Origin of the sequence: Cellulosimicrobium sp. NPDC057127 (assembly GCF_042670945.1) — a bacterium.
GTDB lineage: Bacteria > Actinomycetota > Actinomycetes > Actinomycetales > Cellulomonadaceae > Cellulosimicrobium.
On the sequence record NZ_JBHUUP010000004.1, the window covers coordinates 167,318 to 224,988 of the forward strand.

The 57,671-nt window shown below is 74.0% G+C and carries 46 protein-coding genes (1 of these 46 cut by a window edge); 22 read left to right on the forward strand and 24 right to left on the reverse strand.

The genetic code is table 11. The annotated features are described in order from the left end of the window. Window positions 1–40: 40 nt before the first annotated feature. On the reverse strand, window positions 41–832 hold the full coding sequence (locus tag ACFTZA_RS05770) for a tetratricopeptide repeat protein (RefSeq protein WP_378191737.1): 792 nt from the start codon (window positions 830–832) through the stop codon (window positions 41–43). A 160-nt stretch (window positions 833–992) separates the two neighbouring features. Here ACFTZA_RS05770 and ACFTZA_RS05775 point away from each other — a divergent pair, with 160 nt between their 5' ends. Next, window positions 993–2,156, forward strand: coding sequence for a GAF domain-containing sensor histidine kinase (locus ACFTZA_RS05775; protein ID WP_378191739.1), 1,164 nt, complete (start codon window positions 993–995; stop codon window positions 2,154–2,156). Between the two features lie 33 nt (window positions 2,157–2,189). Here the strand turns inward: ACFTZA_RS05775 and ACFTZA_RS05780 are convergent, their stop codons facing one another. The 3 genes from ACFTZA_RS05780 to ACFTZA_RS05790 all read right to left on the reverse strand — a co-directional run bounded on the left by ACFTZA_RS05780 (window position 2,190) and on the right by ACFTZA_RS05790 (window position 3,997). Then, on the reverse strand, window positions 2,190–2,690 hold the full coding sequence (locus ACFTZA_RS05780; protein WP_378191741.1) for a GNAT family N-acetyltransferase: 501 nt from the start codon (window positions 2,688–2,690) through the stop codon (window positions 2,190–2,192). Between the two features lie 31 nt (window positions 2,691–2,721). Next, window positions 2,722–3,138, reverse strand: coding sequence for a pyridoxamine 5'-phosphate oxidase family protein (locus ACFTZA_RS05785; protein ID WP_378191743.1), 417 nt, complete (start codon window positions 3,136–3,138; stop codon window positions 2,722–2,724). Window positions 3,139–3,274: 136 nt separating this feature from the next. Next, entirely contained in the window at window positions 3,275–3,997 is a 723-nt protein-coding gene (locus ACFTZA_RS05790) for a response regulator (protein WP_378191745.1), read from the reverse strand. A gap of 212 nt (window positions 3,998–4,209) precedes the next feature. On the opposite strand from ACFTZA_RS05790, the gene ACFTZA_RS05795 reads away from it, so the two are divergent. After that, window positions 4,210–5,073, forward strand: a complete 864-nt coding sequence (locus ACFTZA_RS05795) for a universal stress protein (protein ID WP_378191747.1) — start codon at window positions 4,210–4,212, stop codon at window positions 5,071–5,073. A 76-nt stretch (window positions 5,074–5,149) separates the two neighbouring features. Here ACFTZA_RS05795 and yidD read toward each other — a convergent pair whose 3' ends face one another. After that, window positions 5,150–5,440: a membrane protein insertion efficiency factor YidD gene (gene yidD / locus ACFTZA_RS05800; protein ID WP_378191749.1), complete on the reverse strand. Its 291-nt coding sequence runs from the start codon at window positions 5,438–5,440 to the stop codon at window positions 5,150–5,152. 107 nt (window positions 5,441–5,547) lie between these two features. On the opposite strand from yidD, the gene ACFTZA_RS05805 reads away from it, so the two are divergent. The 6 genes from ACFTZA_RS05805 to ACFTZA_RS05830 all read left to right on the forward strand — a co-directional run bounded on the left by ACFTZA_RS05805 (window position 5,548) and on the right by ACFTZA_RS05830 (window position 10,471). Continuing rightward, window positions 5,548–6,504: a metal ABC transporter substrate-binding protein gene (locus tag ACFTZA_RS05805; protein WP_378191751.1), complete on the forward strand. Its 957-nt coding sequence runs from the start codon at window positions 5,548–5,550 to the stop codon at window positions 6,502–6,504. Beyond that, on the forward strand, window positions 6,504–7,268 hold the full coding sequence (locus ACFTZA_RS05810; protein WP_378191753.1) for a metal ABC transporter ATP-binding protein: 765 nt from the start codon (window positions 6,504–6,506) through the stop codon (window positions 7,266–7,268). Before ACFTZA_RS05805 ends, ACFTZA_RS05810 begins: the two co-directional genes overlap by 1 nt. Beyond that, window positions 7,265–8,134 carry a metal ABC transporter permease gene (locus ACFTZA_RS05815; protein ID WP_378191755.1) on the forward strand — a complete coding sequence of 290 codons (870 nt, stop codon included), beginning with the start codon at window positions 7,265–7,267 and terminating at the stop codon, window positions 8,132–8,134. Before ACFTZA_RS05810 ends, ACFTZA_RS05815 begins: the two co-directional genes overlap by 4 nt. Before the next feature lie 124 nt (window positions 8,135–8,258). Beyond that, window positions 8,259–8,759, forward strand: a complete 501-nt coding sequence (locus tag ACFTZA_RS05820) for a hypothetical protein (RefSeq protein WP_378191757.1) — start codon at window positions 8,259–8,261, stop codon at window positions 8,757–8,759. 161 nt (window positions 8,760–8,920) lie between these two features. Beyond that, window positions 8,921–9,226, forward strand: coding sequence for a hypothetical protein (locus ACFTZA_RS05825; RefSeq protein ID WP_378191759.1), 306 nt, complete (start codon window positions 8,921–8,923; stop codon window positions 9,224–9,226). A 159-nt stretch (window positions 9,227–9,385) separates the two neighbouring features. Beyond that, on the forward strand, window positions 9,386–10,471 hold the full coding sequence (locus ACFTZA_RS05830) for an LLM class flavin-dependent oxidoreductase (protein WP_378191761.1): 1,086 nt from the start codon (window positions 9,386–9,388) through the stop codon (window positions 10,469–10,471). Between the two features lie 118 nt (window positions 10,472–10,589). Here ACFTZA_RS05830 and ACFTZA_RS05835 read toward each other — a convergent pair whose 3' ends face one another. The 3 genes from ACFTZA_RS05835 to manD are packed head-to-tail and all read right to left on the reverse strand — an operon-like array spanning window position 10,590 to window position 14,280. After that, window positions 10,590–11,627, reverse strand: coding sequence for an L-idonate 5-dehydrogenase (locus tag ACFTZA_RS05835; protein WP_378191762.1), 1,038 nt, complete (start codon window positions 11,625–11,627; stop codon window positions 10,590–10,592). Then, the gene (locus tag ACFTZA_RS05840) at window positions 11,624–13,018 is read right to left on the reverse strand and encodes an MFS transporter (RefSeq protein WP_378191763.1); all 1,395 of its coding nucleotides are present in this window, start codon (window positions 13,016–13,018) and stop codon (window positions 11,624–11,626) included. Before ACFTZA_RS05840 ends, ACFTZA_RS05835 begins: the two co-directional genes overlap by 4 nt. A 50-nt stretch (window positions 13,019–13,068) precedes the next feature. Continuing rightward, complete coding sequence (gene manD / locus ACFTZA_RS05845) at window positions 13,069–14,280, reverse strand: D-mannonate dehydratase ManD (RefSeq protein ID WP_378191765.1); 1,212 nt, start codon at window positions 14,278–14,280, stop codon at window positions 13,069–13,071. A gap of 186 nt (window positions 14,281–14,466) precedes the next feature. On the opposite strand from manD, the gene ACFTZA_RS05850 reads away from it, so the two are divergent. Next, window positions 14,467–15,177, forward strand: coding sequence for a GntR family transcriptional regulator (locus ACFTZA_RS05850; protein WP_378191767.1), 711 nt, complete (start codon window positions 14,467–14,469; stop codon window positions 15,175–15,177). Window positions 15,178–15,207: 30 nt separating this feature from the next. Here ACFTZA_RS05850 and ACFTZA_RS05855 read toward each other — a convergent pair whose 3' ends face one another. Next, window positions 15,208–16,314, reverse strand: coding sequence for an NAD-dependent epimerase/dehydratase family protein (locus tag ACFTZA_RS05855; RefSeq protein WP_378191769.1), 1,107 nt, complete (start codon window positions 16,312–16,314; stop codon window positions 15,208–15,210). Window positions 16,315–16,451: 137 nt separating this feature from the next. Next, a complete protein-coding gene (locus tag ACFTZA_RS05860) occupies window positions 16,452–17,300 on the reverse strand; it encodes a siderophore-interacting protein (protein WP_378191771.1) in 849 nt (282 codons plus the stop codon). 244 nt (window positions 17,301–17,544) lie between these two features. On the opposite strand from ACFTZA_RS05860, the gene ACFTZA_RS05865 reads away from it, so the two are divergent. Continuing rightward, entirely contained in the window at window positions 17,545–18,132 is a 588-nt protein-coding gene (locus ACFTZA_RS05865; protein WP_378191773.1) for a GNAT family N-acetyltransferase, read from the forward strand. Window positions 18,133–18,295: 163 nt separating this feature from the next. Further along, window positions 18,296–22,888, forward strand: a complete 4,593-nt coding sequence (locus tag ACFTZA_RS05870; RefSeq protein WP_378191775.1) for a metallophosphoesterase — start codon at window positions 18,296–18,298, stop codon at window positions 22,886–22,888. A 76-nt stretch (window positions 22,889–22,964) separates the two neighbouring features. Here the strand turns inward: ACFTZA_RS05870 and ACFTZA_RS05875 are convergent, their stop codons facing one another. Together ACFTZA_RS05875 and ACFTZA_RS05880 are read right to left on the reverse strand one after the other, a co-directional pair. Then, window positions 22,965–23,390: a hypothetical protein gene (locus ACFTZA_RS05875; protein WP_378191777.1), complete on the reverse strand. Its 426-nt coding sequence runs from the start codon at window positions 23,388–23,390 to the stop codon at window positions 22,965–22,967. Window positions 23,391–23,584: 194 nt separating this feature from the next. Then, on the reverse strand, window positions 23,585–24,520 hold the full coding sequence (locus tag ACFTZA_RS05880) for an ion channel (protein WP_378191779.1): 936 nt from the start codon (window positions 24,518–24,520) through the stop codon (window positions 23,585–23,587). A gap of 104 nt (window positions 24,521–24,624) precedes the next feature. Between ACFTZA_RS05880 and ACFTZA_RS05885 the strand changes: the two genes are divergently transcribed. From ACFTZA_RS05885 to hrpA, 3 genes are all read left to right on the forward strand, one after another. Further along, on the forward strand, window positions 24,625–25,275 hold the full coding sequence (locus ACFTZA_RS05885) for a hypothetical protein (protein ID WP_378191781.1): 651 nt from the start codon (window positions 24,625–24,627) through the stop codon (window positions 25,273–25,275). 61 nt (window positions 25,276–25,336) lie between these two features. Next, window positions 25,337–26,080, forward strand: coding sequence for a MerR family transcriptional regulator (locus ACFTZA_RS05890; RefSeq protein ID WP_378191783.1), 744 nt, complete (start codon window positions 25,337–25,339; stop codon window positions 26,078–26,080). A gap of 185 nt (window positions 26,081–26,265) precedes the next feature. Continuing rightward, on the forward strand, window positions 26,266–31,017 hold the full coding sequence (gene hrpA, locus ACFTZA_RS05895; protein ID WP_378191785.1) for an ATP-dependent RNA helicase HrpA: 4,752 nt from the start codon (window positions 26,266–26,268) through the stop codon (window positions 31,015–31,017). Window positions 31,018–31,035: 18 nt separating this feature from the next. Here hrpA and ACFTZA_RS05900 read toward each other — a convergent pair whose 3' ends face one another. Beyond that, window positions 31,036–31,563: a 2'-5' RNA ligase family protein gene (locus tag ACFTZA_RS05900; RefSeq protein ID WP_378191787.1), complete on the reverse strand. Its 528-nt coding sequence runs from the start codon at window positions 31,561–31,563 to the stop codon at window positions 31,036–31,038. A 138-nt stretch (window positions 31,564–31,701) separates the two neighbouring features. Between ACFTZA_RS05900 and ACFTZA_RS05905 the strand changes: the two genes are divergently transcribed. Beyond that, window positions 31,702–32,910: a beta-ketoacyl-[acyl-carrier-protein] synthase family protein gene (locus tag ACFTZA_RS05905; RefSeq protein ID WP_378191789.1), complete on the forward strand. Its 1,209-nt coding sequence runs from the start codon at window positions 31,702–31,704 to the stop codon at window positions 32,908–32,910. A 35-nt stretch (window positions 32,911–32,945) separates the two neighbouring features. Here ACFTZA_RS05905 and ACFTZA_RS05910 read toward each other — a convergent pair whose 3' ends face one another. Further along, window positions 32,946–34,316: an APC family permease gene (locus ACFTZA_RS05910; protein WP_378191791.1), complete on the reverse strand. Its 1,371-nt coding sequence runs from the start codon at window positions 34,314–34,316 to the stop codon at window positions 32,946–32,948. A 128-nt stretch (window positions 34,317–34,444) separates the two neighbouring features. On the opposite strand from ACFTZA_RS05910, the gene ACFTZA_RS05915 reads away from it, so the two are divergent. Further along, window positions 34,445–34,654, forward strand: a complete 210-nt coding sequence (locus ACFTZA_RS05915) for a PspC domain-containing protein (protein WP_378191793.1) — start codon at window positions 34,445–34,447, stop codon at window positions 34,652–34,654. A 57-nt stretch (window positions 34,655–34,711) separates the two neighbouring features. On the opposite strand, the gene ACFTZA_RS05920 is transcribed toward ACFTZA_RS05915, so the two are convergent. After that, the gene (locus tag ACFTZA_RS05920) at window positions 34,712–37,681 is read right to left on the reverse strand and encodes an esterase-like activity of phytase family protein (RefSeq protein WP_378191795.1); all 2,970 of its coding nucleotides are present in this window, start codon (window positions 37,679–37,681) and stop codon (window positions 34,712–34,714) included. Window positions 37,682–37,981: 300 nt separating this feature from the next. After that, window positions 37,982–38,674, reverse strand: a complete 693-nt coding sequence (locus ACFTZA_RS05925; RefSeq protein ID WP_378191797.1) for a hypothetical protein — start codon at window positions 38,672–38,674, stop codon at window positions 37,982–37,984. Window positions 38,675–38,726: 52 nt separating this feature from the next. Here ACFTZA_RS05925 and ACFTZA_RS05930 point away from each other — a divergent pair, with 52 nt between their 5' ends. Next, window positions 38,727–39,362: a maleylpyruvate isomerase N-terminal domain-containing protein gene (locus tag ACFTZA_RS05930; RefSeq protein WP_378191799.1), complete on the forward strand. Its 636-nt coding sequence runs from the start codon at window positions 38,727–38,729 to the stop codon at window positions 39,360–39,362. A gap of 9 nt (window positions 39,363–39,371) precedes the next feature. Here ACFTZA_RS05930 and ACFTZA_RS05935 read toward each other — a convergent pair whose 3' ends face one another. Together ACFTZA_RS05935 and ACFTZA_RS05940 are read right to left on the reverse strand one after the other, a co-directional pair. Then, a complete protein-coding gene (locus ACFTZA_RS05935; RefSeq protein WP_378191801.1) occupies window positions 39,372–40,223 on the reverse strand; it encodes an ABC transporter permease in 852 nt (283 codons plus the stop codon). Next, window positions 40,220–41,173: an ATP-binding cassette domain-containing protein gene (locus ACFTZA_RS05940; protein ID WP_378191803.1), complete on the reverse strand. Its 954-nt coding sequence runs from the start codon at window positions 41,171–41,173 to the stop codon at window positions 40,220–40,222. Before ACFTZA_RS05940 ends, ACFTZA_RS05935 begins: the two co-directional genes overlap by 4 nt. A gap of 107 nt (window positions 41,174–41,280) precedes the next feature. On the opposite strand from ACFTZA_RS05940, the gene ACFTZA_RS05945 reads away from it, so the two are divergent. The 5 genes from ACFTZA_RS05945 (at window position 41,281) to ACFTZA_RS05965 (ending at window position 45,194) form a co-directional block, all read left to right on the forward strand. After that, window positions 41,281–42,153, forward strand: coding sequence for a TetR/AcrR family transcriptional regulator (locus tag ACFTZA_RS05945; protein WP_378191805.1), 873 nt, complete (start codon window positions 41,281–41,283; stop codon window positions 42,151–42,153). 76 nt (window positions 42,154–42,229) lie between these two features. Then, on the forward strand, window positions 42,230–42,697 hold the full coding sequence (locus ACFTZA_RS05950) for a hypothetical protein (RefSeq protein ID WP_378191807.1): 468 nt from the start codon (window positions 42,230–42,232) through the stop codon (window positions 42,695–42,697). Continuing rightward, window positions 42,694–43,026 (forward strand): winged helix-turn-helix domain-containing protein, encoded by a 333-nt coding sequence (locus tag ACFTZA_RS05955; RefSeq protein ID WP_378191809.1) that lies wholly within the window; start codon window positions 42,694–42,696, stop codon window positions 43,024–43,026. The genes ACFTZA_RS05950 and ACFTZA_RS05955 overlap by 4 nt, the downstream gene beginning before the upstream one ends. A gap of 88 nt (window positions 43,027–43,114) precedes the next feature. Further along, window positions 43,115–43,762, forward strand: coding sequence for a DNA-3-methyladenine glycosylase I (locus tag ACFTZA_RS05960; protein ID WP_378191811.1), 648 nt, complete (start codon window positions 43,115–43,117; stop codon window positions 43,760–43,762). Between the two features lie 22 nt (window positions 43,763–43,784). After that, window positions 43,785–45,194, forward strand: a complete 1,410-nt coding sequence (locus tag ACFTZA_RS05965; RefSeq protein ID WP_378191813.1) for an L-serine ammonia-lyase — start codon at window positions 43,785–43,787, stop codon at window positions 45,192–45,194. Between the two features lie 243 nt (window positions 45,195–45,437). Here ACFTZA_RS05965 and ACFTZA_RS05970 read toward each other — a convergent pair whose 3' ends face one another. The 6 genes from ACFTZA_RS05970 to ACFTZA_RS05995 form a co-directional block, all read right to left on the reverse strand. After that, the gene (locus ACFTZA_RS05970; RefSeq protein WP_378191815.1) at window positions 45,438–49,349 is read right to left on the reverse strand and encodes a LamG-like jellyroll fold domain-containing protein; all 3,912 of its coding nucleotides are present in this window, start codon (window positions 49,347–49,349) and stop codon (window positions 45,438–45,440) included. 131 nt (window positions 49,350–49,480) lie between these two features. Further along, complete coding sequence (locus tag ACFTZA_RS05975; protein WP_378191817.1) at window positions 49,481–52,267, reverse strand: LamG-like jellyroll fold domain-containing protein; 2,787 nt, start codon at window positions 52,265–52,267, stop codon at window positions 49,481–49,483. A gap of 257 nt (window positions 52,268–52,524) precedes the next feature. Next, window positions 52,525–54,645: a TIM-barrel domain-containing protein gene (locus ACFTZA_RS05980; RefSeq protein ID WP_378191819.1), complete on the reverse strand. Its 2,121-nt coding sequence runs from the start codon at window positions 54,643–54,645 to the stop codon at window positions 52,525–52,527. 54 nt (window positions 54,646–54,699) lie between these two features. After that, window positions 54,700–56,664 (reverse strand): glycoside hydrolase family 127 protein, encoded by a 1,965-nt coding sequence (locus ACFTZA_RS05985; RefSeq protein ID WP_378191821.1) that lies wholly within the window; start codon window positions 56,662–56,664, stop codon window positions 54,700–54,702. A gap of 68 nt (window positions 56,665–56,732) precedes the next feature. Then, window positions 56,733–57,551 carry a carbohydrate ABC transporter permease gene (locus tag ACFTZA_RS05990; RefSeq protein ID WP_378191823.1) on the reverse strand — a complete coding sequence of 273 codons (819 nt, stop codon included), beginning with the start codon at window positions 57,549–57,551 and terminating at the stop codon, window positions 56,733–56,735. Continuing rightward, window positions 57,548–57,671 carry the 3' portion of a carbohydrate ABC transporter permease gene (locus tag ACFTZA_RS05995; protein ID WP_378191825.1) on the reverse strand. It continues 857 nt past the right edge of the window, so 124 of the gene's 981 nt are visible here — the last part of the coding sequence; the start codon falls outside the window, past its right edge; it ends in the stop codon at window positions 57,548–57,550. The genes ACFTZA_RS05990 and ACFTZA_RS05995 overlap by 4 nt, the downstream gene beginning before the upstream one ends.

Consider the following 57,671-nt stretch of genomic DNA (forward strand, 5'->3'; position numbering starts at 1 on the left):
GTCGTGCGTGCCGGGCCCGACCGGCCCCGGCACGCGCATGTCACCCGAAGCGCGAGAGCAGCTCCGCCGCGTAGGCGTCGCCCTGCGCGGCCGCGTCGCGCCACAGCGCCATCGCGTCCGCGACGCGACCCGCGCGCAGCCGCAGCACGCCGAGGCTCGTGCGCGACGCCGCGTCGTCCGCGAGCACCGCCTGCTCCAGCAGGTCCTCCGCGTCGAGCGGGCGACCGGCCCGCACGTAGAGGTCCGCGAGCGCCGACGCGACGCGCACCTCCCCGGCCTCCGCCCAGGACTCGAGGAGCGCGGTCGCGGCCGACGGCACCAGCGCCCCGGACAGCGCGTGGTCGACCGCCGCCTCCCAGCTCTCCCCCGAGACCGCGGCGAGCACGCGGGCCGCCTCGCCGTCGTCGCCGAGCGCGCGCAGCACCCGGGCGAGGCGGACGGGCGCGCCGTCGACGTCCCACGCCTGCTCGAACCAGCGTCGCGCGGCGTGCAGGTCGCCCCGCTCGTGCGCGACGTACCCCGCCATGAACGCCGCGTGCGCGTCGCCGGCCAGCCCCGCGAGCTCGAAGCAGCGGAACGCCTCCGCCGGGTCCCCGGCGTCGTGGTGGGCCAGACCCAGGCGGTACAGCGCTCCAGGGACGTCGTGGGCGAGCGCCGCCTCGTAGAACGGGACCGCGGCGACGGGGCTGCCCAGGGCGCACAGGTCGTCGGCGACCGCGACGAGCGCGAGGGGGTCGTCGGGGTGCAGGTGCGCGACCGCGGCCCGCAGGTCGGCGAGCGCGGCGGCCGGTGCCGCGTCGGAGGCACCGGTGGAGGTCGGGGTGGTCGGCATGGGGCAGCACGTCCTTCCGTCCCCCTGCGTCGACGAGCGAGCCGGGCGTCCTGGACGCCTCCCGGCTGGCCGCAGGCTAGCGCACCGCGGTGTCGCGCAGCTCACACGCCCCGCGCGCCGGCCTGCACCCCTGCGCCGCCCGGTCTGGGAGACTCCTCGCGTGAGCGGAACGACCGACCTGCCGGACGCCGTCGGGCAGCGCGTGCTCGACGCCGTGGTCGCGGTGACGAGCGACCTCGACCTCGACCAGGTGCTGCGCCGGATCGTGCGGGCGGCGATGGACCTCACCGGCGCGCGCTACGGCGCGCTGGGCGTGCTCGACGCCTCGGGCCGCGAGCGCCTCGCGCAGTTCATCCCGCTCGGGCTGTCGGACGACGAGGTCGCCGCCATCGACCACTGGCCGCACGGCGAGGGCCTGCTCGGCGAGCTCATCGACCACCCGGAGCCGATCCGCGTCCACGAGATCGCGGACGACGTGCGCTCGGCCGGGTTCCCCGAGGGCCACCCGCCGATGCACACGTTTCTCGGGGTGCCGGTGCGGGTGCGCGAGACGGTGTTCGGCAACCTCTACCTCACCGACAAGACCGGACGCACCGCGTTCACCGCCCAGGACGAGGCGGCCGTCGTGGCGCTCGCGGCGGCCGCCGGGGTCGCGATCGAGAACGCGCGCCTGTACGGCCGTGCCAAGCAGGTGGGCGTGCTCGAGGACCGGGACCGCATCGCGCGCGACCTGCACGACGTGGTCATCCAGCGACTGTTCGCCTCGGCGATGTCGCTCATGAGCGTGCAGCCGCTCGTCGCGGACCCGGCGGCGCGCTCGCGCATCGAGGAGACGGTGGCGGACCTCGACGAGACGATCCGCCAGATCCGCTCGACGATCTTCGCCCTGCACACCGCGGCGGACCCCGACGCGCCGTCGATCGAGGACCGGCTGCGCGCGCAGGCGGCCGCGGCGACGACGGTCCTGGGGTTCGCGCCCGACGTCGAGGTCGAGGTCGCGAGCGAGGGCACGGGTGCCGGGGTGACGGACGGCGGTCCGCACATGCCGGCGGAGATCGCCGACCAGCTCGTCGTCGTGCTGGGTGAGGCCCTGACCAACGTGGCGCGGCACGCGGGGGCGAGCGCCGTCGCCGTGCACCTGGGCGTGACGGCGCACGAGGCCCGGCTCGCCGTGACGGACGACGGCGTGGGCATCCGGGAGGGCGGGCGCCGCTCCGGGCTGCGCAACATGGGCGCGCGCGCGTCCGCGCTCGGCGGGGGCTGCACGGTCGTCGCGGTACCGGGTGGCGGCACGCGCCTGGAGTGGTGGGCCCCGCTGGGGTAGAGCCCGACCCGCCCGGAGGAGGCGGACGAGTGCTCAGAGCGCGCGGTGCATGACGTGCAGGCCGACGAGCCCGTGCACCGGGTGGTCGAACGCCTCGGGCACGGTCGCGAGCACCGCGAACCCGAGCGACTCCCACAGGGCGACGGCGCGCGTGTTCGTCTCCACCACCGCGTTGAACTGCATCGCACGGTAGCCGTCGGCACGGGCACCGTCGAGGACGGCGCGCGCGAGGGCGCGCCCGACCCCTCGCCCGGCCGCGTCCGGTGCGACGACGAAGCTCGCGTTCGCGACGTGCGCGCCCGCGCCGGGGTGGTTCGGCAGGTACTTCGCGGTGCCGAGCACGGTGCCCGCGTCGTCGACCGCGACGAGGACCCGCACGCCGGGCGATCCGGTCCACGCGGCGCGCGCGTCGTCCTCGGTGATGTCGCGGGGGTAGGCGTACGTCTCCCCGGCGCGCAGCACGGGCTCGAGGACGCGCCACACGCCCGGCCAGTCCGCGGGCGTGGCGTCGCGGAGGTGGACCGGGGCGCTCACGGGCACGAGGCTATCGCCGCGCGGGCGCGTCTCAGCGCGCGATGCGCCGCCCGGTGACGATGCGCGGCACGATCTTCACGACCCGGTCGCGCTCGCCGGGGACGAACGTGTCCAGCGGCAGCGCGAGGAGCCGCGCGCGCTCGTCGGGGTCGGTCACCTCGTAGGTGCGGCCCACGAGGACGACGGACCACCCGCTGCGCGCCTCGGCGTCGAACGAGTCCGCCTCGAACGCGACGACGGCGCGGCTCGCCGCGACCGCGAGCTTGGACCCCTCGGCGGTGCGGAAGACGACGTCGGGGCCGTCGAGGACGAAGTTGATCGGCTGGATGGCGGGCAGCGCGCGGTCGGTGAACACGATGCGCCCGACGGGCACGGTGGCGAGCAGCGCGTAGCTCTCCTCGGGCACGAGCTCCGTGAGCCCTGCCGCCGCGACCCGGGTGGTCTCCATGCCGCCATCGTCGCGCGCCCGCGCCGGGTCGGTCAGTGCCGAAGGTCCCGGGAACGGACTCCCCGTCAGGTCCCCGTCGTCCGGGACATCCGGACCGTGCGGCCGCGCCGGGCCGTGCGCGGCCGCGGCCGAGCCCTCAGGCCCGCCGGGGCTGACCACCCTGGCCCCCGCCCGGTCCCGCCGCGGGGCGGGTGCGCTCGCGCACGGCGTCCTCCTGCCGCAGCTCCGTGGCGAGCACGGCCACCTGGGTGCGCCGCTGCAGCCCCAGCGTCGCGAGGACGTGGGAGACGTAGTTCTTCACCGTCTTCTCCGCGAGGTACAGGCGCTGCCCGATCTCGCGGTTCGTCAGGCCCTCGCCGATGAGGGCGACGATCTGGCGCTCCTGCTGCGACAGGCCCTCGAGCCGGTCGGGCATCTCGTCCGCCGCGTGACGCAGGCGCTCGAGCACGCGTGCCGTGCTCGCCGGGTCGAGCAGCGACCCGCCCCCCGCGACCGTGCGGACGGCGCCGACGAGGTCGGAGCCGTGGATCTGCTTGAGCACGTACCCCGCGGCGCCCGCGAGCACCGCCTGGAACAGCGCCTCGTCGTCCGCGAACGACGTCAGCATGAGGCACCCGACCTCGGGCAGCTCGGAGCGGATCTCGCGGCACACCTCGACGCCGGAGCCGTCGGGCAGGCGCACGTCGAGGACCGCGACGTCGGGGCGCGTCGCACGGATGCGCGCGAGCGCGGAGGCCGCCGTGCCCGCCTCGCCGACGACGGTGATGTCACCGGCGGCCTCGAGCAGGGCGGCGACGCCGCGGCGGACCACCTCGTGGTCGTCGAGCAGGAACACGCGGATCGGGTCGGGAGTGCCCATGGCCTCAACCTAGCCGGTGACGGTCGTCCCGTGCCGACCATCACGTCCGGCTCGCCGCGCTCGGGACCTCGGCCCGGCACCACGGTGACGTCCGGCCTGCCGCCGCGGGACCTCGTGCCCGACGCGCCGTCCGGGCGTGCCGGGCACGCGTTTCCGGGGTAGGCAGGGAACGGACGGCACGCGCGCGCGTCGCGGCCGGTCGAGGTGAGGACATGTTCGGGACGGACGACGACGTCGGTCGAGAGGTGCTGGTCGGCGTGGACGGCAGCACGACGAGCGCCCGGGCGGTCGAGCGCGCGGTGCACGAGGCGGCGGGCCGGGGGGCGTCGCTCCACGTGGTCCACGTGGCACCGGGCCCGGGCGACGGAGAGCACGGGGCCTGCGTCCTCGACTCCGCGGCGGACCGGGCCGCGCGCGTCGACCCGCACGTGCGGGTGCGGACCACGCTCCGGGCCGGGTCGCCGGTCGGGGTGCTGCTCGGCGCGGCGCGTGCGGCGGAGGTGGTCGTGGTCGGCAGCCGCCGCGTCGGGACGGGGGCTGCCGCCACGTGCGGTTCCGTGGCGATGCGCCTCGCGGCGGCGTCGCCGGCCCCCGTGGTCGTCGTCCCGCCCGTCGAGGCACGTCGCCGGACGACCGACGTCGTGGTCGGCGTCGACGGGTCGGCCGACGCCGACGCCGCCCTGCACTTCGCGTTCGAGGAGGCACGGGAGACGGGTGGCCGGGTCGTGGCGGTGTGCGCGTGGCGCCAGACGCCGGACGCCGGACGGGACGACCCCGCGGACCGGCTCGCCGTCGCCGGCAGGGCTCGCGACGACGCCGCGCGCACGGTCCGCGCGGCCGTCGACCGGGTGCGTGCCGTCGTCCACGACGGAGTGGACGTGGCCGCGCTGGTGGTCGGCCGGCGGCCGGAGCAGGTGCTCCGCGACCTGGGGCGTGGCGCGGCGCTCACCGTCGTCGGCGCGCACGGGAGCGCCGACGTGCCGGGGACCCTCCTCGGTCCCGTGGTCCAGGACGTGCTCCGCCGCGCCGCCGGTCCGGTCGCGGTGGTCCGCGCCGCGGCCGCCTCCGCGGCGTGACGCGCGCCGTCCGCTCCGCCGCCGACGCGTGCGACCTCCGCAGTGCTGAGGGGCCGCCGGTCCTGACGACCGGTCGTCAGGAGCGGCTGCCGAACCGGAACGGGATCGGGATGCCTCCGCAGCAGCACACGCCGCTCACGCCCGAGGTCGCGAGGAGCTGCGCGGCCTGGTAGCACGCGAGGAAGCGCAGCACCGTGGGCCGGGCGGCCCGCACGACGCCGCGTCGCGCGACGAGCTCGCGCACGGCGGCCGAGCACGACGCTCCTCCGTGCGCGACCCTGTGCGCGCACCCCCAGCCCTTCCGAGGCGACAGGCGCAGCTGGTACCACCCGATCGCGGTGTCGACCCATCGGCTCACGGCGCTCATCGCGCCACGGTAGGCGGGGCGGTGCGCACTCGCCGCTGCTGGCTCCTGGACCGTGCGCGGTGCCTCCGGGATTGCCGGGCGCCGCCGCCCGCACTAAGTTTTTCGGTATGCCGAACTTTCGCCGACGCGGTCTCGGCGCCCTCGCCGCCCTGGCACTCGTGGCGCCGCTCGCGGCATGCTCGCCGCCGACCGACGCGGCCGCCGGGAGCGACGACCGGCCTGTCGTGCTCACGACCTTCACCGTCCTCGCCGACATGGCGCGCAACGTCGCGGGCGACCACCTCCGCGTCGAGTCGATCACCAAGACCGGTGCGGAGATCCACGGCTACGAGCCGACGCCGGGTGACCTGCGGCGCGCCGCGCAGGCCGATCTGGTGCTCGACAACGGGCTCGGCCTCGAGGCGTGGTTCGAGCGGTTCGTCGACGACCTCGACGTGCCGCACGTCGTCGCCAGCGAGGGCGTCGAGACCATCGCGCTCGGCGACGACACCGCCGCCGAGTACCGCGGCACGACGAACCCGCACGCGTGGATGTCACCGGTCAACGGGCAGCTGTACGCGCAGAACATGGCGGAGGCGTTCGCCGAGCTCGACCCCGAGCACGCCGAGGACTACGCCGCGAACGCCGAGGCGTACTCGGCGGAGCTCGCCGCGCTCCACGACGAGCTCACCGGCTCGCTCGACACCCTGCCCGAGGACCACCGCGCGCTCGTCACGTGCGAGGGCGCGTTCTCCTACCTCGCACGCGACGCCGGTCTCACCGAGCAGTACCTGTGGGCCGTCAACGCCGAGCGGCAGGCCACGCCCCAGCAGGTGGCCGACACCATCGCGTTCGTCGAGGAGGCCGACGTGCCCGCCGTGTTCTGCGAGTCGACCGTCTCCGACGAGGCGATGCAGAAGGTCGTCTCCGCCACGGACGCCACCTACGGCGGCACCCTGTACGTCGACTCCCTGTCCGGCCCCGACGGGCCGGTGCCGACCTACCTCGACCTGCTGCGGCACGACGTCGACACGATCGTCGCGGGGCTCACGAGCACCCGCGACAGCGACGAGGGCGAGGGCTGATGACCGCCGGTCCGGCGACGCCGGGCACGTCGACGACGGCAGCCCCCGCGATCGACGTCCGCGACCTCACCGTCCACTACGGCGACGTGCGCGCGCTCGACGGCGCGACCCTCGCCCTCGCGCACGGCACCGTCTGCGGGCTCGTGGGGATGAACGGCTCCGGCAAGTCGACGCTCTTCAAGGCGGTCATGGGCATGGTGCGCCCGGACCGCGGCACCGTGCTGCTCGACGGCGCCCCGCCGGAGCGCGCCCGCCGCGCGCAAGTCGTGGCGTACGTGCCGCAGAGCGAGGACGTGGACTGGACGTTCCCGCTCGGGGTGCGGGACGTCGTCATGACGGGCCGGTACGGGTTCCAGGGACCGACCAGGCGCCCACGCGCCGCCGACCGCGAGGCCGTGGCGCAGGCCCTCGAGCGGGTGGGGCTCGCCGACCTCGCCGACCGGCAGATCGGCGCGCTGTCCGGCGGGCAGCGCAAGCGCGCGTTCGTCGCGCGCGGCCTCGCGCAGGGCGCGACGACGCTGCTCCTCGACGAGCCGTTCGCCGGCGTCGACAAGCGGTCCGAGGCCACCATCACCGCGGTGCTGCGCGAGCTCGCCGCCGACGGGGCGTGCGTCCTCGTGTCGACGCACGACCTGCACGCCCTGCCCGCCCTCGCGGACGAGGCCGTCCTGTTCCTGCGCCGGGTGCTCCTGCACGCCACGCCCGAGGAGGCGCTGCGCCCGGAGAACCTCGCGCTCGCGTTCGGCCTGGAGGTCACCCCGTGACGGTCCTCGACCTGCTCGTCGAGCCGCTGACGTTCGAGTTCCTGCGCACGGCCCTGGCGGTCACCGTCACCGCGGGGGTCGTGTGCGGGGTGCTCTCCTGCTGGCTCGTGCTCGTCGGCTGGTCGCTCATGGGCGACGCCGTGTCCCACGCGGTGCTGCCGGGCGTCGTGCTGGCGTACGTCGTCGGTGCGCCGTTCGCGCTCGGCGCGCTGCTCTTCGGACTGCTCGCGGTCGCGCTCGTCGGCGCCGTGCGCGACACGAGCCGGGTCAAGGAGGACGCCGCGATCGGCGTCGTGTTCACCACGCTGTTCGCCCTCGGTCTCGTGCTGATCTCCGTCACGCCGAGCCAGACGGACCTCAACCACATCCTGTTCGGCAACCTCCTCGGCGTCTCCCTGGCAGACCTCGTGCAGGTGCTGGTGCTGGGGGCCGTCACGCTCGCCGTCCTCGTGCTCAAGCGGCGCGACCTCACGCTCTACGCGTTCGACCCCGTGCACGCGCACGCGATCGGGCTCTCGCCGCGCCGGCTCGGCGCGCTCCTGCTGGGCCTGCTCGCGCTGACGGTCGTCGTGGCGCTGCAGGCGGTGGGCGTCGTGCTCGTCGTCGCGCTGATCGTCACGCCCGGCGCGACGGCGTACCTGCTCACGGACCGGTTCTCGCGGATGCTGTGGATCGCCCCGGTCGTCGCCGCGTCGAGCGGCGTCGTCGGCATCTACGCGAGCTACTACCTGGACACCGCGTCCGGCGGCACCGTCGTCGTCACGCTGGGTGTCGCGTTCGCGCTCGCGTACCTCCTCAGCCCGCGGCACGGGCTGCTGGCCACGCGGTTCGCACGCTCGCGCCGGCGGCACCTCGCACGGGTCTGAGCCGTTCCGGCCGCCCGGGCCGCCCGGGCCGTCCACGGCGCGGGTCCGGGGTGTGCGCGAGATCTCCACGTATTCACCCGTGGTTGTCGGGTTCTTCCCAGGAACGCCCGCCACACTGGGGGACATGTCAGCGTGGACGTACCAGCAGTCGAACGGACCCCGGACGAGGACGTCCGCACGGGTCGCGGCGGCGAGCCTCCTCGCGCTCGCCATGATGCTCCCGTTCGCCGCCCGGTCCACCGCGGCCGAGGTCGAGCAGCTCATCGCCCAGGCCCAGGTGCAGACCCGCACCATCGACGACGACCTCGAACGCGTCGGCCTGCACGTCGCCGCCCTGCACCCCGCGCTGCGCAGCAGCGTGCTCGACGCCGTGGACTCCGTCGAGGCGGCGACCGCCGAGGCACGGTCCGCTCTCGACCGCGCGGCCGACGCCGACGCGGCGGCCGACGGCACGGCCGCGACCGCGCTCGCCGACGCGCAGGTCGCGCTCGACGCCGCCTCCGCCCAGCTGCGCCACGTGACGGACCTCGCGCACGAGCGCGACGCCGACGTCGCCGGGGCGCTCGAGCGGCTCCAGGCGCACATCGACGAGCTGCGGGGCGAGACGAGCCGCGCGGGCTCCTGACGGCGCACGGTCCGTCCACGCGCGAGATCTCGGGGCGGTGGGGAGTTTTCCCCCTGGTCAGCGACGGGTCGCATACCCCAGAATGAGGGCCGCACTCGCGCGGGACCTCCCGCACCCGTCCGGACTCGACGCACCGTCGGCCCCACAGAAAGCAGAGCACCATGACCCAGCAGTACCCCTCCGCCCCGCAGGCCCCCGCTCCCCAGTACGGCGGCGGCCCGGTCGAGGACCCGGGCAAGACGCTCGGCATCGTCGGCCTCGTCCTCGCGTTCGTCTTCTCGATCGCCGGCATCGTGGTCAGCGCGATCGCCCGCAAGCAGAGCCGCGAGGCGGGCTTCGACAACACGATCGCCAAGTGGGGTCTGATCCTCAGCATCATCTTCACCGTGCTGGGCGTGATCGTCGGCATCCTGTACTTCGTCGTCATCGCCGCTCTCATCGCGAACGGTGACGTCGCGACGTACTGACGCACCGCCGCGCCACGCGCACCGGTCGTACCGAGGCCGCCGCCCCCCCGGGGGCGGCGGCCTCCGTCGTCGCCCGTGGTGGCGGAAGGATCCACCGCCCGGCACGGTTGTGCCGACGCGCACCGGCGTCGGGCCGGCGCGACGACGCGAGGAGAGACGATGAGCCAGCCGACGACGCCCCCGACCCCTGACCCGGCCCACGCACCTGACCCGGACGGTGTGGAGCTCGGTCTCGACACGTTCGGCGACGTCACCGCGGGCCCCGACGGCTCGCCCGTCACCGCAGCGCGGACGATCCGCGACGTCGTCGAGGAGGCCGTGCTCGCCGACCAGACCGGGATCGACTTCTTCGGGGTCGGCGAGCACCACCGCGAGGACTTCGCGATCAGCGCGCCCGAGGTCGTGCTCGCGGGGATCGCGACGCGCACCTCGCGCATCCGCCTGGGATCGGCGGTGACCGTGCTCAGCTCGGACGACCCCGTGCGCGTGTTCGAGCGCTTCTCGACCGTGGACGCGCTGTCCGACGGCCGCGCCGAGGTGATCCTCGGGCGTGGCTCGTTCATCGAGTCGTTCCCGCTGTTCGGCTACGACCTCGCGGACTACGAGGTGCTGTTCGAGGAGAAGCTCGACCTGTTCGTCCGCCTGCTCGAGGAAGGGCCGGTCACGTGGTCGGGCACGACGCGCGCGGGCCTCGCCGACCAGGAGGTGTACCCGAAGACCGAGCGTGGACGGCTGCGCACGTGGGTGGGCGTCGGCGGCTCGCCCGAGTCGGTCGTGCGCACGGCGCGCCACGGACTGGGCCTCATGCTCGCGATCATCGGCGGCGAGCCGGAGCGGTTCCGGCCCTACGTCGACCTGTACCACCGGGCCGTCGCCGAGCTCGGCACCCCGGCGCTCCCCGTCGGCGTCCACTCCCCCGGCAACGTCGCCGAGACCGACGAGCAGGCGCAGGAGGAGGTCTACGAGCACTTCGCGGCGATGAACAACCGCATCGGCCGCGAGCGCGGCTGGCCCGCGTACCACCGGGGCCGGTTCGCCCACGACATCCGGAGCGGGTCGCTCTACGTGGGCTCGCCGGAGACCGTCGCGCAGAAGATCGCGACGACGGTGCGCACGCTCGGCGCCGGCCGGTTCGACCTCAAGTACTCGTCGGGCACCCTGCCCCACGCGACGATGATGCGCAGCATCGAGCTCTACGGCACGCGGGTCGTGCCGCGCGTGCGCGAGCTCCTCGCCGACGGCTGAGCCGGGCGCGCGCCCGCCTGACCACGTGCCGGCCGACCGCCGAGCACGCGGAAGGCCACCGCTCCGGCCGGGGAACGGTGGCCTTCCCCGTGCTCGGCGGTGGTCGTCCGCGTGGTCGTCAGCCGGTCGCGCCGCCGACGCGCAGCAGGACCTTGCTCGACCCGGTCGAGCGGTCGCCGGCGACCTCGAGCGCCTTCTCGGCGTCGTCGAGGTCGAACGTGTGCGTGACGACGGGCGAGACGTCGAGGCCGGCCGCCATGGCCGCCACCGCGTCGGTGATCTCGTCGACGAACCGGTACGAGCCGACCCACGTGATCTCGCGCGTCACGAGGTCGCCGAGCGCGGCCCGGACCTCGGCCCCGGGCAGGTTGCCCACCTGCACGAGCGTCCCGCCGCGCGCGGTGGCGCGCAGGACGCTCCCGAGCGCGCCGGGCGCGCCGGAGGCCTCGAACGCCACCTCGACGTCGGCGGGCAGCGCGTCGCCCTCGGAGAGGACGCGCACGTCGTCGGCGCCCATGCGGCGCGCCACGGCCGTGGACGCGGCCGACAGGTCGGCTGCGACGACGCGCGCGGCGCCGGCGTGCTTCGCCGCGGCGACGACGAGCGAGCCGATGGGACCGCAGCCGTTGACGAGCACCTCCGTGCCGCGCAGGTCGCCGGCCCGGGAGACGGCGTGCATCGCGACCGCGAGCGGCTCGGCGAGCGCGCCGTGCTGGGTGCTCACCGCGTCGGGCAGCGCGCGCAGCTGGTCGGCGCGCACGACGACGAGCTCGGCGAACCCGCCGTCGGTGTGCGGGTCGAGCGCCGCGGAGCCGCGGTAGCGGACCTGCGCGTGCAGGTTGGTCCGGCCCGCGAGCCGCTCCGGAAGCTTCTCGTCCCCGACCGGCGTCGCAGGGTGCACGGTCGCGCGCAGGCCGGGCGCGACGTCGTCGACACCCTCGCCCGTCGCGACGACCCGGCCCGCGAACTCGTGCCCGAGGACGAGCGGGTGGCGCAGCGTGGCTGTCCCGGACGAGCCGTGCCGCCAGTACGCGAGGTCGGAGCCGCAGATGCCGCCCCACTCGACGGCGAGCAGCACCTCGCCCGGGCCGGGGCGCGGGTCGGGACGCTCGTCGACGCGGACGTCTCCCGCGCCGTGGACGACGACGGCCCTCATGCCGCGTCCTCCAGTCGCACGAGGTCACGGCCGCGCACCTCGGGCGCGAGGCGCGCCGAGACGAGCGTGATGGCCGAGTACACGACGAGCATCGCGGCGATGGGCCACCAGCTGCCCGTGAGCGCGGTGAGGCTGGCCGCGACGACCGGGCCGATCGCCGTCGCGAGGATGCCGCCGATCTCCTTGGCGAGCGCGAGCTGCGTGAAGCGCGTGCGGGCGCCGAACAGCTCCGCCATCGTCACGCTCTCGAGCGAGAACAGGCTGAGGACCGCGATGTTGAGCATGAGCGCCATCGCGACCGTCACGAGCACGGCGTTGCCGGTGTTGATGAGCAGCATGCCGGGGACGGCGACGAGCATCGCGAGCACGGTCACGGCCGTGTACACCGGGCGGCGGCCGAACCGGTCGCCGAGCATCCCGACCACCGGGATCGTCGCGAAGCCGAGCAGCGAGCCGATCGCGATCGCGGTCGTGCCGACGGACTCGTCGACGATCATGGCCGTCGCGATGTAGCCGACGAGGAACGTCTGCACGAGGCCGGAGTTGCCCGCCTGGCCGAAGCGCAGGCCGAGCGCGAGGAAGAACGCCTTGCCCTTGCGCTGGTGCAGCGCGGCCTCGAGCGTGCTGCGCTCGCCCTCGGTGGCCTCGGCGACGCGCGCCTCGGAGAGCTCCGCCTTCGAGAGCGCGACGCCGTCGACGACGTCCTCGCGCTGCTCGAACACCGGGCTCTCCTTGAGCTTCCGGCGCAGCCAGACGGCGAAGATCATGAGGCCGAAGCTCAGCAGGAACGGTAGGCGCCAGCCCCAGCTGAGGAGCTGCTCCTCGCTGAGCGTCGCGAGCAGCAGCGCCCAGAGCGCGGACGCTGCGAGCGTGCCGGAGTTCGTGCCGAGGCAGACGAGCGACGCGATGAGCCCGCGGCGGCGCGGCGGCGCGTACTCGGCGAGCATCACGGTGGCGCCCGCGATCTCCGCGCCCGCGCCGAAGCCCTGGATCAGGCGCAGCACGACGAGCAGGACCGGCGCCCAGAGGCCGATGACCGCGTACGTCGGCAGCGCGCCGATGAGCGTCGTCGACACGCCCATGAGCGTGATCGTGATGACGAGCACGCGCTTCGGGCCGATCCGGTCGCCCATGCGGCCGAAGTACACGGCGCCGGCGAGGCGCGCGACGTACCCGACGCCGTACGTGCCCATCGCCGCGATGAGGCCGACGGCCGGGCTCACCTCGGGGAAGAACAGCCGGTTGAAGACGATCGCCGCGGCGAGCGAGTAGAGCTGGAAGTCCATGAACTCCATCGCGGTGCCGAGCCAGCCGGAGACGGCGGCCCGCGTGAGGTCCTTGGTCGTGCGCTGCCCGGCGGGTGCCGCGGCGGCGCTGGTGTCGTGCGTCACGGTCTGCTCCTTCGCTGCTGTGACGGTACTGCGGGAGGACAGGGGGTGGGTCACCAGTCGTGGACCGAGCCGTCGAGGCGGCGCGCGACCGGCAGGTACTTCGGGTCGTAGGGGAAGCGGGCGGCCACCTCGTCGTCGTACTCGACGCCGAGGCCGGGGGCGTCGGAGGGGTGGAGCATGCCGTCGGAGAACGTGACCTCCGAGCGGAAGACGTCGTACGTCTGCCCGGCGTGGCCCATGTGCTCCTGGATGCCGAAGTTCGGGATCGCGAGGTCGACGTGCACCGCGGCCGCCATCGAGACCGGCGAGAGGTCACCGGCGCCGTGGGAGCCGGAGCGCACCTGGTAGAGCGCGGCGAGGTCGAAGATGCGGCGCAGGTGGGTGATGCCGCCCGCGTGCACGACGGTGGTGCGCACGTAGTCGACGAGCCGCTCGGTGATGAGGTGCTGCACGTCCCAGATCGAGGTGAGGTTCTCCCCCACCGCGATCGGGGTGGTGGTGTGCTGGCGGATGAGGCGGAACGCCTCCTGGTCCTCGGCCGGCGTCGGGTCCTCCATCCAGAACAGGCGCAGCGGCTCGAGCTCCTTGCCCAGGCGGGCGGCCTCGATCGGCGTCAGGCGGTGGTGGACGTCGTGCAGCAGGTGCAGGTCAAACCCGAACTTCTCGCGCACCGCGGCCAGGTAGGTCGGGGCGAAGTCGAGGTACTTCTCCGTGGACCACGGCTGCTCGTCGGGCAGGGAGCCCTTCGCGGGCTCGTAGACGCCCGAGCCGGAGTACACGCCGTAGGTCCCGGCGACGCCCGGGACGGCGGTCTGGGCACGGATCGCGTGGTAGCCCTCGTCGCGCAGGCGCGCGACGTCGTCGAGCAGCGCGGGCACGTCCGCGCCGCTGGCGTGCCCGTACACGAGCACGCCCTCGCGCGATCGCCCGCCGAGCAGCTGGTAGACCGGCAGCCCCGCGACCTTGCCCTTGATGTCCCACAGCGCGGTGTCGACGGCGGCGATGGCCGTCATCGTCACCGGGCCCCGGCGCCAGTACGCGCCCCGGTACAGGTACTGCCACGTGTCCTCGATGCGCGCCGGGTCGCGGCCGACCAGCAGCGGCACGAGGTGGTCCTGGAGGTAGCTCGCGACGGCGAGCTCGCGCCCGTTGAGGGTGGCGTCGCCGAGGCCGGTGACGCCGTCGGACGTCGTGATCCGCAGCGTCACGTAGTTGCGTCCGGGCGAGGTCACCAGGACCTCGGCGCGCTCGATCGTGCTCACGGCGGACCACTTCCTCGTGCTGGGGGCTGCAGCGGTCGGCACGGCGCGCGTCGGTTGCGCGCAGCGACGGCGTCCACTGCGGTGGGAGGACTGCCATACAAGCGGTGTATCGCAGGTCTGTCAACCTCTGCGCACCGGGGCGCGAACGCCGGGGCGGTGCCCGGCGTCGCGGCTAGCATGGGCGGCATGAGCTCCCCCGACGGACGGCGCACGACCCGGCGCGCCGTGCACGAGACCCTGCGGCAGAAGGTCGTCGGTCTCGAGCTCGCGCCCGGCTCCGCGCTGTCCGAGAACGAGCTCGCCGCGAGCCTGGGCGTGAGCCGGACGCCCGTGCGCGAGAGCCTCCTGCTGCTGTCCGAGGAGGGGTTCGTCCAGGTCTTCCCGCAGGTCGGGTCATTCGTCTCGCGCGTCGACCCGCAGCGCGTCGCCGACGCGCAGTTCGTCCGCGAGGCCGTCGAGCTCGCGTCGCTCGACGCCGTGCCCGACGAGATCGACGACGCCGCGCTCGCCGACCTGCGCGAGAACCTCGCGCGTCAGCAGGAGCCCGGGATCGACGTCGAGGAGTTCTTCCGCCTCGACGAGGAGTTCCACCGTGGCCTGCTCGGCCTCTCCGGGCACGCGAGCGCGTGGGCGACCGTCGCGTCGGCGAAGGCGCACCTGGACCGCGCGCGCCGCCTCGGGCTCCACCAGACGCCGCCCGACGAGTTCGCCGACCAGCACCGGCGCATCCTCGACGCCCTCGTCGGCGGCGACCGCACGGGCGCGCGCGAGCTCCTGCGCGCCCACCTGCGTGCGGTGTTCGACGACATCGAGCGGGTGCGCGAGCGCTCGCCCGAGCTGTTCGCGTCCGAGTCCGGCTCCGTGCCGGTCCGGCGCAGCATCGCCGTCTGGACCTGAGCCTCGGGCGGTGGACCCCGGACGGTGGGCTCAGGCGGTGAAGCCGACGGGCGAGCCTCCGGCCTCGTCGGCCGACGACCCGGTCCCGGCCGCGGCGCGCAGCGCCTGCTGCTCGAGGTCGGGCGGCAGCCCGACGCCGGGCCGGTCCTCGCGACGCGGCGGCGCCTCTCCCTGCTGGTCGAGCTCGCGCAGCCACGCCCAGGTGTCGTGGACCGTCTCGCGGACGTCGCGCGTGCGCAGCCCGAGGCTGAACGCGCGCGACGTGTCGGACCCGTGCAGGGCGTCGTGCAGCTCTCCCGGCGGGATCCAGACGGGCAGCTGGGTCCACGGCTGGATGCCCGCGTCGAGGACCGTCTCGGGGTCGGCCCACACGAGCTCGGCGGGCTGGTTCCCGGCCGCCGCGGCCTCGTCGGCCGTCACCGCGACGCACGCGGACAGCAGCTCGCGCATCGTCGCGTGGCCGGGTGCGGAGACGACGTCGACAGGGCCGGACGCGCCGGTGATCGCGGCGTCGAGCGCGAACGCGGCGAGGTCGCGCGCGTCGACGAGCTGGAGCGGCAGCTCCGCCGGCCCCGGCGCCAGCACAGGGCCGCCCTGCGCGACGCGCCGCAGCCACCACGGCAGGCGGCCGACGTTCTCCCGCGGGCCGAGGATGAGCCCCGCCCGCAGCAGCAGCGCGCGGTCCCCGAGGGCGTCGACCGCGGCGATCTCCGCGCCGCGCTTCGCCCGGGCGTAGTCGTCGTACGTCTCGTCGTCGAGGTCGCCGTCCACGAGCGGTGCCGACTCGTCGGCCCCGCGCGGCGGCCACGGCCGGTACACCGACCGCGACGACACGTACACGTAGCGGCTGTCCCCGGGCACCCGGCCCGCGAGGAGACGCGCGGCGTCGCGCACGGCCGCGGGCGCCCACGACCACGTGTCGACGACCACGTCCCACTTCTGGGCGACGTCGTCCGAGCGCAGCGCGTCGAGGCCGTCCGCCCGGGTGCGGTCGCCGACGAGGGCGGTCACGCCGTCGGGCACCGGGCGCGTGCCGCGGTTCAGCACCGTGATGTCCCAGCCGCGCGCGTGGGCGTCGTCCACGACTGCCCGCCCGAGGAAGTCGGAGCCGCCGAGCACCAGGAGTCGTGTCGTCATGCCCCTCAGGGTCGCGCGCTCCGGGCTCGCCCGCAGCCCGTTACGCCTCGGGCAGAGCAGATCGGTCGCCGGTCCCGTGGATCCGGCCCGATCGCGACCGCCGTCGGTGCACGGACCCAGGTCGGAGCGGGGTCCGTTCAGTCGGGGTCGGTCGGGTCGAGGGGCAGGTGGTGGTCGAGGTTCACGACGCCGCGACGCCAGTACCCCGAGATCTCGAGCTGGTCGGGCCGCGCGCCCACGAAGTGCCGCAGGTGCCGACGAACCGGGACGAGGTCGCCCGCCTCTCCCGCGGCGACGACGAGCTCGTCCTGCTCCGGCGCGCCGAGGGCCCGGACCGCCTCCTCGAGCTGGCCCGGCCCGTCGGTGCGGTACAAGATCTCGACGCTCGCGCGCCCGAGCTCGTCCTCGACGAACGCCTCGTCGACGTCGTCCCCGATCTCCACGACCGCGGTGACGGGGACGTCCGCGCCGACCGCCTCGACCCAGCGCGCGGCCGCGGGCAGACCCGTCTCGTCGACGGCGAGCGTCAGCCGGCCCACTCCCTCCGGCACGCCGACGCTCCCACGCGGCCCGACGAGCACGAGCTCGTCGCCCTCCTGCGCGCGCGCCGCCCACGCCGACGCCGGGCCCTCGTCACCGTGCAGCACCCAGTCGACGTCGACCTCGGTCACGCCGCCGACGGTGCGCGCGGCCCGGACCGTGTAGTCGCGCGAGATCGAGACGACGCCCGTGGGGCGCTGGAGGCCGCCGTCCGGCGCGATCGTCGGGGCGTGCAGGACGCCGGTCGCCGGGTCGGGGAGGAACACCTTGACGTGGTCCTCGGGGCCCGGGACCCGCAGTGCCGCGAGCGAGGACGCCGCGGACGGGTCCGCGCCCTCGACGTCGCGGAAGGTGATGCGTCGCAGGGAGCCGGAGGTCTCCCGCACGGCATGGACGCGGACGCGGCGGGGCACGAGGTCGAACCGGGTACGGGGTCGCGTGAACACCCTCCGATCCCATCACGACGATCGTCGTGCCGGCAGCGTGCCGTGACGCACTCCCCGTGCGGCGTGCCGAACCCCGGGTCGTGGGCCGGTCGCGCGTGCCGAACCCCGGGTTGTGCGCCGGCCTGGCTGCCGAACCCGGGGTTGTGCGCCGTGCGGGGCCTCGAACGGCGCACGACCCGGGGTTCGGCAGCTCGCGCGAGCGCTCGGATCTCGCGCGTGGGCGTCCGGGTCTACCGTGACGAACGTGGGCACGGACCAGAGTCGCGGACGGACGGTGGAGGTGCGCTCCGCCGTCGGGCGGTTCGCCGACTTCGCGACCGTGGTGGGCCCGAAGAGCCCCGGCGTGCAGGGCTGCTGGTGCATGTCCTACCGGGACAGCCGCGTCGCGAACGACGACCGCCCCGCGTACATGGCCGGCCTGTGCGAGACCGACCCCGGGCCGGGTGTGCTGGCCTACGTCGACGGCGAGGTCGCGGGCTGGTGCTCGGTCGCGCCGCGCAGCACGTACCGACGGCTGATGAACTCACGCACCATCCCGTTCGTCGACGAGCTCGACGCGTGGAGCGCGGTGTGCTTCGTCGTGCGGGCCGGGTACCGCGGCCGCGGTCTCATGCACGACCTGCTCGCGGGCGCCGTCGAGCACGCGGCCGCGCACGGCGCACCGGCGGTCGAGGGCTACCCGGTGGACAGCCGAGGCGAGCGGGTCGACGTCATCTCCGGCTACGTCGGCTCCGTGCCGCTGTTCGAGGAGGCCGGGTTCGTCCGCGCCGCCCCGACGACCGGTGTCAGCGGCGGTGTGCCACGAGTCGTCATGCGCAAGGCCCTGCGCTGAGCCTGCGACGAGCGCCGGGACACCGACGGGAGAGGCGCACCTCCGGCGTCGGCGTCCCGGGCTCGACCGCCGCACGTCGTCGCAGGTTCACCGGCGGGAACGGATCCGTTCACGTCGTTCCGGCACCGTGCGGAGGACGTCCCCAAGGAAGGGTCCTCTTCGCATGCCCCTGTCACGACATGCCTTCATCAGACACATCGCGGGCCTCACCGCAGCCGTCGTCGCCGGCGGATCGGTCGCGGCCGTCCCGGCTGCGGCAGCAGCGGCCACCGACACGGCCCCGAGCTGGCCGCTGGTGGTCACCGAGATCGCTCCCGACAACGACGGGCACGACGACTTCGAGTACTTCGAGGTCACGAACACGACCGACGAGCCCGTCGACGTCGCCGACCACGTCTTCACCTACATCTACACGAACGCCGGGACGTCGAGCAGCGACAAGGTGCTCGCGCTCGCCGAGGAGACGGCGACGATCCCCGCGCACAGCAGCGCGGTGCTCTGGCTGCAGTACACCTCGTCCACCGTCGACAGCTTCGCGCGCTCCGACGACGAGTTCCGGGCCGCCGTCGGCGCCGACCCCGACGTCCTGCTGTTCCACGCGACCGGGCAGCCCGGCATGGCCAACAGTGCGACGCGCGGCATCCGCGTCGACGACCCGGCAGGGCGCACCCTGAGCTGGTCGGTCTACGAGCGCACCGCCACCGCACCGGGCGCCTCGACCCACTTCGCCCTCCCCGGCGACGGGTCGCCGGCCCTGGTGGAGCACTCCACCGGCCCGTACACGCCCGGGTCCGTCGACGCGGCACAGCTCGCGCCGGTCGAGCCGGAGCCCGAGCCGACGCCGGACCCCGAGCCCGAGCCCGAGCCCGAGCCCGAGCCCGAGCCCGAGCCCGAGCCGACCCTCGACGCGCCGGTCCTGCAGGTGACCGAGGTGGCGCCGGACACGGCGAACGTCGGTGGGGCCGACGGATACGAGTTCGTCGAGGTCTACAACGCCTCCGACGCGCCCGTGCCGTTCTCGGAGCACACGGTGAACTACCTCTACCTCGACGCGGACCACAACGTCACCAGCAGCACGCTGTGGCCCGCGACGCCGGCCGACCCGGTGATCCAGCCCGGACGGACGCTGGTGCTGTGGGTCAAGAACGGCGCGAACGACCACCTCGCGGCCGCCGACTTCAACGCCCACTTCGGCAGCAGCCTGACCGCGGGCGTCGACCTCGTCGAGATCTTCTCCGGCGGCATGGCCAACGGCGGTCTGCGTGGCCTGCAGGTCGAGACCAACACCGGGCACGCCGTCTCGCGCGCCGACTACATGAACAACGACCAGACCCTCCCCGACCAGCCGATCCAGTACCGCTGGGACGAGGGCACGAGCCAGACGCTCGTCGGGCCCGGCGCGCCGACGCCCGGCGAGGTCTCGCCCGACCAGGTGCCCGCCGGGCTCGTCGTCACGCCGCAGGACGACGAGGAGCCGGTGGTCACCGACCTCACGGGCAGCGACGACGCCCCGGAGACGGACGGGCTGGCCCTGCTGGTCGAGGCGACGGACGACCGCCTGGTCAGCACCGTCGAGCTCACGCTGACCTCGGACGTCGGCGCGCCGGTCACCCGGCTGCTGCGCGCCGAGGCCGCCGACCGGTACTCCTACGCCGTCCCCGCGGTGGACCTGTACGGCAAGTCCTGGGTCGAGTACACCGTCCGGGCGTCCGACGGGCAGAACACGACCACGCTCGGCCCGGTCCGGCTCGAGCTGGACGACACCGGTGACGCACCGGTGCGGCTCAACGTCGCCGACGGGCAGTACGTCGGTGGTGAGACGCGGGTCGCGGCGACGACCACCGGCGACCCCGCGGACCTCAGCCTGTCGATCGACGGGGCCGAGGTCGGCGACCTCACCCCGGCGCTCGAGGCCCCCGCCCTCTTCGCGTTCGAGGCGACGAGCACGGACGCCTTCTTCCGCAACGGCGTCCGGCTGGGCGACGACGTGCTGACGATCTTCGACGAGGGCTTCTACTCCCGCGTCGAGACGGTCACCAGCGAGGTGCCGGTGGAGCGCGTCGTGGCCGGGGAGAGCCTGACCCTGGGCATCTACGCCGGGACCAAGGCGTGGCCCGAGCCGGACCCGGACGAGAACAACGACGACTTCGCGGCCATGAACCTGCGGCTCGCCCTGCCCGACGGGCGCGTGCTGCGCCCCGAGGTGTGCGCCGGTGCGGGCGAGGGCCAGGAGGAGACGGTCCGGGAGTGCCCGGACCCCACCACGCGGATCGGCTTCAACGACGCGAACCAGGTCTACTTCACCGCGACGTTCACCGTGCCGCAGGACGCCTTCGACTCGCTCGCGCACACGTGGGACACCTCCGCGGTGGACGACGGCGAGCACACCGTGTCCGCGACGAGCGGCGACGGGGCGGGGAGCGGGTCCGTGACGCGCACCGTGGTCGTGGACAACACGGCCCCCGAGCTCACGACGGACCTCGTCGACGGCGAGACGTACCGCGGGACGGTCACGATCGACGCGCAGGCGTCGGACGCGGGGTCCGGCGTCGACACCGTCACGGCGACGCTCGACGGCGAGCCGGTCGAGCTGCCGTACACGACGTCGTCGCTCGAGCTCGCCGCCGGTGAGCACGTCGTCGTCCTCGCGGCGACGGACGACCTGGGCAACGCCGCGGAGCGCACGGTCACGTTCACCACCCCGGACGAGGTCCCCGGCGTCGAGCTCGGCGCGCCGGCCGACGGCGCGTCCGTGGAGGCGGGCGACGTCACGCTGTCCGCGACCCCGGACTCCGCGACGGGTGACGACCTCGACGTGGAGTTCCGCGTCGGGCACTCCTTCGACGCCGCCGACCCGCAGGTCGAGGCGTTCGCGGGCACCACGACGGACGCCGCGTCGACCGCCCGCGACGAGCGCACGGCGCTCAGCGCCGAGGAGGTCGAGCGGATCACCGGCACGGACGGCCTGTCCTCGGAGGTCTCCTCCGACACCGCGCTGCCCTACCAGCTCTTCACGGTGGACGTCCCGGAGGGTGCCGTCGCCGACGGCGAGGCGCGCATCGCCTGGTCGGGCTCCGCGAACACCGACGCCAAGGTGCTGCTGTCCGTGCTCGACGTGGCCGACGGCACGTGGACCGAGGTGGACCGCCACGTCACGACCGACGGCGCGCCGACCGAGTTCGAGCTCGGCGGCACGGTGCCGCTGGACGGGCACGTCCAGGGCGGCGAGGTCACGGTGCTCGTGCAGCACTCCGAGGGCTTCGCCGGGACGCCGCGCTCGGAGCGGGCGGACGTGGCGACGCCGTACCACCCCGACGCCACGCCCCGGTCGGAGTACGACTTCACGATCGCCTGGGAGTCGGACACGCAGTACTACAACGACAACCAGGGGATGCCGACGGACGGCTCGGGCGACGAGTGGTACTCGCACCAGGAGGCCATCCACGACTTCGTCCTCGAGGCCCGCGACGAGGTGAACCTGCAGTACCTCGTCCACACCGGTGACATCGTCGACGACTGGGACCAGGAGCACCAGTGGCTCAACGCGGACCCGTCGTACCGGAAGCTCGACGACGCGGGGCTCCCGTACGGCGTGCTGGCGGGCAACCACGACGTCGGCGGTGCGCTGGCCGACTACTCGCAGTACTCCGCGTACTTCGGGGCCGACCGCTTCTCCGGCAACCCCTGGTGGGGCGGTGACATCCAGGACAACCGCGGTCACTACGACCTCGTCAGCGTCCAGGGTGTCGACCTCCTCCTGCTGTACATGGGGTGGGCGCCCGGCGACGAGCAGATCGCGTGGATGAACGAGGTCATCGCGAAGTACCCGGAGCGCAAGGTCTGGATCAACCTGCACGAGTACATGCTCACCACGGGCGGGCTCGGGCCGGTCCCCCAGCGCATCCTCGACGAGGTCGTCGCGCCGAACCCGAACGTCGTCCTCGTCAGCTCGGGCCACTACCACGACGCCTACACCCGGACCGACGACTTCGACGACGACGGCGACGGGGTGGCGGACCGCACCGTCTACTCCATGCTGTTCGACTACCAGGGGCTGCCCGAGGGCGGGCTCGGGTACCTGCGCCTGCTGCACTTCGACAACGAGGGCGGCGCGGACGGCACGGGCCGGATCGTCGTGCGCACGTACTCGCCGTCGCTGGACGTCTTCGACTCCGACAACGCCGCGCTCAACGACCCGCCGGGGATGCAGGACTTCGAGATCCCCTACGCCGCGCTCGGGATCGAGCCGACGACGAAGCGCCTCGCGACCGACGGACTGACCGTCGACGTGCTCACCGGCGAGACCGTCGACACGGTCTCCGGCGTGCCCAGCGGGACCTCCGTGTCGGGCACGTGGGCCGACGTCGAGCCGGGCGAGCACGGGTGGTACGTCGTGGTGACCGGCCCGCACGGCGGGACCGTCACGTCCCCCGTGCGCACGTTCACCGCGGGCGAGCCGACCGGACCGTCCCTGCTCACGGACGTCACGGCGGAGCCGCGCTGCCTCGCGGGGCGGGTGTTCCTCGCGGTCCGCGTGACGAACGCCGACGACGCCCCGCTCGGCGTGCGGTTCGACTCGGCCTTCGGCGCGAAGGACTTCGCCGCCGTCGCACCGGGCAGGTCCGCGTACACGTCGTTCTCGACCAGGTCCGGCACGGTCGAGGACGGTGAGGTGACGATCACCGCCTCCGCGACGGACGGCTCCGGCCCCGAGGAGGCCGTCACGGTGCCGTTCGAGGGCGTCGCCTGCGGCTGACCCTCGACCGCGACCGGTCCGCACCACCGTCGTGACCCGTCCGCCCGTCCGGGCGGGCGGGTCACGCCGTGTCCCGCTACCGCAGCACCTGCCAGGGGCCGCTGGGGTCGCCCGGCTCCTGGCCGCGGATCCACCACTGCGCGACGTAGAGCACGTCGTCGTGGACGGCGACGTCGCCGGGCTCGAAGATCCGGCTGCGGGTCCAGACCGCGGTGCCGCCGGCCGTCGTCGCGATCTCCTGCCACGGGCAGTGGGCCGACGCACCGGGCGGTCGCCCCAGCGAGCGCCACGCCGCCTCGAACACCGCCCCGCCGGACGTGACGCGGTCTCCCGCGACGTAGACGGTCGTGCCGTCCCACGCGCGGTGCCCGTGGTCCGCCGCCGCAGCCGCCGGGAGCTGCTCGGATCCCGTCGCGCGGTCGACGACGACGCAGTGCTCGTCGGGCGGCGGCGGCTCAGCGGCCGTGCTGCGCCCGTCCCCGCCGACCACGTCTTGGAGCACCGGTGCTCCGTCCAGGTACATCGTCGCCCTGCCCCCCACGTCGTCGTCGACCGCGCCGTGCGCACGGCGGTCGGGGACTCACCCGCGCCCATGGTCGCGCCGCGACCTGACCACTGGGCGAACACGTCCTGACGCCGGTTCGAACACCCGCCGTCGGTCGCGCGACGTCCTGGGGTGCGACGTCGCCCACGCCCTCAGGCGCGGCCGCGCCCGGGCCGTCGCGGGGACCCGTCGGGCGTCGTCCCGTGGTCCTGGTCGGCGGCGTAGGCGGCGAAGACCGCGGTCGTCGAACCGCCGGTGCGCAGGTACGCGTCGTCGAGGAGCGTGGCGAACCGGTCGAGCGTCCACCGCAGCGACGCGCCGGCTCGCCGGACGTCGGGGTCGTCGGAGCGCAGCGCGCCGTCCGCGAGCGCCACCGCCGTCCCGACCGCCGTGGGCAGCGCCTCGTCGGTGACGGAGTCGCGGAAGTAGTACGTCTCCCCGTACTGCCGCATCTGGACGTGCACGGCGGAGAACTCCTGCACCAGGTCCTCGAGCGTCGAGACAGGCACTCCTACGCCGTGCCCTGCGGTGTCGTCGGACGCGCGGCCGGTGGCGGCGAGCGCGGTAAGACGTCGTGCCAGCGCCCGGCGTCGTGTGAGCGCGGGCGACACCTGCAGCACCCACGACATCGACGCGCTGAGCAGGGCGAACCCGACGAGCGCCTGCACGGCCGTCCAGAGCCGGGTCCAGGGCTCCGTCGGGACGACGTCGCCGATGCCGAGGGTGGAGAGGCCGACCAGTGACAGGTAGATCGAGCTGACGACGCGCTCCCACGTCGTCACGGGCGGCGGCCCGGTGGTGTCGTCGAACGCGCTCGGCATGTGCGGCAGGAAGATCAGGCCCCAGCCCAGCACGACGGCCGTGACCCAGGTCAGCACCACCGCGGCGAGCACCGTCGGGCCTGCGAGGTCCATGAGCAGGCGACGCGTCCGCGAGCGCGCCGGGAGGCGGTGCACCGTGGCCCAGAGGCCGCGGCCCAGCAGTCCGCTGAGCCGCCCCTCGCCTGCCGGGTGCCACAGGGTGTGGAAGACGTCGCGCAGCACGAGGACGATCACGGCGATACCGAGCACGGTCAGGACGATGTCCATGGACCTCCTTCTGTTCCGGCTTTCGGAACACCGTAGGCGCGGTGCCGACGGCACGCTCTGCGCACTGTTGACCCTGTGGTGACCACACGCCCTGTAGTGGGGTCATGGACTCACACAGCACCTCCGGCGGCAGCGGGTTCGCGCGCGTCGTCCGCACGCCCGTCGCCCTGATCCGGGCGAACCGGCGCCCGTACCTCCTGCTGAACTCCCTGGCCTACGGGCTCCTGACGCTCGGGCTCGTGCTCGGGGCCGCCTTTCCCGGGCTGAACGCCGCCCTCACCGGTGGCATGGAGGAGAGCGGCACCACGGACCTGGTGGTCTCGCTGCTCGCGACGCCGTGGCTGTTCGCGCTGACGATCACCGCGGTCAACCTCGGCCGGATCGCGCTGGCGTCGATCGTTCTGCCGTCGCTGGTCGTGCCGTTCGCGGGCATCCCCGTGTTCTGCTACTTCGCCGTGGAGACCGGCATCACCCTCGCGCCGGTCGACCACGCGACGACGATGACGCTCATCCCGCACTCCGTCACGATGGTCGTCGAGTTCCAGGCCTACGTGCTGCTCCTGCTCGGTGCCTACATCCTGGGACGGTCGTGGATCCGTCCGTCGTCGGTCGGGGCGGTCACCCGAGGCCGGGGCTATCTCCGCGGGCTCCAGCGGCTCGGCTGGCTGGCGCTCCCGGCCCTGGCGCTGTTCGTCGTCGGGGCGATCTACGAGGCGCTGTCGCTGACCTACCTGCTGCCGCTGCTCTTCACCTGACCGAGCAGTCCCACAGCCGCCGCCCAGGCGACGCCCCGAGCGCAAGGAACGGAGGAGCACCATGGCCTGGAGCACCCGGCAGCTCGCCGAGATCGCCGGCACCACGGTCAACACCGTCCGGCACTACCACCAGGTCGGGCTCCTCGCCGAGCCCGAGCGGGCCGCGAACGGGTACAAGCAGTACGGGGTCCCCCACCTGGTTCGGCTCCTGCGGATCCGGCGTCTGGCCGGCCTGGGCGTCGGTCTGAGCCAGATCGCCGCGCTCGACGCCGACGGGACCGACCTGTTCGACGAGATCGAGAAGATCGACCGCAACCTCCGGGTCACCATCGAGCAGCTGGAGCGCGCGCGAGCCGAGATCGCGCTCGTCCTCGCCCATCGCGCCCCGGTCGACGTGCCCGGGGGATTCGCGGAGCTCTCCCCGCACCTGTCGGACACGCAGCGCTCCCTCCTGGCCATCTACGCGACCGTGTTCGACGAGCGCACCGTCGACGCGCTCCGGCAGGTGCTGCTGCGCCGCGAACCGACCGACGTCGAGCTCGAACGCCTCCCCGCGGACGCCGACGAGCACCAGGTCGACGACCTCGCGCAGCGCATGGTCCCGGTGGTCCGGCGCCTCGACGCCGAGTTTCCCGAGCTCTCCGACCCGTTGCAGCGCTCCCCGCTCGGCCCCGCGTCGGCCGGGGCGACGCTGGCGCACGCCCTCGCCGAGCTGTACAACCCGGCACAGCGGCAGGTGCTGCAGCGCCTGGACGCACTCCTCGGGCACGAGAGCGGCTCTCCGCGGACTCCCGCCCCGGGCTGACGGCGGTCGGCTCGCGCGTTCACGGTCGGCGGAGCCGCACGGTGATTTCCGTTTGCGACTCCTTGAGAGAATGGGTGGTCGTGAGTGCAGAGCCCCAGCCGTCCCGGTCCGACGAGCGCCCGTCCCGCCGCCGCCGCGGCAACCGGCGCGGTCGGGGCGAGCGGACGACGTCAGGCACCCGGCAGGTGACGCGCGCCCAGCTGGCGCGTGCCGCCGAGGCTCGCGCGACCGTGACCGTCCCTCCCATCACCTACCCCGAGCAGCTTCCCGTCTCGGCGCGGCGCGAGGACATCGCCGCCGCGATCCGCGACCACCAGGTCGTCGTCGTCGCGGGCGAGACCGGCTCGGGCAAGACGACGCAGCTGCCGAAGATCCTGCTCGACCTCGGGCGCGGTCGCGCGGGCCAGATCGGGCACACGCAGCCCCGCCGCATCGCGGCGCGCACCGTGGCCGAGCGCATCGCCGAAGAGCTCGGGACGGATCTGGGAGGCGTGGTCGGCTACCAGGTGCGGTTCACCGACACCTCCAGCGAGGACACGCTCGTCAAGGTCATGACCGACGGCATCCTGCTGGCCCAGATCCAGCGCGACCCGCAGCTCCTCGCGTACGACACCATCGTCATCGACGAGGCGCACGAGCGGTCGCTGAACATCGACTTCCTGCTCGGCTACCTCGCGCGGCTCCTGCCGCAGCGCCCGGACCTCAAGCTCGTCATCACGTCCGCGACGATCGACTCCGAACGCTTCGCCGCCCACTTCTCCCCCGCGCACCTCGCCGAGCTCGGCGGCGCCCCCGACTACGTGGTCGAGGCCCTGCCCGACGCCGCCCCCGTCGTCGAGGTCTCCGGCCGCACCTACCCGGTCGAGATCCGCTACCGCCCGCTGTCTCCCGACGTCGACCCCGAGTCGGGCAAGACCGTCGGGAAGGCGAAGACCGAGGATAAGGACCTCGTCACGGGCATCGTCGACGCGTGCGACGAGCTCATGTGGGAGGGGCCTGGCGACATCCTCGTGTTCCTCTCCGGGGAGCGCGAGATCCACGACGCCGCCGACGCGCTCGAGGGCCACCTCAAGGACCGCGTGCGCGACCCGAAGCACCCGCAGCGCGTCGAGATCCTGCCGCTGTACGCACGCCTGTCCTCGGCCGAGCAGCACCGCGTCTTCCAGCCGCACGGCTCCCGGCGCATCGTCCTCGCGACGAACGTCGCCGAGACGTCGCTGACCGTCCCGGGGATCCACTACGTCGTCGACCCCGGCACCGCCCGCATCTCGCGCTACTCCAAGGCGACGAAGGTCCAGCGCCTGCCTATCGAGCCCGTCTCGCAGGCCAGCGCGAACCAGCGCTCCGGCCGCTCGGGGCGCGTCGCCGACGGCATCGCGATCCGCCTCTACTCCCAGGCCGACTTCGCGTCCCGCCCCGAGTTCACCGAGCCGGAGATCCTGCGCACCTCGCTCGCGTCGGTGCTCCTGCAGATGATCTCGGTCGGCGTCGTCGACACCCCCGACGACGTCGCGCGCTTCCCGTTCGTCGAGCCCCCGGACACCCGCGCCGTCCGCGACGGCGTCCAGCTCCTCACCGAGCTCGGCGCCCTCTCGACGTCCGACGGCGCCACCCGCCTCACCGAGGTCGGCCGCGTCCTCGCGCAGCTCCCCATGGACCCGCGCCTGGCCCGCATGATCTTCGAGGGCTCCCGCCTCGGCGTCGCGCGCGAGGTCGCCATCATCGCCGCGGTCATGTCCATCCAGGACCCTCGCGAGCGCCCTGCCGAGCAGCGCCCGCAGGCCGACCAGCAGCACGCGCGCTTCACCGACCCGCACTCCGATTTCCTCACCTACCTCAACATCTGGGAGTACGTGCGCGAGCAGCAGCACGCCCTCTCCTCCTCGGCCTTCCGCCGCCTCTGCAAGGCCGAGTACCTCAACTTCCTGCGCATCCGCGAGTGGCAGGACGTCGTCGCCCAGCTCCGCGAGATGTCCAAGCCCCTCGGCATCGACATGTCGTACCGCCCGCGGTCGGATCGTTCGGGTGGCTCCGGTACGGCGGGGACAGGGCCGTCGGCGCTCGGTCTACCATCCGCGCCGCTCAATCCTCGCGACGCTCCCGCCAACCCCGCCACGACCTTCGCCACCGACGGCCCTGTCCCCACCTCCGTGTCCGGCTCGCCCGGGCAACCCGACGGACGAGCGGACGGTGCGACGTCGGATGCGAAGGGCGTAGAAGCCGCGCGCGGCCAAGGACGACCGAACGTCAGAGGCGACGGCGCGGCCAGCCCGAGCACCGGCGGCGCACCGGCCGCGGACCCGAGCACGGCGTACAAGCGAGCATGGGACGGCGAAACCATCCACAGGGCGCTGCTCGCCGGGCTGCTGTCGCAGATCGGGATGCAGGACACGGGTGACGTGAAGGCGTCGTCGGTCGCGCACCTGAAGGGCGAGGCGCGCGCGAAGGCACTGCGCCGGGCGCAGAAGCAGGCCCGCAACGAGTACACGGGCGCGCGCGGGGCGCGGTTCGCGATCTTCCCCGGGTCGCCGCTCAGCAAGAAGCCGCCGGCGTGGATCATGGCCGGCGAGCTCGTGGAGACCAGCAGGCTGTGGGCGCGGGACGTCGCGCGCATCCAGCCGGAGTGGGCGGAGGAGCTCGCCGGCGACCTGGCGCGACGCACGTACTCCGACCCGCACTGGTCCACGAAGCAGGGCGCGGCGATCGCGCGCGAGAAGGTGCTGCTGTACGGCGTGCCGATCGTCGCGGACCGCAAGGTGCTCTACGCGAAGGTGGACCCGGAGGCGGCGCGCGAGATGTTCGTGCGGCACGCGCTCGTGCAGGGCGAGTGGACGACGCACCACCGGTTCTTCCACGACAACCGCAAGCTCCTGGAGGAGGCGGAGGAGCTCGAGGCACGGTCGCGGCAGCGCGGCCTCGTCGTGGACGACGACGTGCTCTTCGCCTTCTACGACGAGCGCGTCCCCGACGACGTGGTGTCCGCGGCGCACTTCGACCGCTGGTGGAAGACGGCGCGGCGCCGCGACCCCGACCTGCTCACGTTCACCCTCGAGCAGCTCGTGCCCGACGCCGACCAGGTCGACACGTCGCAGTTCCCCGAGTCGTGGCCGCAGGGCGACCTGACCCTCCCGCTGACGTACCAGTTCCAGCCCGGCACGGAGGCGGACGGCGTCACCGTCCACGTCCCGATCTCCGTTCTCAACCGCGTCACGCCTGACGGGTTCGACTGGATGGTCCCGGGCCTGCTCGACGAGCTCGCGACCGCGACGATCCGCTCCCTGCCGAAGCCGGTCCGCGTCCAGCTCGTGCCCGCCCCCGACGTGGCGCGCGACGTCGTCGCCTGGCTGCGCGAGCACACGCCCGCCTGGGAGGACATGGCCCGCGCCGGCGACATGGCCGAGCCCTTCCACGTCGCGTTCACCCGCGCCGTCCGCGCCCTGCGCGACGTGATCATCCCCGACGACGCGTGGGGCCCCGAGCAGGAGTCGCGTCTCCCTGCGCACCTGCGCATGACCTTCCGCGTGGTCGACCCCCGGCGCAACGGCGAGGTCGTCCTCGACGAGTCGAAGGACCTCCTGGCCCTGCAGCGCCGCCTCGCCGCCCAGAACCAGGCGGCGGTCCGCGCGGCCGTGAAGGGCGCGGTGGGTGCGGCTCTGCGTGAGGCGTCGGTGGCTGGGGCGGCGGCGGAGGGGGCGTCGGCGCTCGGGCTACCATCCGCACCGCTCGTCCCTCGCGGTGCTCCCGCCAGGCCCGCCACGCCCTTCGCCACCGACGCCCCCTCCCCCGCCTCCGCGTCCGGCTCGCCGTCCGGCGGTCGGCACGGCGGGCCCGACGGCGCCGGGTCGCATCCGGCTGCCGGCTCACCACGGCGACGCGACGGACGAGCGGGCGGTGCGGCGTCGGATGCGAAGGGCGTAGAAGCCGCGCGCGGCCACGGACGGCCGAACGCACGAGGTGACGGCGCGGCCAGCCCGAGCACCGACGGCGCACCGACCGCGCTGGTGAGCGAACAGACCCGGCTGACTACGTGGCCGGACCTGCCCGGCGGGGCGATTCCGGAGACGGTGTCGACGGACGTCGGGGCCGGGGTGGTCGTGCGGGGGTACCCGGCGCTGGTGGAGGAGCCGGATGCCAAGGGTCGGCCGACCGTGGCGCTGCGGGTGCTGGCCGACGCCGGGGCGCAGGGTCGGGATCACGCGCGGGGCGTGCGGCGGCTGCTGCTGGGCGAGACGGCGCTGCAGACGGCGCGGATCACGAGCCGGTGGACGGGGACGCAGGCGCTGACGCTCGCCGCGAGCCCGTACCGCAGCACCGAGGCGCTGGTGGCGGACGTGCAGCTCGCGGCGGTGATCGCGCTGACGAGCGGCGGGAGCGGTCCGTACGGGCCGCAGCCGGACGCGGCGGCGGTGCGTGACACGGCGGCGTACGACGCGGCGAGGACGTTCGTGCGGCGACACCTGGAGGACAAGGTGCACTCCGTCGTCGGGCACGTGGTGGCCGCGCTCACGGCGGCGCGCACGCTCGACGGCGAGATCCGTGCGTCGAACAGCCTGGCGCTGCTCAACACGCTGACGGACGTGCGCGACCACGCGGCGACGCTGGTGCACGACGGGTTCGTGTCCGCGACGCCGCCCTCGCGCCTGCCGCACCTGACGCGGTACCTGCGCGCGGCGTCGTACCGGCTGGAGAAGGCGCAGGGGAACCCGAACCGGGACGCCGAGCTGGCGTGGCGCGTGCACGACGTCGAGGAGGCGTACGGCCGGGCACGGGCGGCGTACGCGGCGGGGGCCGACGACCCGGCGCGGGCGCGCGAGCTGGCCGAGGTGCGGTGGCTGCTCGAGGAGCTGCGGGTGTCGCTGTTCGCGCAGCAGCTGGGCACCGACGGCCCGGTGAGCGAGAAGCGGATCCGCAAGATCCTCGCGCCCGGCGGCTGGTGAGACGAGCTCGGCACTCGCTCAGCCCTCCCAGAGCACGCCGCGCTCGTCGTCGAACACGCGCAGCCGCGCGAGCCGCAGGGGGCGGCGCGCCAGCTCGCCGAGCGCGGCGACGCCGGGGGCGAGTTGGTCGTCGCCGACCCGGCGCGCGAGGGAGACGTGCGGCGTCCAGCGGCCGGGCTCGGTGAGCTCGCCCGGGTCGTCGCGCACGAGGTGCTCGCGCAGCCACGCCTGGGCGGTGAGCAGGCCGACGTCGGGGACCACGTGCAGGGCGAGCGCGCGCCGTCGCCGACCGCCGAGGAGCACGAGGCCGTCGACGCGGGTGTCGAGACCGGTGAGCCGGGGGTCCGCCTCCCGGATCGCGGCCGCGAGACGGTCGACGGCGTCGTCGTGCAGCCTGCGGCACACGACGGCGGTCAGGTGCGGCCGGTTGGACGGCGACGTGTGCAGGGCCAGGCTCGCGAGGCCGGCGGACGTCATGAGGTCCCAGTAGTCCCGGACCCACGCCTCGCCGCGGGCGTCGAAGACCCACTCCACCGTCTGTGTCATCCCCCCACAGCATGGGCTACGGGCCCTTCGCCCACCGTTCGGAGGACCCTGGCGAAACCTGGACTTCACCCGGATGAGGCACAGTTGTGCCAGCAGGTCCCGTGCAGGGCGGGACCCGGGGCTCGCAGGGGGTGCCGGATGGATCGCGTCGTGGTGTCAGGGGTCGGCGCGGTGACGCCGATGGGCGTCACCGCAGGTTCGACGTGGAACGCGCTGGTCGAGGGCTCGAGCGGCATCCGGGCGATCAAGGACGAGTGGGCGCTCGACCTGCCCGTGCGCATCGCGGGCCGCGTGGACGATGCGTTCGCGGACGCGCTGCCCGTGCGCGAGGTCCGCCGCACCGACCGCGCGGAGCAGCTCGCCCTCGTCGCGGGGCGCGAGGCGTGGGCGGACGCGGGCAGCCCGGACGCGGACCCGGAGCGCGTCGCGGTCGTCATCGGGTCGGCCAACGGCGGCATCGCGACGACGCTCGAGCAGAACCGCGTCCTGGAGAGCCGCGGGCACCGGCGCGTCTCGCCGCACACCGTCACCATGCTCATGTCGAACGGCCCGGCCGCGTGGCTGTCGATCGACCTCGGCGCGAAGGCCGGCGCGCGGGCGCCCATCAGCGCGTGCGCGGCCGGCGCGGAGGCGATCGCGACGGGGCGCGAGATGATCCTCGCCGGGTCGGCGGACGTGGTGGTGTGCGGGGGCGTCGAGGCCGGGGTGCTGCCGTTCTCGCTCGCGGCGTTCGCGCAGGCGCGCGCCCTGTCGACGCGCAACGACGAGCCGGAGCGCGCGTCCCGGCCGTTCGACGTCGGCCGGGACGGCTTCGTCATGAGCGAGGGGTGCGCGCTCGTCGTGCTCGAGCGCGAGTCCCACGCGCGGGCGCGCGGCGCCCGCCTGCACGGCGCGGTCGCCGGGGCGGCCGTGACGTCGGACGCGTACGACATCGTCGGCGGGGACCCGCAGAACCAGGCGCGCACGATCGGTCTCGCCCTGCGCTCCGCCGGCCTCTCGCCCGACGACGTCGGGTTCGTCCACGCGCACGCCACGTCGACCCCGGCCGGGGACCTCGCGGAGGCGGCAGCGATCCGTGCCGCCCTGCCCTCACCGCCACCCGTGACGTCGACGAAGGGCGCGACGGGTCACCTGCTCGGCGCGGCCGGCTCTCTCGGCGTCCTCGCGGCGCTGGGCGCGCTCCGCGACGGTCGGGTCCCGCCGACGCTCAACGTCGACGAGCAGGACCCGGGGATCGACCTCGACGTCGTGCGCGGCCCGGCGCGCGCGACGAACGCCGACCACGCGCTCGTCAACGCGTTCGGGTTCGGCGGGCACAGCGCAGCGGTCGTCGTCTCGCGCGTCTGAGCGCGCCGGACCCGGGCCGACCCGTCGCGCGCGTCTCAGCGCTGCGCGTCGGTCGTGCTCGCGCCCGCCGCGCGGCCGCCTCGCGCGCCGCCCGTCCAGCGCATGACCCCGTAGAGCACCGCGCCGACGGCCAGCAGGATGCCGGCCCGCAGCCACGTGGCGGCGTCCTGCTGGCTCAGCAGCAGCACGCACGACGCCACGCCGAGGACGGGGACGACCGTCGCGACGCGGAAGTGCGGCTCCTCGACGGTCTCGCGGCGCAGCACCAGCACCGCGACGTTGACCGCCGCGAAGACGACGAGGAGCAGCAGGACGACGGTCTCGGCGAGGGCCGCGACGTCGCCCGTGAAGACCAGGCCCATCGCGACGAGCGTCGTGGCGACGATCGCGACCCACGGGGTCCGCCGGACCGGCAGCACCCGCCCCAGCACGGACGGCAGGATGCCCTGCTCCGCCATGCCGTACGTGAGGCGGCTCGCCATGATCATCGTCAGCAGGGCGCCGTTCGCGACGGCGATGAGCGCCACCAGCGAGAACACCCACTCCGGCACCGAGCCCTCCGCCTCGACGACCTCGAGCAGCGGGCCCGTCGAGTCCGCCAGCGTGCCCGGGTCCACGACGGCGACGGCCGCGATCCCGACCGCGACGTACACGACGCCCGCGGTGATCAGCGACCCGAAGAGCGCGCGCGGGTAGACGCGCCGCACGTCGCGCACCTCCTCGGCGAGGTTGGCCGACGTCTCGAACCCGACGAACGAGTAGTACGCGAGGATCGCGGCGCCGAGGACGGCGAGCGCCGGCGTCGTGCCCTCGGCGAACTGCGTGACGCGCGCCGGGTCGCCCTCGCCGCGCCCGAGGACCACGGCGGCGAGCACGACGATCAGCACCAGCCCGGTCAGCTCGATCGCCGTCATCGCGATGTTGGCCCGCAGCGACTCCTTGATGCCCCGTGCGTTGAGCGCCGCGACGGCGGCGAGGAACAGGACCGCCACGAGGCGGTCGGGCGCGTCGACGAACGTCGCGAAGTAGTCGCCCGCGAACGCGAGCGACAGGCCGGCCGCGCTCGTCACCCCCGCGGCGAGCATGGAGAACCCCACGAGGAACGACACGAGCGGGCTGCGGAAGGCGCGGTCAGCGAACACGGCGGCGCCGCCGGCGCGCGGGTACTTCGTCACCAGCTCCGCGTACGAGCCGGCGGTGAGCAGCGCGAGGCCCAGCGCGACGAGGAGCGGCAGCCAGACGGCACCGCCGACCTCCCCGGCCATCGCCCCGACTAGTGCGTACACACCGGCCCCGAGGACGTCGCCGAGGATGAACAGGTAGAGGAGTCGTCCGCCGACGGAGCGGGACAGCCGGGTGTCCGGGTCCGTCCCCTCATGCCCCACGGGTGCGTCTGTGCTGGTCACGCGCTCACGGTGGCACGGCTTCCTCCCGCTCGCGCGCGCACGGCACCCGCGAACCTCGGGTGAGGATCCGGGTCGGATCGGGGGACACCCCGATGTCGCGCGGGCGCAGGCGGTCGTAGCGTCGAGGCATGAGCCCTTCCGCAGCCGCCTCGTCGGCCTCCCTGTCCCGACCGCGCCACGGCCGCATGATCGCGGGCGTGTGCGCGGGCATCGCCCGCCGCTTCGGGTGGAGCACGACCGTCGTACGCGTCGTGACGGTCGCCTCGCTCCTCCTGCCCGGCCCGCAGATCCTCGCCTACCTGATCCTGTGGCTCCTCATGCCGAACGACCGCGACTGACCTCAGCGTCCGCGAGCCGGCCGGTTCCGTCCGCCCGGAAGGGACGGCGTGGCCGGGCTAGCCGGGGACGCCACGCAGGCGACGGCGGGCGACGACGATCCCGGTGCCGCCGGCGACGAGCACGAGCGCGAGCGCGACGACCGAGCCGATGCTCGCGCCGGTGGAGGCGAGGCCGCCCGGCGAGCGGTCGTCGTCGGTGTCGTCACCGGCCGCGGGTGCGGCGAGCACCTCGAGCTCGGTCCAGACGACGCGGCCGTCCACCTGGCCGACGAGCGCGAAGCGGTGCACGCCCGGCGCGACGTCGGCGGGCAGCGTCACCGTCGCGCTGACGACGCCCGAGGCGTCCGCCCGGAACATCCCCAGGTCGACGGGCGCGGAGAACAGCGTCGCCGACACCCACTCGCCCGGCGCGAAGCCGGGGGCGGTGAACGTGAACGACCCGCCGGGGCGCACGCTGTCCACGGAGAGCGTCACGCCGTCGCGACCCTCCTCGGTGAGGTCGTCGGCGTCGACCGTGTGCCGCACCGGCGACGGCGGCTCCTCGCCCGCGCCCGGCGTCTCGACGCCCGGCTGACCGGGACCACCCGGCTCACCCGGTCCACCCGGCTCGTCGGACCCGGCGAAGACGTCGTCCGCGGTGCCGAGGTCGAGCAGCACCGTCTCGCCCGTGGCGTCGTCGAGACCGTCGTTGTCGGTGACGGCCCAGACGGTGCCGTCCCCGCCGATCGTCAGGCCCTCGAGCTTCTCCTGCGTCCATCCGTTCGTGGCCCGTAGGTCGGGCAGGACGTCGTGCGCGAGGGACTTCTCCACGGGGACCGGCGTGGTCGAGGCGGCACCCACCGGCGTGGCCGGGACGTCCACCGCGTAGACGCGCTTGACCGCGGCCGCCGGACCGTTGAGCTTGTCGCGCTCGATGACGGCGAGCGTGTCGTCGTCGACGACGGCGACCTCGCTGAGGCCGATCCAGTCGCCGGCCGCCGTGGTGGTCTCGAGCGGGTAGGCGAACCAGTCCCACGTGCTGCTCGCGACGTCGTACCGGCCGAGCCGAGCCGTACCGGCCGTGCCGCCCTCGTCGGTCGTCAGGCCGCGCTGGAGCGCGACCCACACCTGCTCGCTCGGGCCGGAACCCTGCACGGCGACGCCCTCGAGACCCTGCTTGCCGAGGCCGGCCGCGACGTCCGCGGGCAGTGTGATCGTCTCCTGGACGGCGCCGTCCGCACCGACGCGCACGACGGCGTTCTCCGGGCCGGTCGCACCCTCGACCGCGAGCCAGAACCCGCCGTCCGCACGGACGGCGAGGCCCTCGACGTCCAGGCCGGCGGGCGCGCCGTCGGCGGTGAGCGTCACCGAGCCGTCGATCACGGCCGGCGAGCCGTCGCCGTGGGCGCTGACGTCGAGCGAGAGCAGCTGCGTCACGCCGTACGCCGCGTCGGTCGCCGTCCACAGGCGCTGCGGGTCCGTCGGGTCGGCGCTCAGCGCGCCGAGCGCGCCCCACCCGATCGGCGTGCCCGCCGCGGCGCCCTCCGCCACGTCCGCGGACACGATGCTCGGGAACTGCGGCGTGCCGGCGTCCGCCGCCCACTGCGCGCCGCGGCCGAACACGGTGACGGCGGAGCGGACGCCGGCCTCGGCGTCGTCCTCCTCGCTCGAGACGACGAGCAGGTCGCGCTCCGGCACGACGAGCAGGCCCTCGGGGCCGTTGGTCGTCGCGAGGACCTGGACGAAGCGGGGCTCCGCGGGCTGCGAGACGTCGTAGACCGCGACGAAGTTCGACCGCTCCGAACCGACGAACGCGTAACGCGTGCCGCCGAGCGTCGCGACGGTCAGGCCCTCCGGCTCCGCGCCCTTGTTCTCGGCGCGACCGTCGTCGTGCAGGCCCACGCGCGCGGCGAGGTGCTCCATCTCGGCGCCGGCCTCCCACACGACGTCGCCGGTCGTGACGTCGAAGACCGTCCAGCCGCGCGTGCCGCCCTTCCAGTCGCCCTCGTCGGCCGTCGCGACGTGCGTGGCGTCGATCCAGGCGATCGCGTCGGGCTCACGCGGGGCGTCCGTGACCGTGCCGGTCAGGTCGATGACGTCGTCCTCGACGGTGTCCACATCCGTCACCGTCGTCGTGCCGGCGGAGAACACGGTCTCGATCGCGCCCGACGCGACGTCCACGACGACGATGCCGTTGTTCTCCTGGAGCGTCACCACGGCCTTCGTCCCGGTCGGGTCGATCGCGACGTACTCCGGCTCCGGGTCCTCGGGCGTGTCGAGACCGGCGTCGACGAAGGCGGGCAGCGGTGCGCCGTCGGCGCCGACGAGCGGCACGGGGCGCGTCGACCACGCGGCCGGGTCGTCGCCCGGCAGGTCGAGGACCTGCAGGAAGCCCGCCGGAAGCTGCGGGAGGTCGCCCTCCTCGCCATTCGCGGGCGTGGCCTCCTCGTCGCGCTGGTTCTCCATCGCGACGACGGCGTGCGCGCCGTCGGGCGTCACGGCGACCGAGTCCGGCTGGCCGCCGAGGTCGAACGAGCGCACGCGCTCACGCGTCGCGAGGTCGACGACGTCGAGGCGCCCGCTCGGCGCGGTGAAGCTCGTCGAGGTGTCGACGACGACGAGGACGTACCCGCCCACGATCGCGACCGACGTCGGCTCGTCGTGCTGCGAGCCGAGCTCGGCGAGGCTCAGCGTGCCCAGCCCCTTCGGCGCCGTCGGGTCGGTGATGTCGAGGAAGCCGATCCGCTTCGCCGCCGCGTCGGTGTGCACGACGGTCCGGCCGTCCTCGCTCACCGCCGAGATCTCGGCGACCGTCTCGGTCGTCGGGTCCTCGCCCTCCGGGCGGTTCTCGAGCACGGGATAGGTCGCGAGACGGTGGAACGTCTCCTCCGGTGCCGGCACGGCCCAGGCGCCCGACGGCGCGGCCGCCGGGTGCGTCGCGGCCAGCGCGGGGAGCGCGCCCAGGCTGAGCGAGAGCGCCGCGCCGGTGGCGACGAGCGCGGCGATACGCGTGCGGCGGTCGCCGGCGCGCGAGGTCGTGAGGGGCATGGCTCTCCTTCGGCGGTGAAACGGGCCGAGCAGAGCGTCGTCGCACGGCGTGGCGCGGGGACGACCCGGACGGGACGTGCCGATGACGGCCGGGTGAACACTCCGTCGTGCAGGGTGTGGGGCTCTCGACCCACCATCCGCGTGACGGCGGCCGTGCGAGGGTTCACCGCGTCGTTGCTCGTCGACTTCCGGGCGCACGCCCCGCACCGGTCCGCCACGGACGTGGAGGCGCGCGCTCGTCGTCATCGGGCAGGACGCCGCGGCCGTGGACGAACGTGTCCGGTCGGACCCGTGGACGGCCTACGACTGATCGCGATCCCGATCGGACCGGCTCTCCCGCCGGGCGGCGGCATAGCCGGGCGCGCGCAGTCGGTCCTCCCACGCGTACGTGCCGAGCCGCCGGGGGGCGTCGCGCGTCGGGTCGAAGCGCAGGCCCGGGTCGTCGCCGTCGCGCGAGGCGCCCGCCGCCGGGCCGTGCAGCTCGAGCGCCCCGAACCGCCGCCACGGGCCGAGCGGCGTCGCCTCGAGGACCTCGAGCGTGACGACGCCGGTCACGCGCGTCACCATCGCGTCGGGACGCAGGGCGAGCACCACGGGGCCGTGCGGCGCGCGCAGCGGCATGATCGTCGAGAACCAGCCGCCGAGCAGCGTGCGCCGCGGCACGAGGGCGAACCGCGTGAGGCGCCCGTGGCCGGAGGACGAGAACAGCACGTCCTGCGGCGCGCCGTCCTCGGTCCACCGCACCGCGAGCCCGACGACGTCCGGCAGCCCGCGCGGCAGGCCCGCCGAGAGCGAGAGCCGCGCGAGCGCCTCCTTCCGCCCCTGCGGCACCGAGACCGCACCGGCCTCGTCCTCCGCGACGACGAGGGTCGCGTCGAGGAGGACACCGCGGGTGTGGAACGGGCGGCGGTGACGCAGTCGCGCGAGCGCACCCGTCGCCGCCGCGAGCGCCGCTCCCGCCGGCCGTGCGACCGCCGTCCCCAGTCCTGTCACGCGTGCCACCATCGCACCCCGCCGGGCACCCCGCACGGCTACCCTGTCGCCCGTGAACCGTGCCGACTTCCTCACGACCGCACGCGACGCCCTCGACCTCGCGGCACGACCGGAGGTGGCCGCCGCCTGGTCCGCGGAGAGCGCGTGCGCGGGGATGACGGTCGGCGGGCTCGCGCACCACCTGCTCAAGCAGCTCGCGAACACCCGGCTCGTCCTCGAGGCGCCACCGGCGGACGCCGCAGAGGTCGTCGACGCGCACGGTCACTACGCACGTTCGGCGTGGGTCGAGGCGGCTCCCGACGACGCCGTGAACGTCGGCGTGCGCGAGACCAGCGACGACGCCGCCGGGCAGGGGCCGGACGCCGTCCTCGCGTGGGGCCGCGAGAGCTACGAGGTCCTGGAGTCGCTGATCGGCCGTCCCCGCACGCCCGACGTCGTCGCTCCCCCGTGGACGGCGTGGGCCATGCCGACCGACGACTTCCTCACGACGCGGCTCGTCGAGCTGACGGTCCACGGGGACGACCTGGCCGCGAGCGTCGGGCTGCCCACGCCGGACTACCCCGATGCCGTGGTCCGGGCCGTGCTCGACGTGCTCACGACCGTCGCGGTGCGTCGGCACGGCCAGACGGCGGTGCTGCGCGCCCTGAGCCGCCCGCAGCGCGCGCCCGGCCACGTCTCCGCGTTCTGACCGGCGGCGCTACCGCCGGCGCCGCCGCGCGAACACCCACGCCGCACCGGCGAGGAACACGACCACGATGCCCGCGCACCACGCGAGGGCGAGCGCCGCCGTCGACCCGAGGTCCGTGACCGGCTGCGCGTCGCTGCCGAGGCCGACGAGGAGGCCGCGGATCGTCTCGATGACGGGCGTGACGGGCTGGTGCTCGGCGAACCCGCGCAGCCACTCGGGCATGGTGCCGGGCGGCACGAACGCGCTGGACACGTACGGCAGGAACAGCATGAAGAAGCCGAACCCGCCGGCCGCGGCGGGCGAGCGCACGAGCACGCCGACGAACGTCGCGACGCACGTGATCGCGAGGATGTAGGCGACGATCACGCCGACGGCGCCGAGCCACTCGAGCGCGGTCGCGTCGGCCCGGAAGCCGATGAGGTGCGCGACGCCGAGCACGACCGCCGTCGTCACGAGGTTCTTCACGACGCTCGCGACGGTGTGGCCGACGAGCACGGTGGCGCTCGCGATCGGCATGGACCGGAAGCGGTCCATGATGCCGCCGGACATGTCCTGCTCGACCGCGATGGCGGTGTTCGACGCGCCGTACCCGGCGCAGAGCAGGATGATCCCGGGCGTCGCGTAGGTGATGTAGTTGGTGCCGACGGACATCGCGCCGCCGAAGACGTACACGAACAGCACCATGAGCATCACCGGCAGGACCAGGGCGAGGATGAGCTCGTCGGGCTCGCGGCGCACGAGCCGCAGCGACCGGCCGATCATCGTGCCGGCGTCGGCGAGCACGTGCCGCCCCGGCCGGGGCGCCGCGTCGGGGCGTCGCGTCCGCGTGCCCGACGGCGCGCGCAGGGTCTGGGCGGTCATGCTGCGGCCTCCTCGTCGGTCGTCCGGGCGGCGTGCCCGGTCAGGGTGAGGAACACGTCGTCGAGCGTCGGCTCGCGCACCTCCCAGCGCTCGGGCTCCACCCCGGACGCCGCGACTGCAGCGAGGACGTCGCGCACGTGCTCGACGGACCCGTCGGTGGGCACGCGCAGCGCGCGGCCGTCCGCCGTCGCGCCCACGAGGCGCACGCGCGCGACGTCGTCCGCGGAGGCGAACGTCAGCTCGACCGCGGCGTCGCCGACCCGGCGCTTGAGCTCGGCCGGCGCTCCTTCCGCGACGACGCGACCGTCGTCGACGAGGGCCACGCGGTCGGCGAGCTGGTCCGCCTCCTCGAGGTACTGGGTGGTGAGGAACAGGCTCGTGCCGTCGGCGACGACGCGGCGCACCACCTCCCACATCGTCTGCCGGCTGCGCGGGTCGAGGCCGGTCGTCGGCTCGTCGAGGAACATCAGGCGCGGCCGCGTGAGCAGGCCCGCGGCGAGGTCGAGGCGGCGGCGCATGCCGCCGGAGTAGGTGTCGACGCGGCGGTCGGCGGCGTCGACCAGGTCGAACGCGTGGAGCAGCTCGTCGACCCGACCGCCCACGGCACGACGCGGCAGGTGCGCGAGGTGCCCCATCATCGCGAGGTTCTCGCGCCCCGACTGCTTCTCGTCGACGGCGGCGTACTGGCCGGTGAGGCTGATGACCTCCCGCACGCGCGCGGCGTCGCGGACGACGTCGTGCCCCGCGACGGTGGCGGTGCCGCCGTCGGGACGCAGGAGCGTCGAGAGGATGCGGACGGTCGTCGTCTTGCCGGCGCCGTTCGGCCCGAGCAGGGCGAGGACCTCCCCCTCGGCGAGCGTGACGTCGACGCCGTCGAGGACGCGCACCGGCTTGCGCGAGCTGCCGTAGCTCTTGCGCAGGCCGGTCGCCTCGACCAGAGGTGGGGACATGATGCTCCTTCGAGTCGCGTAACCGCAAAACTGTTTATGTGAGTAACCGCGCTGTTTACGCTAGACACTGTTTCGACGGTGGTCAAGGCCCGCGAGAGGATGACGCCATGACGGACGAGGGAACGACGGCAGCCGGCCCGTCGACGGACGACGGCACCGGCGACGCGCACGTGCCCTCGACGCTCCAGCGGCTGTGGGGCCGCGGCGCGCCCCGGCGTCGCGGGCCGAAGCCCGCGCTGAGCGTCGACCAGGTGGTGCGCGCGGCGATCGACGTCGCCGACACCGAAGGGCTCGAGGCGGTGTCCATGGCCCGCGTCGCCGAGTCCCTCGGCTACTCGTCGATGGCCCTCTACCGGTACGTCGCGAGCAAGGACGAGCTGCTCGCGCTCATGGCGGACGCGGCGGCGGCAGACTTCGCCCTTCCCCCGTACCCCGAGGGCGACTGGCGGGCAGGCCTCGAGGCGTGGACGCGCGCGCAGGTCGACGGCATCCTCGCCCGGCCGTGGTTCATCGACCTCCCGCTGCCCACGGTCCGGCTCGGGCCGAACCGCGCCCGATGGATCGACGCAGCTTTCGAGATCCTCGGCGAGCTCGACCTGACGGCCGACGAGAAGCTGCAGATCATCGGGCTGCTCGCGCAGCACGTGCTCGGCGAGGGCCGGGTGCAGGTCGAGACGCGGCGCGCGGCGGCGGACGCCGTCCGCCGTGAGCAGGGGCTGCCCGAGAGCACCCCCGAGTCAGAGCTCGACCCGGGCGCGCTCGACCGGGCCAACCCGTTCTACGACTTCGAGACGGTGCTGCAGCACTTCGCGAGCCCCGAGACCTACCCCCACCTCTTCGCGGCGCTCGCCACGAGCCCGCCCCCGCCGGACGGCCCACGGCACGAGGACGGGTGGCAGGACGACTTCGGCGTCAGCCTCCAGATCGTGCTCGACGGCGTCGCCACGTTCGTCGAGCAGCGCCTGGCCTCCCGGCGCTGAGACGGACCGACAGGAAGAAGGTTGTCACACCGGCACACAGTTGCCACGGCGGAAAGTGTGTGCTGAGATGGCACACATGAACACCCACGGATCGCCCGACGCCCCCGACCCTCGTGCCCAGCTCGCCCGCGCCGCCGAGCTGACGACGCGTACCCGTGCCGCCGCGTGGCGGTGGGTGCGGGTCTACCTCGGCGGGTGGGCCGTCGCGAGCGCCGCCCTCGTCGCCGCGATCGGCCTCGGCGGGACGGCGGGCATGGTGGTCGCCCTCTCCGTGTGGGGCGCACTCGTCGCCATCGGGGTCACCTGGGCTCGCCGGCAGGGCTTCGCCGTGGCGGCGGCGGGCCGGCGCATCGGCATCGGCGCCGGGCTGTGGGCGGCGACGTACGGCGTGATCCTCGCCGTCGGGCTGACCGCCTTCGAGGGCGCCCCGGGCTACTGGGTGCCGGCCGCGGTGGTCAGCGCCGTCCCCCTGCTGGCCGCGGCCTGGTGGCCCTCCCGGACCGACGTCGCGTCGGCCACCGGCGTCCCGGACGACGCGCGATGACACCCGCGGCGAACCACCCGCGCCACGACCTCGACGAGCTCCTGCAGTCCCCCGTACGACTCTCCCTCGTCGCCGCGCTGGCCGGCGTCGAGAAGGCGGACTTCCGCGGCCTGCGGGACACGGTCGAGCTCAGCGACTCCGCCCTGTCCAAGCAGCTGTCCGCGCTCGAGGGCGCGGGCTACGTCTCCCTCGCGAAGGACCGCGTCGGGCGTCGGCCTCGGACGTGGGTGCACCTCACGGCCGCGGGCCGCACCGCACTGACCGCGCACCTCGCCGCGCTCCGGGCCATCGCCGCGGTGACGGTCGACGCGCCGGACGACGACGCCTGACCGTCCACAGTCCCGGTCGACGCCGGTCCGCTCCACAGGACTCGTCGGGTGGTGGTCGGGTGTCGGCCGCCCGGGGCAGAGTGACGCCATGACCACCGACGTCCCCGCCGAGCCCTCGACGCCGCTCGCCGCGCCCGACGACGCCCCGGCCGCTCCCCCGCCCGGAGCCCGCTGCTTCGGCGACGGCGATCCGCTGTACGAGGAGTACCACGACACCGAGTGGGCCCTGCCCGTCCACGGGGAGCAGGCCCTGTTCGAGCGGCTCGCCCTCGAGGGGTTCCAGTCCGGGCTCGCCTGGATCACGGTGCTGCGCAAGCGGCCGGCGTTCCGTGCGGCCTTCGCCGAGTTCGCCCCGGAGGTCGTCGCGCAGTTCGGGGACGACGACGTGGCCCGCCTCCTCGCGGACGCCGGCATCATCCGCAACCGGCAGAAGATCGAGGCGACGATCGGGAACGCCCGCGCGCTGCTCGCCCTGCACCAGCGCGGCCGCACGCTCGACGAGCTGTTCTGGTCCTTCGCCCCTCCCCCGCGCGACGAGCGCCCGCGGACGTGGACCGACGTGCCGTCGTGGACGAGCGAGTCGGTCGCGCTGTCGAAGGCGCTGAAGAAGGAGGGCTTCCGGTTCGTCGGACCGACGACCGCGTACGCGGCGATGCAGGCGTGCGGCGTCGTCGACGACCACCTCGCGACGTGCCCGGTCGTGACGGGCCACCACCGCACGGCGCCCACATCCTGAGACAGGGTGCGACGATGGGGCCATGAGCCCGTACGTCTCCGTCCTCGACCTGTTCTCGGTGGGCCTCGGCCCGTCGAGCTCGCACACCGTCGGGCCGATGCGTGCGGCGAAGGCGTTCGTGACCGGGCTCGCGGAGCGTGACGAGCTCGCGCGCGTGGCTGGGCTCCGGGTGGTGCTGTGCGGGTCGCTCGGTGCGACGGGTGTCGGTCACGGCACGCCGGACGCCGTCGTGGCAGGGCTCGTCGGGCTCGACGCGCAGACGTGCGACCCCGACCTCGTCCCCGGCCGATGGGAGAAGCTCGGCGCCGGTGCCCGCCTGCCGCTGCTCGGGCGGCACGAGGTGGTCGTCGCGCAGGCCGACGTCCGTCTCGCTCCCCTGACGCGGATGCCCGGGCACCCCAACGGGATGCGCTTCACGGCGCTCGACGCCGACGGGTCGGCCCTTGTCGAGCAGGAGTTCTACTCCGTCGGCGGCGGGTTCGTCCTCACCGCCGACGAGATCGACGCGGCGCTCGACGCCGAGGCCGCGGACCGCGCCGTCGACACGGACGACGTCCCCTACCCGTTCGCGAACGCCGCCGAGCTGCTCGACCTGTGCGACCGCGAAGGACTGCCGGTCGCACAGGTCGCCTGGGAGAACGAGATCGCGCTGCGGCCCGCCGCGGAGGTCGAAGCCGGCGTCGACCGCATCTGGGACACGATGAGCGCGTGCGTCGACGCCGGCCTCGAGCGCGACGGCGTCCTGCCAGGTCGGCTGAAGGTGCGCCGTCGGGCACGGGCGCAGCGTGAGCGGCTCGAGGCCGCCGACGAGCGTGGCGAGGACACGACGATCGAGTGGCTGCAGGCCTTCGCGATGGCGGTCAACGAGGAGAACGCCGACGGGCGCCGTGTCGTCACGGCCCCCACGAACGGTGCCGCCGGGATCATCCCGGCGGTGGGGCGGCACTTCCTGCGCACCCACCCGGACGTCGCCGCCGACGACGGCCGACGCCGTCGGGCCATGCGGACGTACCTGCTCACGGCCGCCGCGATCGGCGCGCTGTACAAGCGGAACGCCTCGATCTCCGGCGCGGAGGCAGGCTGCCAGGGCGAGGTCGGCTCCGCGTGCTCCATGGCGGCGGGCGCGCTGTGCGCCGTGCTCGGCGGCACGCCGGCGCAGGTGGAGAACGCCGCCGAGATCGCCATGGAGCACAACCTCGGGCTCACGTGCGACCCGGTCGGCGGGCTCGTGCAGGTGCCGTGCATCGAGCGCAACGCCATCGCGGCGTGCACCGCCGTCTCTGCCGCCCGGCTCGCCCTCCAGGGCGACGGCTCGCACGTCGTCTCGCTCGACACCGTCATCGAGACCATGCGCCAGACCGGTGTCGACATGTCGACGAAGTACAAGGAGACGTCGACGGGTGGCCTCGCGGTCAACGTCATCGAGTGCTGAGCCGGAGCGCAGCGGAGCAAGCGCAGCGGACGTCCGCGCGTCAGGGGGTGGGACGTGCCGGGTCTTCCATCCGCGCCCTCGTTCCTCGGGCGCTCCCGCCAGGCCCACCACGACCCGGCACGTCCCACCCCCTGCCCCGCTCGTGCGGCCCGGCCGGCTCGCCGGCCTGTCCTCCGCGCCCAGAACGACGTTGGTGCCGTTATCCCGCGGACAACGGCACCAACGTCGTGTTCGGCGGCTGGGTCAGCCGCAGGTGCTCGCCTCGTAGGCGTGCGTGGTGGTCACGCCGCCGGCGGTGACGGTGGCCTCACCGGCCTCGACGTCCGTGGAGCGGACGGCGAACGCCTGGTAGAGGCTCTTGCCGGGTGCCACGGCGTCCGCGGCCTTCGACCCGTAGGCGGTCGAGAGCTCGACCGGGACGGCCGCGTCGGACGTGTTGGTCGCGCGCACGGCGAGGTACGCCCTGCCGGCGAGGCAGCGGGTCTGGACCGTGACCTCGACGGGGCTGGCGGGCGTCGACGCCGTCGCGCTGAGCGGCGAGACGGTGATGCGGTCGACGATGGGCGCCTCGTCGGCCCGCAGGTTGTAGTCCGCGGGCCACGTCTCGGACGCGTACGTCTCGCCGTCCCAGTTGGTGGCCTCCTCGGAGCGCAGGGAGATCGTGTTCTCGCCCTCGGCGAGGTCGAGAACGACCGTGCGCTCCCAGAAGTTGTTCTCGTGGAACGTCGGGACGAACAGCACACGCTGCGCGTCGCCGGAGTTCACCGAGATGTCCGCGTGCCGCGCGACCGGGTTCGGGTTGTAGTGCGTGCCGTCCACCTGCTCCGGGTTGGAGAAGCGGAACACGACCGCGTGCGACCCGGCCTCGGTGGCGTCGACGGTGAACGTCAGCGAGCTGTCGTTCCCCGGCTCGCCGCCCACGCCCGCGACGGCCTGACCGCCCTCGGCGAGGGACAGGTCGACGACGGCGGCGGACCCGGTGAGGTCGGCGTCCTCCGCCTGGTAGTCGGTCGTGGGCAGGACGCCCTCGCCCGGGGCGACGGTGAGCCGGTCGAGCACGAGCCCGTCCGCACCGCCGGTGACGACCACCTCGTTGACGCCGCCCTGCAGGTGCGCGGCGACCTCGTGGCCGTCGGCGAGGTCGACCACGTCGTGGTCGTTGACCGTGAGCGTGCCGGAGCCCGCGCCGAGCAGGTCGACGCCGAGCGTCGCCTCCGCGTCGCGCTCGCCGTACACCCAGAACGTCGCCGTCTCGCCCTCGCCGAGCTCGACGCCGCCCGAGCCGGAGATCTCTCCGGCCTCGACGCCGTCCGGCGCCGTGTAGACGGCGTCGCCACCCTCGGACGTCGCGAGCTCGGCCTCGTAGACCGCGGTGGTCGCGTCCGGGTTGGCGAGCTCGAGGGTGATGCGGTCGATCAGCGCGTCGCCCTGGGTCGCGCCGTTCCCCGCGGTGCTCTGCGCCGCGAGGGAGATGGTGTGCGTGCCGGCCGTCAGGTCGACGGTCGTGTCGGCGTGGTCCCAGACGACCCACTTGTAGCCGAGCGGGAGGAAGATCTCCTGCTCCTGCTCACCGTCGACGCGCACGAACACGTTGGTCGGCCCCTGCTCCTGCACGAGCCCGTACGTGTTGAGGCTGTTCGCGAACACCGACAGGTCGTACGTGCCGTCCTGCGGGACGGTGACCTCGAAGTCGAGCACGACGTCGGAGCCGGTGCGCAGGCCGCCGACGTCGTAGCCGCCGGACGTGTAGAACTTGCCGACGTCCGACGGCGAGCCCTCGGGACCGTTGCGCGTGTAGCCGCTGCCGGTGTGCGCGGCGTCCTCGGCCTCGTAGCTGCCCTGCCAGAGCGTGGGGGTGGAGGACGTCGAGTCGCCGGCGCCCGCGGGCGTCACGACGATCTCGTACGCCGAGGACTCCCGCAGCTGCGGGAGCGTCTCGCCGTCGAACTCGACGACGACCTTGCCGTCGACCACGGGCAGCGTGAGCTCGGCGAGGTGGCGCGGCTGCTCGGAGTCACCGAGCTGGCCCGTCCACGGGATCTCGCGCACGAACGCCCGGACCTCGTCGCCGAACACGTCGCCCGGCACGTTCACCAGCTCGACCGGCGCGGCGCCGTCGGCCCCGCCGAGGATGGTGCGCGAGACGGCGCGCTCCTCGTCGAGCGACGAGACGCCCTGGAGCGTGTAGTTCTCGCCGGGGAACGGCGGCGTGACCTCGACGGTGTGGCCGCTCATCTTGGCGTACGCGTTGTACAGCCACCACTGGCCGTTGCCGCGGTTCTGCTGCACCGCCGAGTCCGAGAGGTTCCCGTTGATGTTCCAGAACGCGATCATCGCGTCGATCTTCGAGTCCTCGATCGCGGAGATCCACTGGATCATCTGGCCGGGCACGGACGTGTGGTAGTTGAACGCGTACTCGTTGACGTTGACCGGCAGCTCCGTGCCCTCGTACTCCGTACCCTCGAAGACCTCCGCCTCCCAGTCGCGGTACTTCTCGACCGACTCGCGGATCGCCTGCGGGTGCGTGAGCTCGTGCCACGTGATGATGTCCGGCACGGTGCCGGCCTCGATCGTGTGCTCCATGAAGCCCTTGACCTGGTTGTAGAGCACGCTCGTGCCCGGGCCGGCGATGCGCATGTCGGGGTACGCGGCCTTGATCGTGCGGTACGTCTCGTCCCACGCGGCGAAGTAGTCGGTCGGGTCGTTCAGCCACGACGTGCCGTCGAGGCTCCACTGCCCCGTGCCGAACATGTTGCCCTCGGGCTCGTTGAACGGCTCGATGACGATGTTGTCGCGGTACTCCGGCTCGAGCTCGCCGATCTTGGCGAGCTGGTCGTCGAGCACGCGCGCGTAGTCGGCGAGCTTCTCCTCCGGGGTGTCACCGGGCCACTGGTACGGGAATCCGCGGTAGTAGTCGGTCACGCGCAGGTAGACGTCGCCGTCGGTCGCGTCGGCGAGCGGCTTCACGACCTCGAGAGCGTCCGAGCCCGGGTGCTGGGCGCCGTCCTGCGCCTTGGTGGCGACCGTGCGGACGTTCATGCCCTCGATGAGGTTGTCCGTCGGCATGCCCTCGCCGTACAGGCCGTAGAGCAGACCGGAGGCGCCACCGAGGAAGTCGCCGGTGTTCGTCCCGAGGTCGACGCGCAGCTCGCCGCGGTGCACGGTGACCTCCGCGGTGACCGGTGTCCCCGAGGCGTCGCCGGACACCGTGAACGTGCCCGTGGCCCCGTACTGCTCGGGGGCGACGTCGTCCCACACGACCGGGACCTGACGGTCGTAGCCGTCGGAGTACGACCCGCGGACGGACTCCGGCAGCTCCGGCGCGACCCCGACCGTGGTGCGGACCTCGAACGTGTCGTCGGACAGCCCGGTCGCCGTCGGGACCTCGTCGCCGACGAGCTCCGCGACCTGCGCGGCCGTCAGCGCCGACCGGTACATGCGGAAGTCGTCGACCGCGCCGTCGAACAGCGGGTCGGGGTAGAAGGACCGGCCGATGTACCCGGCCGACGTCGCCCCCGACGTCAGCAGGTCGCGCGCCGCGATCGTCGTGGGCGCCGACGCGACGGCGACGCCGTCGAGGTAGGTCGTGACACGGTCGGCCTCGGTGTCGAGCGTCGTGGTGAGGGTGACCCAGTCGCCGGCCTCGAGCGGGCCGTAGCCGGTGACCTGCGCCTCGCCGCCGCCACCGTTCGTCGTGACCGCCGTCCGCAGGCGGCCGTCGCCGTTCGACGGCGTCGTGAACAGGTAGCGCGAGGTGTTGGTCCCGAGGTCGTACACGCGCTGCCAGGCGCCGCCCGTGCCGTCCCAGCGCACGCGCGCGGAGACGGTGAGGTCGGTCGCGTCGGCCAGTGCGCCGCGCGGGATCGTCACGTAGCCGCCGCCGGAACCGCCGGGCAGGTCGAGCGCGGTGCCGCCGTCCTCGGCGTCCACCACGGCGGTGCTCCCGGAGACCGTGCCGTCGAGGCCGTTGCCGGACGCGTCGGGGACCGTGGTCCCCGTGACGTCGTCCATCGTGTAGTGCAGGTCGGGTTCCGGCGTCGCGGCGGACGCCGGCAGCGCGAGCGCGCCGCCGAGCATGCCGCCCGTGAGCGCCATGGTCGTGGACAGCGCGACCGCTGTCCGTCGCGGCGAGCGCCGCGAGGAAGTCGTGCTCATCGTCGAGTACCTCTCTGGTCGTCGCGCGCCGCAGCGCGCTGCGTGGGGTCGTGCGGCTCGAGGGCCGGGTGTGCCCGGGCCCTGCGCCTGACGGGCGCAGGGCCCGGTCACACCGGTGGTCGTGCGAACCGTCAGCCGCAGGCGGGTGCGGCGTAGGCGACCTCGAACGTCCGCTCGCGGTCGTCCTGCGGGTCGCTCGTGCTCACCGTCACCATGGCGACGCCCTCCGTGGGCGCCGGCGTGCGCACCGGGAAGGACTGGTACGCGTTCGAGCCAGGGGCGACGCCGGTGAACGTCCGGCTCCCGAACGGCGACGAGACGGCCACGTCGAGCGGGACCTCGTCGGTGTTCAGGGCACGGACGGCGAGGTACGGCGCCCCGACGAGGCAGCGCGGCTGCGCGACGACGTCGGCCGAGAGCTCCGGCGCGGCGTCGACCGGGGTGAGGGTCCAGAACCTGTCGGCCGTGTCCTCGTCGGTCGCGGTCGTCGTCCCGCCCGCGCTGCCGCCTACGGTGACCGTGCCGTCCCGGCCGTTGCCCGACGAGTCGACGACGGTCGCCCCGCCGTCCTCGTCGAACGCGTAGTGCAGGACGTCGCCCTCGGCGGGCTCCCCGGACGCGAGCGCCGTGACCTCCTGCGCCGACAGCGCACGGCCGTAGATCGCGAAGTCGTCGATCGCGCCGTCGAACGCCGGGTCGCCGCCGTACTGCGACTTGCCGAGGTAGCTGCGGTCGGTGGTGTCGCCCAGTGCCGACGGCGACGTCGTGATGGTGCCCGTCGCGACGGGCTGACCGTTGATGTACATCGTGCCCGACGTGCCCGAGACGGTGATCGCGACGTGGGACCACTGGTCGAGAGCGAAGTTCTGGCCGTTGTAGCTCAGCCGCTGCTCGCCGCCGGCCCCGCTCGACGTGATGGCGAAACGCGGTCCGCTGCCCGCGCTGACCGTGAGGAACATGCTCCTGCTGGAGTTCGCGCCGAGGTCGAACACGCGCGACCACGTCGTGAGCGCGCCGGGCTTGATCCACGTGGAGACGGACCAGTCGGCGGTCAGGCCGCTCAGCGTCCCGTTGGGCAGGGTGACGTACGAGCTGCTCCTGCAGAAGTCGATCGCGGTCCCGATCCTGCCGGGCTGACGATCTCCGTCGGCCGTGCAGTTGGACGTCGGCGAGCCGTCGGTCCACTGCACCACCGGCGCTCCGGGATCGGTGCTCATGTCCCGGACGCCGAGCGTGAGTCCCGTTCCGTAGCTGGCGAGCCGGACCCGGCCCTCTGGGTCGGGCACGAGCTGCCAGAGGGTGGACTCCGCGCCGTCGTCCTCCTGCACGAGGGCCGGTGCGCCGTTCACCGTCGACGCGCCCTCGACACCGAGCGCGAGACCGCTCGCGTCGTTGACGATCGTGTAGAGGCCCTCACCCGCGTCCTCGACGTGCCAGACCTGCGTCGCGCCGCCCGTGGCGCCCGCCTGCACGACGTGCGTCCCGGCCGCCGTCCCGCCCTCGGCCGTGTCGAGCACGAGCTCGCTGTTGCGGTTGGTGAGGGTGTAGGTGCCCGCCAGGCTCTGCGTCTCCGCCGCGGGGGTCACGACCACGTGGTAGCCGTAGTTCGGGTTCATCACGACGGGGACCGTGATCGATCCGTCCTCGCCGACCTCGTAGGTCGTCTCCGAGATGGTGATCGGACCGGGCGTCGGCACGGTGCGCCCGTAGGACGGCGTGGTCTCGAGCGTGACGTTCACGGAGTCTCCGAGCGCGAGCTCGTCGAGACCGTTGACGACGATCGAGGTGGCGCCGCTGTTGCCGCCCGCGATGATCTTCACCTCGTCCTTCGCGTCGTTCACCGACGCCGCACCGTCGAGCGGGCTCTCGTCGGACGGCGGCGTCGTGGTGACCATCCGGCCCTCCATGTCCGCGTACCAGGTGTAGAGCCAGTAGGCACCGTTGGGTGCTCCGCCGCGCGAGACGAGCAGGTCGCCCAGCGTGCCGGACTGGTTCCAGAACGCGAGCTCGGCGCGGTCGATGCCGTGGCGCTCGAACTCGGCGATGTAGCCGACGAGCGGGCCCGGCAGCCCCACCTCCTGGGGCGAGGCGTACTCCGCGATGTCGATCGGCAGGTCGGGCAGGCCGAGCTCGTCGAGCATGGCGCGCACCGCTTCGACGTCGCCCTTCGTCTTGGACGCACGGATCAGCTCGTGCCACTCGAGCACGTCCGGCACGGTGTCCGTCTCCTTGGCGAACTCGAGGAACTCGCGCATCCGGCTGATGTTGTCCGAGAAACTGGGGCCCTGGATCGGCACGTCCGGCCCCACCTCTTCGCGGAGCACGTCGTAGGTGAACTTCCAGGCGTCCAGGAAGTCGCCGTTCTCGGCCTCCCGCCAGGTGATGTCCGGCTCGTTGAAGGGCGCGTACGCCACGACGTTCGTCGCCCCGGAGGCTTCGACGTCGGCCACGACGTCGCGGATGACGTCCTCCCACGCCTTGCGGCCGTCCACGTTCTCCCAGCTGAACTGGTAGGGCCAGCCGGGGTAGTAGTCGATGATGCGCACGACGATGTCCGCGTCGTGCCGGGCGGCGGTCCGCCACACCTTCGCGGTGTCGCCGGTCGGCTGCTGCCGCCCGTTCGGCGGCATCTGCATGAAGGTGTTGGGCTTGATCGGCGCGATGAGCTCGTCGGACGGGACGCCTTCGTCGGCGATGCCGTAGAGCGAGCCGGTGGCGACGTACGAGACGTCGCGGAACGGCTGGTCGGCCTCGACGACGAGGGTGTCGTCCGGCCCCGGTGCGGCGGACGCCGCGCCGGCGGTGAGGCCGACGCCCGTGGCCGTCAGGGCGAGCGGTGCCGCGACGGCGAGCGCGGCGAGGGCCGCGGCAGGTCGACGTCGTCGGTCCGACGCGACCCGGTGTTTCGTGAGTGACACGATCTTCCTCCATCGTTGGACTGGGAGCACGGCGTGGGTGCGGGACGCTGCGCGACCGTGCCGGAGCACGCGTCGCGCCGATGCCCCGTTGCATCTCGTCGCTGACGGCTACCGGTGCCGTGGTCCTCTCGGTGCGTTGTCGTGCGCGTCCGCCCCCGTGGGGGCGCCTTACGTCGTCACCTCCTCCTCGAGGTCATCCGACTGTCGAACCGGTTCGACGGGCACCGTGCGGGCGGGCGCCCGCCCCTTCCCGCCGGTCAGGGAGCGGGCGCCCCCGGTGCCACGGCGCCCGTCGTGCGCCCGACGACGTGCGGCAGCGCGCCGTCGCGCAGGAACACGGGCACGACGTCGAGGGGTGCGTCCGCGCGGACGGTCCGCCCGCCGTCGTGCACCTCGCCCGTCGCCGCGTCGGTCCACCGCGCGCCCGCAGGCAGGTACACCTCGCGCTCACGCGCACCCGCCTCGAGCACGGGCGCCACGAGGACGTCCGGGCCGAGGAGGAACTCGTCGTCCACGTCCCACGCCCGGGGGTCGCCCGGGAAGTCGTGGAACAGCCCGCGCATGACGGGCTGGCCGTCCGTGTGCGCGGCGCGCATGACGTCGCGCACGTACGGGCGCAGTGCCTCGCGCAGGTGCACGTAGCGCTCGAGCACCCCGTACACCTCCTCGCCGAAGCTCCACAGCTCGTTCGGCCCGCCCGACCGCAGGCGGCGGGAGCCGTCCGCGGCCTCGACCTCCTCGTACGGCAGCCGGTCGCCGTGCAGCCGCATGACGGGGCTGAACGCGCCGAGCTGGAACCACCGCACGAGGAGCTCGTGGAACGCGGGGTCGTTGACGTCCCCGCGGTGGAAGCCACCGATGTCCGTGGTGAACCACGGGATCCCGGCGACGCCCATGTGGATGCCCGCGGTGACCTGCCGGGCCATGTCGTCGAATGTCGAGCTGATGTCGCCGGACCACACCAGCGCGCCGTATCGCTGACTGCCCGCCCAGGCGCACCGCACGAGGTTGACCACCTCCTCCTCGCCGTCGGCCCGCTGCCCGTCCCAGAAGGCCCGGGCGAAGAGCTGGGGGTAGAGGTTGCCCACCCGGAGGTTGGGCCCGAGGTGGTACCGGTACGCGTCGAAGTCGTAGACGCCGTACTCGGGTTCGGCCTCGTCGAGCCAGAACGTGCGCACGCCGTGCTCGCCGTAGTTGCGGCGGCACGTCTCCCACAGCCACCTGCGGGTCTCGGGGTTCGTCACGTCGAGGAACGCGCTCGGCCCCTCGAACGACATCTGCACGTCGAGGCCGCGCTCGGCCCGCACGAGGAGGTTGTCGCGCCGCAGGTGCGCGTAGTTCTCGGACTCGAGCGAGACCTGCGGCCAGACGGAGACCATGAGCTCGACCCCGAGCTCGCGCAGCTCGGCGACCATCGCCGCCGGGTCGGGCCAGAACTCGTCCTCGAACCGGTAGTCGCCCATCTTCGGCCAGTGGAAGAAGTCGGCGACGATCACGTCGAGCGGCAGCCCGCGCCGCCGGTGCTCGCGCGCCACCTCGAGGAGCTGCTCGGCGTTCCAGTACCGCAGCTTGCACTGCCAGAATCCGAGTCCGCGCTCCGGCATCATCGGGGCGTGACCGGTCGCGTCCGCGTAGTTCCGCGTGATCTGCGCCGGGGTGTCGCCGGCGGTCACCCAGTAGTCGAGCTGGCGCGTGGCCTCGGCGTACCACTCGGTGCGGTTGCGGGCGAAGGTCGCGCGCCCGATCGCCGGGTCGTTCCACAGGAACCCGTAGCCGGCGCTCGACAGCACGAACGGCACGCTCGCCTGGGAGTTGCGGTGCGCGAGCTCGAACGTCGAGCCCTTGAGGTCCAGCACGTGCTGCTGGTACTGCCCCATCCCGTAGAGCTTCTCGTCCGGGGCGGACTCGAACGAGGCCGTGAGCTCGAGGTCGCCGCCGAGCCGCGGCCGGAACCGGCGCGCGACGAGGTCGAGCGACCCGCCGCGGTCGTGCTCGCGCAGGAGCAGCGTCCCGTGCCGGTCGTAGAACGCGAGCTCGCACCGCGAGCGCTCGTAGCCGACGGGCTCGTGGAACCACCGCGTCACGCGGAACTCGACGCGCAGGGCGCCGACGACGAGCGTCGCGCCGTCCTCCCGGGTCTCGACCCGCGCGTCGGCCACCGCGTCACCGCCGCCCGCGGCGGCCGTCACCTGGTCCCGCGGCAGCAGCGCGTGGTCGGAGTCGACGACGTCCCCCATGAGCGTCGAGCGCACGCGGACGCTGTCGCGGCCCCACGGCTCGACGACGAGGGTCTCCCCGTCGCCCCGCCACTCCAGGCGCGTGCCGTCCACGCGCACGGGCTGGTCGTCCGCGGTGCTCGCGGTGCTCGCGGTGCTCATCCGGTCTCCTTCGACGATGACGGTGACTGATGGTGGTGCCGGTGGTGCTGGTGGTCAGAGGGTGGGCAGGAACACCCGCATGGTCGAGGGCTCGCGCTCGGCCCAGCGGTGGTAGGGCACGAGCGGGAGGTCGATCTCCTCGCGCGCCACCGCGGGCTCGGGGGCGCCGGAGTACGGCAGCCCGGGTCGTCCGGCACGGGGCCGCACGACGGACCCCCGCACGACCGCGCCGTCCTCCTCCGGCCTCGGGGCGACCGCGGGGTCGACGCGCACGTCCTCGAGCGCCACGCCGTCGGGCAGGTCGGTCGACTCGAGGCACAGGACGAGGGGACCGCGCTCGACCGCGACGCAGCCGCGCACGGCGTCGACGCGCGGGTCCGGCCACGTCAGGCGCGGCGCCGTCGGGAGGTCGAGCACGACGACGTCGCCGGGGGCGAGGGCGCCGCGGGCCTCGGCCCAGCCGGGCGCCACCGGTCGGACGTCCTGACCGGGCGCCACGAGCGTCGCGCCGTGCGCCCACGCGGGGACGCGCAGCCGCAGGGCGACCTCGCGCCCGGGCGCGTCGAGCACCTCGACGCGCACCACGCCGTCGTCGGGGTACCGGGTGTCCACGCGCACCGCGAGCTCGCCGCCGCCGTCGAGCGTCGCGCGCACCTCGCCCGCCGCGTACTGGAGCAGCGTGAGCTCGTCGCCCTCGACGGACGCGGCGTAGGTGTGCCACGACGCGAGCGTCCGGGCCACGTTCGTCGGGCAGCACGACACGTCGAACCAGGGCGCGCGCACGCCGCCCTCGGCGCGCGGGTTCTCGGCGTCCGGCTCGACGTCCTGCCCGGCCACGCGCTGGTGCAGCGGGTTGGCGTAGAAGAACGCGCGGCCGTCGGAGCGCGGCGACGTCGCGACGACGTTGTAGAACGTGCGCTCCATGAGGTCGGCGTAGCGGACGTCGCCCGTGGCGAGGTACAGCCGCCAGGACACCATGCCCGACGCGACGCCGGCGCACGTCTCGCAGTACGCACGGTCGGACGGCAGCTCCCAGTCGTCGCCGAAGCCCTCGTCCTGGTGGCGCGATCCCATGCCGCCGGTGAGGTAGGTGCGCCGCTCGACGCTGCGCTCCCACTGCCGGGTCACCGCGTCGAGGAGCCCGGCGTCGTCCGTGTCGACGGCCACGTCGACGGCCCCGGCCGCGAGGTACAGCGCGCGCACGGCGTGGCCGCGCCACACGTCCGCCTCGCGCACCGGCACGTCGTCCTGGAAGTAGGCCGGGCTGAGGAGCGGGATCGGCGTCAGCGTGCCGTGCCCGCGGCGCTCGACGAACAGTCGGGCCTGCTCGGTGTAGCGCGGCTCGCCGAGCGCCCGCCCGAGCTCCGCGAGCCCGACCTCGATCTCGGGGTGCCCGCAGATGCCTTGCCGACCGTCAGCCCGGAACTCGTCGCAGACCTGGTCGGCCACGCGCCGCGCGACCTCGACGAGCCGGTCCTCCCCCGCCGTCCGCACCCGCGCGACGGCGGCCTGGAGCAGGTGGCCCGCGCAGTACAGCTCGTGCCCGCGCTCGAGGTCGCTCCAGCGGGCCGCCTGCCCGGCGTGCCCGAAGCACGTGTTGAGGTACCCGTCGGCGTCCTGCGCCGCCGCGACGCGCTCGACCAGGCGCTCGTACGTGGCCTCCAGCCCCGGGTCGCCCGCCCGGCCGAGCTCCCACGCCATCGCCTCGAGGAGCTTGTACACCTCCGAGTCCGAGAACTGCCACCCCGGCCGCTCACGGTCGGTGGTGCCGCCGGCGACCGCGTCGAAGTTCGCGAGCCAGCCGAGCCGCTCCATCCAGGTCAGGCAGTGCTCGAACGTCGCCCGGGCGTTCGTCTCCTGGAGCTTCGCCCAGAACCCGTCGGCGAGCCGGACCTCGCCGATCCCGAGGCCGCGGCGGCCGGGCGTCGGCGGGACGACGGGGCAGGCCCGTCGCGCGTCGACGGCGGCCCCCGCAGTTCCCGCGGCGGGCGGCGTGGTGAGTGTGGCGTGGTCGGTCACGAGATGTCCTTCGATGGTGGTTCGGCGCGAGACCGCGGTCGGTCGCCCAGGCCTGGCGGGCGTGCGGCTCAGTCCTTGACGGCGCCGGCGGTGACGCCCGCGGCGACGAAGCGCTGGGCGAGGACGAGCAGCACGGCGGCGGGCACGGACGCGACGACGGCGGTCGCCATGATGGCGTTCCACTGCGTCGTGTTGTTGCCGATGTAGTTGTAGATGCCGAGCGTGATCGGGATCATGTCGCCGTTGCGGTTGAGCGTGGACGCGAAGATGAAGTCCGACCAGGCCCACAGGAAGGCGAAGAGCGCCACGGTGACGGTCGAGTTCCGGCTGATCGGCACGACGATCGACCAGAACGACCGCCACGGGCCCGCGCCGTCGACGCGCGCCGCCTGGAGCAGCTCGCGCGGGATGCCGGACATGAACGCCGTGTAGAGCAGCACGCCGAACGGCACGGCGATCGTCGAGTCCGCGATGATCAGGCCGGGGATCGTGTTGAGCAGGTCGAGCCGCACGTAGATCGCGTAGAAGCCCATGGCCATGACGACGGCCGGGATCATCTGCGCGACGAGCAGCAGGAAGTTCAGGCTCCGCCGGCCCCGCAGGTTGAGCTGGGCGATCGCGTAGCCCGCGGGGGCGGCGATCGCGATGGTCAGCACGACGGTGCCGAGACCCACGAGGAGGCTCGTGCCGAGCGCGGGCAGCTGCTGCTCGAAGACGCGGACGTACCCCTCGAACGTCGGGTCCCACGGGAACCAGTGCGGCGGGTTCGCGCGCAGGTCCGACGTCTTCGTCAGGGAGACGTTCGCCATCCAGTAGACGGGGAACAGCATGAGGGCGGTGAAGACGATCCCGAGGACGGTCTTCCACCAGGGGCGGGTCGTGGTCATGACGCCTCCTGACGGCGCTGGAGCTGCAGGTGCAGGAACCCGAAGACGAGCGCGACGAGGATGAGGATGTTGCCCACGGCGGCCGCGGGTGAGAAGTCGGGCTGGCCGGTGCCGAACGCC

Bases quoted from the DNA above. Each gene is read 5' to 3' on its own strand.
- ACFTZA_RS05770 (WP_378191737.1), bottom strand. From the start codon at position 832: ATGCCGACCACCCCGACCTCCACCGGTGCCTCCGACGCGGCACCGGCC.
- ACFTZA_RS05785 (WP_378191743.1), bottom strand. From the start codon at position 3,138: ATGGAGACCACCCGGGTCGCGGCGGCAGGGCTCACGGAGCTCGTGCCC.
- ACFTZA_RS05790 (WP_378191745.1), bottom strand. From the start codon at position 3,997: ATGGGCACTCCCGACCCGATCCGCGTGTTCCTGCTCGACGACCACGAG.
- ACFTZA_RS05795 (WP_378191747.1), top strand. From the start codon at position 4,210: ATGTTCGGGACGGACGACGACGTCGGTCGAGAGGTGCTGGTCGGCGTG.
- yidD (WP_378191749.1), bottom strand. From the start codon at position 5,440: ATGAGCGCCGTGAGCCGATGGGTCGACACCGCGATCGGGTGGTACCAG.
- ACFTZA_RS05805 (WP_378191751.1), top strand. From the start codon at position 5,548: ATGCCGAACTTTCGCCGACGCGGTCTCGGCGCCCTCGCCGCCCTGGCA.
- ACFTZA_RS05810 (WP_378191753.1), top strand. From the start codon at position 6,504: ATGACCGCCGGTCCGGCGACGCCGGGCACGTCGACGACGGCAGCCCCC.
- ACFTZA_RS05820 (WP_378191757.1), top strand. From the start codon at position 8,259: ATGTCAGCGTGGACGTACCAGCAGTCGAACGGACCCCGGACGAGGACG.
- ACFTZA_RS05825 (WP_378191759.1), top strand. From the start codon at position 8,921: ATGACCCAGCAGTACCCCTCCGCCCCGCAGGCCCCCGCTCCCCAGTAC.
- ACFTZA_RS05830 (WP_378191761.1), top strand. From the start codon at position 9,386: ATGAGCCAGCCGACGACGCCCCCGACCCCTGACCCGGCCCACGCACCT.
- ACFTZA_RS05835 (WP_378191762.1), bottom strand. From the start codon at position 11,627: ATGAGGGCCGTCGTCGTCCACGGCGCGGGAGACGTCCGCGTCGACGAG.
- ACFTZA_RS05850 (WP_378191767.1), top strand. From the start codon at position 14,467: ATGAGCTCCCCCGACGGACGGCGCACGACCCGGCGCGCCGTGCACGAG.
- ACFTZA_RS05855 (WP_378191769.1), bottom strand. From the start codon at position 16,314: ATGACGACACGACTCCTGGTGCTCGGCGGCTCCGACTTCCTCGGGCGG.
- ACFTZA_RS05870 (WP_378191775.1), top strand. From the start codon at position 18,296: ATGCCCCTGTCACGACATGCCTTCATCAGACACATCGCGGGCCTCACC.
- ACFTZA_RS05880 (WP_378191779.1), bottom strand. From the start codon at position 24,520: ATGGACATCGTCCTGACCGTGCTCGGTATCGCCGTGATCGTCCTCGTG.
- ACFTZA_RS05885 (WP_378191781.1), top strand. From the start codon at position 24,625: ATGGACTCACACAGCACCTCCGGCGGCAGCGGGTTCGCGCGCGTCGTC.
- ACFTZA_RS05890 (WP_378191783.1), top strand. From the start codon at position 25,337: ATGGCCTGGAGCACCCGGCAGCTCGCCGAGATCGCCGGCACCACGGTC.
- ACFTZA_RS05900 (WP_378191787.1), bottom strand. From the start codon at position 31,563: ATGACACAGACGGTGGAGTGGGTCTTCGACGCCCGCGGCGAGGCGTGG.
- ACFTZA_RS05905 (WP_378191789.1), top strand. From the start codon at position 31,702: ATGGATCGCGTCGTGGTGTCAGGGGTCGGCGCGGTGACGCCGATGGGC.
- ACFTZA_RS05915 (WP_378191793.1), top strand. From the start codon at position 34,445: ATGAGCCCTTCCGCAGCCGCCTCGTCGGCCTCCCTGTCCCGACCGCGC.
- ACFTZA_RS05920 (WP_378191795.1), bottom strand. From the start codon at position 37,681: ATGCCCCTCACGACCTCGCGCGCCGGCGACCGCCGCACGCGTATCGCC.
- ACFTZA_RS05935 (WP_378191801.1), bottom strand. From the start codon at position 40,223: ATGACCGCCCAGACCCTGCGCGCGCCGTCGGGCACGCGGACGCGACGC.
- ACFTZA_RS05940 (WP_378191803.1), bottom strand. From the start codon at position 41,173: ATGTCCCCACCTCTGGTCGAGGCGACCGGCCTGCGCAAGAGCTACGGC.
- ACFTZA_RS05945 (WP_378191805.1), top strand. From the start codon at position 41,281: ATGACGGACGAGGGAACGACGGCAGCCGGCCCGTCGACGGACGACGGC.
- ACFTZA_RS05950 (WP_378191807.1), top strand. From the start codon at position 42,230: ATGAACACCCACGGATCGCCCGACGCCCCCGACCCTCGTGCCCAGCTC.
- ACFTZA_RS05955 (WP_378191809.1), top strand. From the start codon at position 42,694: ATGACACCCGCGGCGAACCACCCGCGCCACGACCTCGACGAGCTCCTG.
- ACFTZA_RS05960 (WP_378191811.1), top strand. From the start codon at position 43,115: ATGACCACCGACGTCCCCGCCGAGCCCTCGACGCCGCTCGCCGCGCCC.
- ACFTZA_RS05965 (WP_378191813.1), top strand. From the start codon at position 43,785: ATGAGCCCGTACGTCTCCGTCCTCGACCTGTTCTCGGTGGGCCTCGGC.
- ACFTZA_RS05970 (WP_378191815.1), bottom strand. From the start codon at position 49,349: ATGAGCACGACTTCCTCGCGGCGCTCGCCGCGACGGACAGCGGTCGCG.
- ACFTZA_RS05980 (WP_378191819.1), bottom strand. From the start codon at position 54,645: ATGAGCACCGCGAGCACCGCGAGCACCGCGGACGACCAGCCCGTGCGC.
- ACFTZA_RS05990 (WP_378191823.1), bottom strand. From the start codon at position 57,551: ATGACCACGACCCGCCCCTGGTGGAAGACCGTCCTCGGGATCGTCTTC.